This window comes from Streptosporangium sp. NPDC001681 (assembly GCF_040298085.1).
GTDB lineage: Bacteria > Actinomycetota > Actinomycetes > Streptosporangiales > Streptosporangiaceae > Streptosporangium.
Genome location: NZ_JBEOZN010000004.1, coordinates 57,672 through 114,614 on the forward strand (window position 1 = coordinate 57,672; position 56,943 = coordinate 114,614).

The 56,943-nt window shown below is 70.7% G+C and carries 52 protein-coding genes and 1 pseudogene (2 of these 53 running past the window's edge); 31 read left to right on the plus strand and 22 right to left on the minus strand.

All coding sequences use genetic code 11. From position 1 onward, the window contains the following. The 4 genes in view from ABT130_RS02675 to ABT130_RS02690 are tightly spaced (at most 35 nt apart) and all read right to left on the minus strand, a layout consistent with a single transcriptional unit that may run on beyond the window. A protein-coding gene (locus ABT130_RS02675; RefSeq protein WP_350952235.1) for a class I adenylate-forming enzyme family protein crosses the window boundary here: on the minus strand, window positions 1-864 show its 5' portion. The gene continues 726 nt to the left of window position 1, outside the view; the window shows 864 of its 1,590 coding nt (coding positions 1-864); it begins with the start codon at window positions 862-864; its stop codon lies off the left edge, out of view. A 35-nt stretch (window positions 865-899) separates the two neighbouring features. Next, entirely contained in the window at window positions 900-1,241 is a 342-nt protein-coding gene (locus tag ABT130_RS02680) for a VOC family protein (protein WP_350952237.1), read from the minus strand. Then, window positions 1,238-1,612 (minus strand): Zn-ribbon domain-containing OB-fold protein, encoded by a 375-nt coding sequence (locus ABT130_RS02685; RefSeq protein ID WP_350912825.1) that lies wholly within the window; start codon window positions 1,610-1,612, stop codon window positions 1,238-1,240. Before ABT130_RS02685 ends, ABT130_RS02680 begins: the two co-directional genes overlap by 4 nt. A gap of 31 nt (window positions 1,613-1,643) precedes the next feature. Continuing rightward, entirely contained in the window at window positions 1,644-3,770 is a 2,127-nt protein-coding gene (locus ABT130_RS02690) for a protein kinase domain-containing protein (RefSeq protein ID WP_350952239.1), read from the minus strand. Between the two features lie 175 nt (window positions 3,771-3,945). Here ABT130_RS02690 and ABT130_RS02695 point away from each other — a divergent pair, with 175 nt between their 5' ends. Continuing rightward, entirely contained in the window at window positions 3,946-4,566 is a 621-nt protein-coding gene (locus ABT130_RS02695; protein ID WP_350952241.1) for an isochorismatase family protein, read from the plus strand. Then, complete coding sequence (locus ABT130_RS02700; RefSeq protein ID WP_350952368.1) at window positions 4,566-5,357, plus strand: SDR family NAD(P)-dependent oxidoreductase; 792 nt, start codon at window positions 4,566-4,568, stop codon at window positions 5,355-5,357. The genes ABT130_RS02695 and ABT130_RS02700 overlap by 1 nt, the downstream gene beginning before the upstream one ends. Window positions 5,358-5,512: 155 nt before the next feature. Here ABT130_RS02700 and ABT130_RS02705 read toward each other — a convergent pair whose 3' ends face one another. After that, window positions 5,513-6,871, minus strand: a complete 1,359-nt coding sequence (locus ABT130_RS02705; protein ID WP_350952243.1) for a serine hydrolase domain-containing protein — start codon at window positions 6,869-6,871, stop codon at window positions 5,513-5,515. 36 nt (window positions 6,872-6,907) lie between these two features. On the opposite strand from ABT130_RS02705, the gene ABT130_RS02710 reads away from it, so the two are divergent. The 3 genes from ABT130_RS02710 (at window position 6,908) to ABT130_RS02720 (ending at window position 10,284) form a co-directional block, all read left to right on the plus strand. Then, on the plus strand, window positions 6,908-7,831 hold the full coding sequence (locus ABT130_RS02710; RefSeq protein WP_350952245.1) for a cyclase family protein: 924 nt from the start codon (window positions 6,908-6,910) through the stop codon (window positions 7,829-7,831). Window positions 7,832-8,210: 379 nt separating this feature from the next. Next, on the plus strand, window positions 8,211-9,440 hold the full coding sequence (locus tag ABT130_RS02715; RefSeq protein WP_350952247.1) for an ROK family transcriptional regulator: 1,230 nt from the start codon (window positions 8,211-8,213) through the stop codon (window positions 9,438-9,440). Between the two features lie 211 nt (window positions 9,441-9,651). Then, a complete protein-coding gene (locus ABT130_RS02720; RefSeq protein WP_350952249.1) occupies window positions 9,652-10,284 on the plus strand; it encodes a ThuA domain-containing protein in 633 nt (210 codons plus the stop codon). Window positions 10,285-10,343: 59 nt separating this feature from the next. Here the strand turns inward: ABT130_RS02720 and ABT130_RS02725 are convergent, their stop codons facing one another. The 3 genes from ABT130_RS02725 to ABT130_RS02735 form a co-directional block, all read right to left on the minus strand. Further along, a complete protein-coding gene (locus ABT130_RS02725; RefSeq protein WP_350912838.1) occupies window positions 10,344-11,729 on the minus strand; it encodes a GH1 family beta-glucosidase in 1,386 nt (461 codons plus the stop codon). A gap of 307 nt (window positions 11,730-12,036) precedes the next feature. Next, window positions 12,037-13,536: an AMP-binding protein gene (locus ABT130_RS02730; protein ID WP_350952251.1), complete on the minus strand. Its 1,500-nt coding sequence runs from the start codon at window positions 13,534-13,536 to the stop codon at window positions 12,037-12,039. Between the two features lie 73 nt (window positions 13,537-13,609). After that, the gene (locus ABT130_RS02735) at window positions 13,610-14,668 is read right to left on the minus strand and encodes an LLM class flavin-dependent oxidoreductase (protein WP_350952253.1); all 1,059 of its coding nucleotides are present in this window, start codon (window positions 14,666-14,668) and stop codon (window positions 13,610-13,612) included. A gap of 167 nt (window positions 14,669-14,835) precedes the next feature. Between ABT130_RS02735 and ABT130_RS02740 the strand changes: the two genes are divergently transcribed. After that, entirely contained in the window at window positions 14,836-16,095 is a 1,260-nt protein-coding gene (locus ABT130_RS02740) for an alpha/beta fold hydrolase (RefSeq protein ID WP_350952255.1), read from the plus strand. Between the two features lie 59 nt (window positions 16,096-16,154). Here ABT130_RS02740 and ABT130_RS02745 read toward each other — a convergent pair whose 3' ends face one another. From ABT130_RS02745 to glnII, 4 genes are all read right to left on the minus strand, one after another. Continuing rightward, window positions 16,155-17,576 carry an ATP-binding protein gene (locus tag ABT130_RS02745; protein WP_350952257.1) on the minus strand — a complete coding sequence of 474 codons (1,422 nt, stop codon included), beginning with the start codon at window positions 17,574-17,576 and terminating at the stop codon, window positions 16,155-16,157. Between the two features lie 34 nt (window positions 17,577-17,610). Continuing rightward, entirely contained in the window at window positions 17,611-19,275 is a 1,665-nt protein-coding gene (locus tag ABT130_RS02750; protein WP_350952259.1) for an NAD(P)/FAD-dependent oxidoreductase, read from the minus strand. 70 nt (window positions 19,276-19,345) lie between these two features. Further along, the gene (locus tag ABT130_RS02755) at window positions 19,346-20,257 is read right to left on the minus strand and encodes a TrmB family transcriptional regulator (protein ID WP_350952261.1); all 912 of its coding nucleotides are present in this window, start codon (window positions 20,255-20,257) and stop codon (window positions 19,346-19,348) included. Window positions 20,258-20,659: 402 nt separating this feature from the next. After that, window positions 20,660-21,673, minus strand: coding sequence for a glutamine synthetase (gene glnII / locus ABT130_RS02760; RefSeq protein ID WP_350952263.1), 1,014 nt, complete (start codon window positions 21,671-21,673; stop codon window positions 20,660-20,662). Window positions 21,674-22,118: 445 nt separating this feature from the next. Here glnII and ABT130_RS02765 point away from each other — a divergent pair, with 445 nt between their 5' ends. After that, on the plus strand, window positions 22,119-23,201 hold the full coding sequence (locus ABT130_RS02765; RefSeq protein WP_350952265.1) for a thiolase C-terminal domain-containing protein: 1,083 nt from the start codon (window positions 22,119-22,121) through the stop codon (window positions 23,199-23,201). A gap of 92 nt (window positions 23,202-23,293) precedes the next feature. Here the strand turns inward: ABT130_RS02765 and ABT130_RS02770 are convergent, their stop codons facing one another. After that, window positions 23,294-23,662 carry a hypothetical protein gene (locus ABT130_RS02770; protein WP_350912856.1) on the minus strand — a complete coding sequence of 123 codons (369 nt, stop codon included), beginning with the start codon at window positions 23,660-23,662 and terminating at the stop codon, window positions 23,294-23,296. A gap of 189 nt (window positions 23,663-23,851) precedes the next feature. Here ABT130_RS02770 and ABT130_RS02775 point away from each other — a divergent pair, with 189 nt between their 5' ends. The 6 genes from ABT130_RS02775 to ABT130_RS02800 all read left to right on the plus strand — a co-directional run bounded on the left by ABT130_RS02775 (window position 23,852) and on the right by ABT130_RS02800 (window position 29,948). Then, window positions 23,852-24,736, plus strand: coding sequence for a MurR/RpiR family transcriptional regulator (locus ABT130_RS02775; RefSeq protein ID WP_343980466.1), 885 nt, complete (start codon window positions 23,852-23,854; stop codon window positions 24,734-24,736). Between the two features lie 2 nt (window positions 24,737-24,738). Further along, on the plus strand, window positions 24,739-25,503 hold the full coding sequence (locus ABT130_RS02780; protein WP_350912860.1) for a sugar isomerase domain-containing protein: 765 nt from the start codon (window positions 24,739-24,741) through the stop codon (window positions 25,501-25,503). 39 nt (window positions 25,504-25,542) lie between these two features. Then, entirely contained in the window at window positions 25,543-26,952 is a 1,410-nt protein-coding gene (ngcE, locus tag ABT130_RS02785; RefSeq protein ID WP_350912862.1) for an N-acetylglucosamine/diacetylchitobiose ABC transporter substrate-binding protein, read from the plus strand. Between the two features lie 126 nt (window positions 26,953-27,078). Beyond that, window positions 27,079-27,981, plus strand: a complete 903-nt coding sequence (locus ABT130_RS02790) for a carbohydrate ABC transporter permease (RefSeq protein WP_350952267.1) — start codon at window positions 27,079-27,081, stop codon at window positions 27,979-27,981. Beyond that, window positions 27,981-28,892 (plus strand): carbohydrate ABC transporter permease, encoded by a 912-nt coding sequence (locus ABT130_RS02795; RefSeq protein ID WP_051751340.1) that lies wholly within the window; start codon window positions 27,981-27,983, stop codon window positions 28,890-28,892. Before ABT130_RS02790 ends, ABT130_RS02795 begins: the two co-directional genes overlap by 1 nt. Window positions 28,893-29,075: 183 nt before the next feature. Continuing rightward, a complete protein-coding gene (locus tag ABT130_RS02800; RefSeq protein ID WP_350952269.1) occupies window positions 29,076-29,948 on the plus strand; it encodes a chitosanase in 873 nt (290 codons plus the stop codon). Window positions 29,949-30,081: 133 nt separating this feature from the next. Here the strand turns inward: ABT130_RS02800 and ABT130_RS02805 are convergent, their stop codons facing one another. Together ABT130_RS02805 and ABT130_RS02810 are read right to left on the minus strand one after the other, a co-directional pair. Continuing rightward, window positions 30,082-30,774: a DNA alkylation repair protein gene (locus ABT130_RS02805; RefSeq protein ID WP_350952271.1), complete on the minus strand. Its 693-nt coding sequence runs from the start codon at window positions 30,772-30,774 to the stop codon at window positions 30,082-30,084. 87 nt (window positions 30,775-30,861) lie between these two features. Next, entirely contained in the window at window positions 30,862-31,551 is a 690-nt protein-coding gene (locus ABT130_RS02810; RefSeq protein ID WP_350912872.1) for a TetR/AcrR family transcriptional regulator, read from the minus strand. Window positions 31,552-31,675: 124 nt separating this feature from the next. On the opposite strand from ABT130_RS02810, the gene ABT130_RS02815 reads away from it, so the two are divergent. The 5 genes from ABT130_RS02815 (at window position 31,676) to ABT130_RS02835 (ending at window position 39,586) form a co-directional block, all read left to right on the plus strand. Further along, the gene (locus tag ABT130_RS02815; RefSeq protein ID WP_350912874.1) at window positions 31,676-32,827 is read left to right on the plus strand and encodes an acetyl-CoA C-acetyltransferase; all 1,152 of its coding nucleotides are present in this window, start codon (window positions 31,676-31,678) and stop codon (window positions 32,825-32,827) included. A 342-nt stretch (window positions 32,828-33,169) separates the two neighbouring features. After that, window positions 33,170-34,405: a glycosyltransferase gene (locus ABT130_RS02820; RefSeq protein WP_350952273.1), complete on the plus strand. Its 1,236-nt coding sequence runs from the start codon at window positions 33,170-33,172 to the stop codon at window positions 34,403-34,405. 188 nt (window positions 34,406-34,593) lie between these two features. After that, a complete protein-coding gene (gene helR / locus ABT130_RS02825) occupies window positions 34,594-36,741 on the plus strand; it encodes an RNA polymerase recycling motor ATPase HelR (protein ID WP_350952275.1) in 2,148 nt (715 codons plus the stop codon). A 526-nt stretch (window positions 36,742-37,267) separates the two neighbouring features. Continuing rightward, on the plus strand, window positions 37,268-38,788 hold the full coding sequence (locus ABT130_RS02830) for a glycoside hydrolase family 3 protein (protein ID WP_350952277.1): 1,521 nt from the start codon (window positions 37,268-37,270) through the stop codon (window positions 38,786-38,788). 96 nt (window positions 38,789-38,884) lie between these two features. Beyond that, on the plus strand, window positions 38,885-39,586 hold the full coding sequence (locus tag ABT130_RS02835; protein ID WP_350952279.1) for a pentapeptide repeat-containing protein: 702 nt from the start codon (window positions 38,885-38,887) through the stop codon (window positions 39,584-39,586). 250 nt (window positions 39,587-39,836) lie between these two features. Here ABT130_RS02835 and ABT130_RS02840 read toward each other — a convergent pair whose 3' ends face one another. The 4 genes from ABT130_RS02840 to ABT130_RS02855 form a co-directional block, all read right to left on the minus strand. Then, complete coding sequence (locus ABT130_RS02840) at window positions 39,837-40,955, minus strand: NAD(P)H-dependent flavin oxidoreductase (RefSeq protein WP_350952281.1); 1,119 nt, start codon at window positions 40,953-40,955, stop codon at window positions 39,837-39,839. 168 nt (window positions 40,956-41,123) lie between these two features. Next, a complete protein-coding gene (locus tag ABT130_RS02845; protein ID WP_350952283.1) occupies window positions 41,124-41,888 on the minus strand; it encodes a CoA-transferase subunit beta in 765 nt (254 codons plus the stop codon). Further along, window positions 41,885-42,730, minus strand: coding sequence for a CoA transferase subunit A (locus tag ABT130_RS02850; protein ID WP_350952370.1), 846 nt, complete (start codon window positions 42,728-42,730; stop codon window positions 41,885-41,887). The genes ABT130_RS02845 and ABT130_RS02850 overlap by 4 nt, the downstream gene beginning before the upstream one ends. 152 nt (window positions 42,731-42,882) lie before the next feature. Further along, window positions 42,883-43,683, minus strand: coding sequence for an enoyl-CoA hydratase family protein (locus ABT130_RS02855; protein WP_350952284.1), 801 nt, complete (start codon window positions 43,681-43,683; stop codon window positions 42,883-42,885). A 137-nt stretch (window positions 43,684-43,820) separates the two neighbouring features. On the opposite strand from ABT130_RS02855, the gene ABT130_RS02860 reads away from it, so the two are divergent. From ABT130_RS02860 to ABT130_RS02885, 6 genes are all read left to right on the plus strand, one after another. After that, window positions 43,821-44,750, plus strand: a complete 930-nt coding sequence (locus tag ABT130_RS02860) for an SDR family oxidoreductase (protein WP_502992054.1) — start codon at window positions 43,821-43,823, stop codon at window positions 44,748-44,750. A gap of 44 nt (window positions 44,751-44,794) precedes the next feature. After that, window positions 44,795-45,700, plus strand: a complete 906-nt coding sequence (locus ABT130_RS02865; RefSeq protein ID WP_350952286.1) for an SDR family oxidoreductase — start codon at window positions 44,795-44,797, stop codon at window positions 45,698-45,700. Window positions 45,701-46,129: 429 nt separating this feature from the next. Next, window positions 46,130-47,044, plus strand: coding sequence for an ATP-binding cassette domain-containing protein (locus tag ABT130_RS02870; protein WP_350952288.1), 915 nt, complete (start codon window positions 46,130-46,132; stop codon window positions 47,042-47,044). Between the two features lie 2 nt (window positions 47,045-47,046). Then, entirely contained in the window at window positions 47,047-47,844 is a 798-nt protein-coding gene (locus ABT130_RS02875) for an ABC transporter permease (RefSeq protein WP_350952290.1), read from the plus strand. Window positions 47,845-47,854: 10 nt separating this feature from the next. Next, a complete protein-coding gene (locus ABT130_RS02880) occupies window positions 47,855-49,003 on the plus strand; it encodes a sensor histidine kinase (RefSeq protein WP_350952292.1) in 1,149 nt (382 codons plus the stop codon). After that, entirely contained in the window at window positions 48,994-49,638 is a 645-nt protein-coding gene (locus tag ABT130_RS02885; RefSeq protein ID WP_350952294.1) for a response regulator, read from the plus strand. The genes ABT130_RS02880 and ABT130_RS02885 overlap by 10 nt, the downstream gene beginning before the upstream one ends. Before the next feature lie 693 nt (window positions 49,639-50,331). On the opposite strand, the gene ABT130_RS02890 is transcribed toward ABT130_RS02885, so the two are convergent. Next, a complete protein-coding gene (locus tag ABT130_RS02890) occupies window positions 50,332-51,645 on the minus strand; it encodes a leucine-rich repeat domain-containing protein (RefSeq protein WP_350952296.1) in 1,314 nt (437 codons plus the stop codon). A gap of 332 nt (window positions 51,646-51,977) precedes the next feature. Here ABT130_RS02890 and ABT130_RS02895 point away from each other — a divergent pair, with 332 nt between their 5' ends. The 5 genes from ABT130_RS02895 to ABT130_RS47710 all read left to right on the plus strand — a co-directional run bounded on the left by ABT130_RS02895 (window position 51,978) and on the right by ABT130_RS47710 (window position 54,307). Next, on the plus strand, window positions 51,978-52,718 hold the full coding sequence (locus tag ABT130_RS02895) for a serpin family protein (protein WP_350952298.1): 741 nt from the start codon (window positions 51,978-51,980) through the stop codon (window positions 52,716-52,718). A 224-nt stretch (window positions 52,719-52,942) separates the two neighbouring features. Then, entirely contained in the window at window positions 52,943-53,302 is a 360-nt protein-coding gene (locus ABT130_RS02900) for a YciI family protein (RefSeq protein ID WP_350913425.1), read from the plus strand. A gap of 7 nt (window positions 53,303-53,309) precedes the next feature. Further along, window positions 53,310-53,648 (plus strand): YciI family protein, encoded by a 339-nt coding sequence (locus tag ABT130_RS02905; RefSeq protein ID WP_350952300.1) that lies wholly within the window; start codon window positions 53,310-53,312, stop codon window positions 53,646-53,648. Continuing rightward, on the plus strand, window positions 53,645-53,911 hold the full coding sequence (locus ABT130_RS47705; protein ID WP_451935470.1) for a sigma factor: 267 nt from the start codon (window positions 53,645-53,647) through the stop codon (window positions 53,909-53,911). The genes ABT130_RS02905 and ABT130_RS47705 overlap by 4 nt, the downstream gene beginning before the upstream one ends. A 78-nt stretch (window positions 53,912-53,989) precedes the next feature. Then, window positions 53,990-54,307, plus strand: a complete 318-nt coding sequence (locus tag ABT130_RS47710) for a sigma factor-like helix-turn-helix DNA-binding protein (protein WP_502992059.1) — start codon at window positions 53,990-53,992, stop codon at window positions 54,305-54,307. Between the two features lie 14 nt (window positions 54,308-54,321). On the opposite strand, the pseudogene tnpA reads toward ABT130_RS47710, so the two are convergent. Next, window positions 54,322-54,757, minus strand: a pseudogene (gene tnpA, locus ABT130_RS02915) (IS200/IS605 family transposase). Between the two features lie 9 nt (window positions 54,758-54,766). Here tnpA and ABT130_RS02920 point away from each other — a divergent pair. Then, the gene (locus tag ABT130_RS02920) at window positions 54,767-56,044 is read left to right on the plus strand and encodes an RNA-guided endonuclease InsQ/TnpB family protein (RefSeq protein WP_350952302.1); all 1,278 of its coding nucleotides are present in this window, start codon (window positions 54,767-54,769) and stop codon (window positions 56,042-56,044) included. After that, entirely contained in the window at window positions 55,972-56,742 is a 771-nt protein-coding gene (locus tag ABT130_RS02925) for an RNA polymerase sigma factor (protein ID WP_350952374.1), read from the plus strand. The genes ABT130_RS02920 and ABT130_RS02925 overlap by 73 nt, the downstream gene beginning before the upstream one ends. A gap of 120 nt (window positions 56,743-56,862) precedes the next feature. On the opposite strand, the gene ABT130_RS02930 is transcribed toward ABT130_RS02925, so the two are convergent. Then, window positions 56,863-56,943: the 3' portion of an ABC transporter permease gene (locus ABT130_RS02930; RefSeq protein WP_350952304.1), read on the minus strand. It continues 2,262 nt past the right edge of the window; the window shows 81 of its 2,343 coding nt (coding positions 2,263-2,343); its start codon lies beyond the right edge, outside the window — the gene reads right to left on this strand; its stop codon occupies window positions 56,863-56,865.

A 56,943-nucleotide genomic window follows, 5' to 3' on the forward strand; every position in this document is an offset into this window, starting at 1 on the left:
GATGACCCGCAGGGACGACAGATCGGCGCCCGCGTGGTCGTCGGAGCCCAGCAGCGCCGCGTAGAAGGAGGGGATCTGCGAGACGTGGGTGACCTTCTCCCGGGGGACCACCCTCAGGAAGTTCGCCGGTCCCCAGTCCTGTTCGAGCACCAGCCGCATGCCCGCGTAGAGCGCCGGCCCGACGAGGGCGGGGAAGCCGATGCCCCAGATGATCGCCCCGGTGCCGAGCACCGAGTCCTCGGTGCGCGGCACGTCGAGCCAGATCTGCGCGATGGCCAGCGACGAGGCGTGCGTGTGGACCACCGCCTTGGGCAGGCCCGTCGTCCCGGAGGTGTAGTAGAGCGCCAGCGGATCGTCCCAGAAGCCGCCGAGGGCCATCTCGTCCTCGGCGGCGCCCGCGGTGAGCGCGTCCAGGTCCACGGCGTCCTCGCCGGGGCCGCCGACCCTGATCCAGCGGGTGATCTCCGGCAGCCGGGGGCGGATCTCCGCGACGGCGGCCTCCACCGTGGAGTCGTACACGAACGCGGTGGCGCCGGAGTGCGCGACGACCGCGGCCAGGGTGTCGACGGGCCAGTACGGGTTGAGCGCCGCGGTGACGGCGCCGAGCTTCGCCGCGGCCAGGTAGACCTCGGCCACGTGCAGGGTCTCGTTGAGCAGCGCGGCCATCCGCTGCCCGGGGGCGAGGCCGGCCTCCGCCAGCGCGTGGGCGCGCCGGTTGACGAGCCGGTCGAGTTCCGCGTAGGTGAAGCTCTGCTCACCGCAGTAGGTCAGCGCGACCCTGTCGGGGGTGCGCATGGCGTTGGCGGTGAGGATGGCGTGGGCGTAGTTGCCGTACGGGGTGCCTGCCGGGGTCGGGCGCGCCATCTCTGGCCTCCGTTCGGAGCGAGGGGTGGAGGGTGTCAGTGCGAGGAGTAGAGGACGAAGACGTTTCCTGACGGGTCGCGCAGTATGGCTCTGATCTCGTGCGGCCCGGTCTCCGGCTCCCGTACGAGCTCGGCCCCGGCCCCCGCCAGCTCCCTGGCGGCCCGCGCGACGTCGTCCACCTTGTACGAGGGCGCGGTGACCTCGCCCGCCACCCGCTCCTCGGCCGCGACCAGCGCGACCGTGGCGCCCCCGCCGTCCAGGGCGGCGAACCGGTCGCCGTCGCGGAACCTGACCGCCAGCCCGAGCGTCCCCGAGTAGAAGGCGATCGCCGTCTCCAGGTCGTCCACGGGGATCAGGACGTTGCCGAGCTTGCTCACGCGGGCCTCCACTGGGGCAGGTCGTCGACGAAGGTCACGCGCACCGGCATGCCGATCCGCACCAGGTCCGGCGGGCACTCCACGACCTGCCCGAACGCCCGTACCCCTTCGGGAAGGTCGATCCAGGCCAGCACGTACGGCTCCCGCCCCCGGAACTCGGGCACGAACGAGCGGTGCACGACCGTGAAGGTGTGCACCGTGCCGTCGCCGGAGACGGGTTCGTAGGGGAGGTCGGTGCCGCCGCAGCCGGGGCACTCGGGGGCGGGCAGATGCACCCGCCGGGCGCAGGCGGTGCAGCGTTGGACGACCAGCTCGCCGCGACGGCAGGCGTCCCAGTAGGCGAGCGTGTCGCCGGTCATCGATCCGGTCATCGATCGCCAAGCTAGCGCACGCTTGGTTACCTCACAAGATGCCGTCCACGCCGGTTCGCTCGGGGCCGGGCTCGTCCACGGCGGGCCGTTCGGAGTCCTGCGGTCTCTCCGAGGCCGGGTCCGGGGTCGGGCCGGAGGTGGGAGCGCAGGAGGGCAGATCGATCCGGACGGTCCGGGAGGGCATGTCGCCCGCGGGGACCGTACTGATCGTCACCAGCCGGGTGACACGCTCCCCGCACCGGGGCAGCTCGGCGAACTCCCCCTTCACCTCCCGCGCGTACTCGGTGGCGCCGGACAGCTCCAGCTCCCGGGTGCCGCTGGTCACCGCGCCGTCGAGCCGCTGGGCGAACCCGAGCCGCACGGTCACCGGCGCGGTGCCCGAGGTCCTGACCAGGAAGCCGACGGTGGTGCCGTCGAAGGCGGTGATGGAGACCGAGGGCGGCGAGCACGGCTCGCCGTGGACCTCCTGGGTGCGGACGGCGGTCCCGCCCGAGGAGCGGGGCGAGGTGGAGACCGTGACCCGGCGGTAGAGGGTCTGCCCGCAGGCCGGAACCGTGAAGGCGTGCGGGACGGTGTGCGAGTAGGCCGCGGACCCGTCGAGGACGGAGGTGCGCGGGGGTGCCTGGACGAGCCGGTCGCGCTCCGGTCCCTCGGCGAACGTGACGGTCACCGCGACGTCCGCCGCGGTGGAGGCGCGGAAGGCGACCGTGGCGCCGTTCGCGTCGATTCCCACGATCCGCAGACCGCTGACCGTGTGCGCGGGCTCCGGCGGCATCACCGTCACGGTCGGCGCGGGTGTCGGGGTGCGCGTGGCGGTGGGCGTCGGCGGACGCGGCGTGGGTGTCGGTGTGGCCTTCGGCGTGGGTGTGGGCGTGGGTGTGGGTGTGGGTGTCGGTGTGGGCTTCGGCCGGGAGGTGGAGGGGGTGGGGTCCACGGTCCGGCTCGGCGCCGGCGAGGGGAACGTGACGGGGACGGGGGCCGTGCTCTCCGCGGGGGGCACGGGCCGCCCGACGGCGGCGCTTCGTGAGGGGCTCGGCCCGACGGACGGCTCCGGCGGCTCCGGCACCCGGCTCCGTCCCGCCGGTGTCTCCTGGATGATCGCTGAGCCGGGCGGCGGGGTGAAGATCGTGTCGGCGGAGAGCCGGTCATGCGGCCGGTTGGCCGCGATCACACCGGCGGTCATCGCGACGGTGACCACCCCAAGCCCGGCCAGCGTCCTGGGGCCCAGCCGGGGACGGCGTACCCGCCCCATCCGGCCGAGCACGGTCTGGGCCACCGAGGAACTCGCCCTCGGTGCGGGCTTGGCCAGCGGGAACGCCAGTGCCAGCAGCGTGGCGAGCTCGGCCAGGTGCCGCCGTCCGCGCTGCTCCCACTCCGGCCCGTACGCCGACAGCGCCGCGGCCTCCAGCTCCTCCAGGAACGCCCGCGCGTCCTGCGGCCGGTCATTCGGGTCCTTGGCCATGCCCCGCATGACCAGGGCGCGGACCGAACCGGGCACCTCCGCCACCGGGATCGGCGTGGTCAGGTGCCCGTGCATCAGCGCCGCGCGGTGATCCGCCAGGTACGGCCTGCGCCCGGTGAGGCACTCGAAGAAGACGCAGGTGGCCGCGTAGACGTCGGTCGCGGCACTCGCCGCCGCTCCCTCCCACTGCTCGGGAGCCATGTAGGCGGGGGTGCCGGCGGTGATGCCGGTCTCCCCGACGTGGGCGGCGATGCCGAAGTCCGCCAGCTTGCTGCCGCCGTCGGCCTGGATCAGCACGTTCTCCGGCTTGTAGTCGCGGTGCACGACCCCGGCCGCGTGCGCGAAGGCCAGGCCGAGCAGCGAGCCCTTGAGCACGGTCAGCGCCGCCTCCGGGCTGGTGCTGCCGTGCTCGCTCAGGATCCGCCTGAGCGCGACCCCGTCGACCAGCTCCATCACGATCGCGGCTTCGAGCACGTCCTCGTAGTACTCGTACAGCTGGACCACGTTCGGGTCCTGCAGCTCCACCATGACGCGCGCCTCCGCACGGAAGCGCGCCAGGAAGCGGTAGTCGTCCTTGAGCGTCGCGTTGAGGTATTTGATAGCCACGTAGGCACCGGTGGCGGCGTACGTGGCCAGCACCACGCGCCCGCCCCCGCCGACGCCGAGTTCCCGAATCTCGCGGTATCCCGGAACCATCCAGCCCCCTTCCGAGTGCCGTCGACTTGTTCGACGGTCTCACCCATGGGGTTGGTTGTCACGGTTAGTCAACTTTTGCGAAGGGTAACAATCGAAACCGTGCTCGATGGTCGATCCGGTCGCGTGTTAGGCTCCGATCGTTAACCAAGCAAGCGCTCGGGTTAGTGGAGGTCGCATGGCCGTCGATCTGGGCGCGCTCGCCGCGCCGGACCGCAGCGCGGTGCTGGTGATGGAGATGCAGCGCGGCGTCGCCGGAGACCTCGCGAAGTTCCCGGACCTGGTGGAGGTGTGCGCCCGGCGCGACGTGGTGACCAACGCCGCCGCGGTCCTGGCCGCGGCCCGTGCGGCCGGGGTGCCGGTGATCCACTGCACCGCGGCCTTCCGCGCCGACCGCGCCGGGTCGCACACCGCGAACAGCCCCTTCATCACGGCCCTGCTCAAGGACCCCGCGCACATGCTGGAGGGCAGCGGCGCGGTCGAGGTGCTGCCCGGCCTGCGCGACCCCGGCGACCTGGAGTCGCGCCGCCACCACGGGTTCTCGCCCTTCACCGGGACGTCGCTGGACATGACCCTGCGCTCGCTCGGCGTCTCGACGGTCGTCGCCATGGGGTTCTCCCTCAACCTCGGCATCCCCGGGCTCGCCCTGGAGGCGGTCAACCTCGGCTACCGGGTGGCGGTGGTGACCGACGCCGTGGCGGGAGTCCCCGACGACTACGCACAGGCGGTGCTGAGGCACACCGTGAGCCTGCTCGCCGCGCGGGTGCGGGCCGCCGACATCGTGGAGGCCTGGAAGTGATCGACGGCCTGAGGCTGGATGGGCGCACGGCGGTGGTGACCGGGGGAGCCGGGGCGATCGGCGCCGCGGTCTGCCGCGACCTCGCCGCGCTCGGGGCCGGGGTCGTCGTGGCCGACGTGGACGAGTCCGGTGCCGCGGCGATCGCCGACGAGCTGAACAGCGAGTCGATCGGCCTGGGTCCCGGGGCCGGGGCGCCGAGGGGGCCGAGGGCCCCGGCCACGGCCCTGCGGGTCGACCTGGCGGACCCGGCGTCCATCGAGGACTTCTGCGGGCGGGCCGGGCCGGTGGACATCCTGGTCAACAACGCCGGGGTGTCGATCGTCGAGCCGTTCGTCACCGGCGACCCCGCAGGCTGGGAGCTGATGTGGCGGGTCAACCTGCGCGCCCCGATGCTGCTCACCCGCCTCCTGCTGCCCGGGATGATCGAGCGCGGCTGGGGCCGCCTGGTCTTCGTCTCCTCGGACGGGGCGCGGGCCGGCTCCGGCGGCGAGGGCGCGTACGCCGCGACCAAGGCGGGACTGTTCGGCCTGGCCAAGACGCTGGCGAGGGAGGCGGCCCGGGGGAACGTCACCTCCAACGTGGTCTGCCCGGGGCCCACCGACACCCCGATGCTCCGCCGCGTGGACGCGGAGAAGCCGGGGCTGGTCGACAGGATCGCCAGGGGCATCCCGCTGCGCCGCCTCGGCGCCCCCGAGGACGTCGCCGGGATGGTCGCCTACCTCTGCACCGACAGGGCCGCCTACGTCACGGGCCAGACCCTGTCGGTCAGCGGCGGCGTCACGATGCATTGACACCTCGGGCGAGTGGCCGACGGCGGCACCCGGGAACCGGTGCCGCCGGCCGGCGGGGGCGTCACGACGTGTCGACCCGCTTCTTCCCGGTGTCCTTCCCGGGGGCGCCACCGGAGTTCTCCCGGCGGTTCTCCCCGGCGGCGTCCCTGCGGGGTTCAGCGCGTGGGGCGCCCCGGGGGGAGCGACTCGTAGACGGCCTCGGCCAGGCGGTAGGCGCGGAGGTTGCCGGAGACGGCGCCCGCCATCCTGTTCATCGTGTACGCCATGCCCAGGCCGTGCTCGGCGTCGCCGAGGCCCAGCGACCCGCCGAGACCGGTGTGGCCGAAAGCGGTCTCCGCGCCGCCGGCGGGGGTGAGGAAGGTCATCGCCGGACGCATGTAGCCCAGCCCGAAGGAACTGTCGATGAACATCACCCTGTCCGGGCCGTGCACCCTCCTGCGCGTCGCGTCGCGCAGGGTCTCCGGGCCCACGATCCGCCCGGCCACCAGGTCGCGGTAGAACCCGGCCAGTCCCCGGGCGCTGGTGACGGCGCCCATCGCGGGCCAGCCGGCCCGCAGGACGACCGGATTGTTGGCGCCGCCGGACAGCCGGTGGATCGGCGGGTTGCCCAGCGCCCGGTTCATCAGGCTGTTCCTGTCGAGCGAGGCCCTGGCCATCTCGTAGACCGGGTCCCCGGGTCCGTGTCCCGGCAACTCCGCCACCGTGGAGACCGTCGCGGGGCCGCCTGCCGCGCCGTTACCGGCCCGCTCGTCTTCCGCGGCCCGCGCGGTGCCGGTGACCTGTCCGGCCTGGTCCGCCGCGCCCGCCGGCGCGGATTCGGCGGGCGCCGGGGCGGAGGGCTTCGCGCGCTCCCGGGCGGACAGCCGGGCCGCCCGCTCGATCACGTCGTCGCCGGCGCCGACCTGGAGATCCAGATCGAGCGGCCCGGAGATCTCCGCGGCCACCAGCTCGCCCACGGAGCCGCCCGACACCCTGCGGACCACCTCGCCGACCAGGAACCCGTACGTCAGCGCGTGGTAGCCGTGCGCGGTGCCCGGCTCCCAGATCGGCGCCTGGCCGGCCAGCCGGTCCGCGATGGCGGCCTGGTCGCCGAACTCCTCCACCGGGACCTGCTCCTCGATCACGGGCAGCCCCGCCTGGTGGGTGAGCAGGTGCTCGACGGTGACGCGCTCCTTGCCGTGCCGCGCGAACTCCGGCCAGACGTCCGCGACCGGGGCGGCGATGTCGAGTAGGCCCCGCTCGGCCAGCAGCAGCGCGACCGTCGCGGTCACCGCCTTGGTGCACGAGTACGCCAGCACGGGGGTGTCACGCTCCCAGGGCCGCCCGCTGTGGCGGTCGGCGACCCCGCCCCACAGGTCCACGACGGGTTCGCCGTCCAGGAAGACCGCGAACGCCGCGCCCAGTTCTTCGCCGCCGGTGAAGTGCGCTTCGAACACCTCCCGCACCCGGGAGAAGCGGGGGTCGCAGTGCCCATACGTGTCCGCCCGACCCTCGATCACACCGTCCGCAGTCATCGTCCGTCCCCGCATCCTTAGAAAGTGAGCACTTGCTTGGTAGCCGAGCCTAACAACTGGGGCCGCTTCGGCCCAGGAGACCAGCGTGGCACCCTCAACCTGCTGACCCCCGGCACGGTCCTGGCCGCCCTCGCCTCCGCCGTCACCGGCCAGGTGATCAGCCTGGCCATGCCCATCAGGGGCGCCACCTCCTCGCCCGCCCCCACGACGGTTCCGCACCTGCGGGGCCGCCCGCTGCCGCAGCACTTCATGTCCGTGGACGGCGGCGACTACGCGGCCGGCACCCGCCCGATCGGGGCCGGGCTGCGGATGGCCGACGACGCCCTGATGGTCACCCACCACGGCACCACGACTCATATGGACGCGCTCTGCCACATGTGGGCGGGGGAGGAGCTCTACAACGGGCACCCCGCCGCCAGGGTCAGGTCCTACGGGGCCACCCGCTGCGGTATCGAGACCGCGGGCGGCGTCGTCGCCCGGGGGGTGCTCTTCGACGTCCCCCGCCATCTCGGCCTCGACCACCTGCCGGTGGACTTCCGCGTCTCCGGCGACCTGCTGGCGGAGATCCACGACGATGTGCGCCCCGGCGACGTGGCGGTGGTCCGCACCGGCTGGCCCCTGGTCTGGGAGGGCTCGCCGCAGGACTACTGGGCGGGCCAGCCTGGCCTGTCCGCGGACGGCGGCAGGTGGCTCGCCGCCCGCGACGTCGCCGTGGTCGCCTCGGACAACGCCGCCATCGGGGGCCTCAACGCCCGCCAGCTCGCCGACGAGGACCTGGCGGACGATCTGCACCTGATCCTGCTCTGGCGGCACGGCATCCACCTGGCCGAGATGCTCTCGCTGGAGGAACTGGGCGCGGCCTGCGCCGGCCGCGGCGGCGGGGACTTCGTCTTCGTCGCGGCCCCGTTGAGGATCGAGGGGGGCACGGGAAGCCCGATCAACCCGCTGGCGATCCTCTGAGAGCGGCGCCCGGTGGCCGTTTCCCGGGCACCGGGACAGGGGAGACGCCGAACGCCCGTGGAGGAGCGGTAAGACCTGGCACACGTGTCGGGCGCGGTGCGGCCCGTCGACCACGCCGCCGACCACGATCTCGCCTGCTGGCCGTCACCGTCCTGACCCGATCCGCCCGGGGGCGCGCCGGGCGGATCGGCGCCTTCGAGACGGTTCCGAGGGTCCGTGCCGGACGTGGCGATTCCCCGCGCGACCTGGGAAACTCTCCTCGCGCCCGATGCGGGTGCGGCGCGCCTCGCCGGGCAGGAGTGTGCTCGATGAGCATTGGCCGCGAGTGGCTAGAGTAGTAGTTGTACTAACATTTGAAATTACTTCCCCGGGGAGAAGCATGAGCCGTCCACAGCGGGGGACCCTCCGTGATGTGCGGAAGGGCAACCGGTCCGTGGTCCTGTGGACGTTGTATTTCGCCAACGAGCTGAGCAGGCACGACCTGGCCCAGACGACCGGTCTCAGCGCCGCGACGGTCAGCAACGTGATCGGCGACCTCATCGCGGACGGCATCGTGGTCGAGACCGGTTCCGTCGACTCCGACGGCGGGCGCCCGCGGATCATGCTCAGGGTCGACCCCTCGTACGGATACGTGGTCGGGGTGGGGGTCGGGGAGACCCGCGTCCGCGTCGAGCTGTACGACCTGGCGATGAAGGAGCGGGCGAGGAAGGAGTTCGCCCTCGACCCGAGCCACCACGAGCCCGCCGTGGTGGCCCGGCACATCCTCGACGGGCTGGAGGCGGTCCTGTCGGAGGCGGGGGCGGACGAGTCCGAGGTGCTCGGCATGGGGCTGGGCGTCCCGGGTGTCGCCGAGCAGGGGCCCGACCTGCTCATCCACGCCCGCGCGTTCGGCTGGGACGGCGTACCGCTGGGCGCGCTGCTGCGCGAGGGCACCTCGATCCCGGTCTTCGCCGACAACGGGGTCAAGACCACCGGCCAGGCCGAACTCTGGTTCGGGGCGGGCAAGGGCGCCCAGCACCTGGTCATGACCTTCATCGGCACCGGTGCCGGGGCGAGCATCATCAACGGCGGCGTCACCTACCGGGGAACGGCGAACGGCGCGGGGGAGTGGGGCCATACGAAGATCGTCCTCGACGGGCGCCCCTGCCGCTGCGGCGGCCAGGGCTGCCTGGAGGCGTACGTCGGCGCTGAGGCGATCCTCGCCGGCGCGGGCAGGGACCTGGGGGACGACGACGAGGAGAGCGTCTTCGCCGCGCTTCTCGCCGATCCGCTGGCCAGGCCCGCGTTCGAGGAGGCCGTCCGCTGCCTCGGGGCGGGGCTGGCCAACCTCATCAACCTGTTCAACCCCGAGCGTGTCATCCTCGGCGGCTGGGCCGGGTCCCTGCTCGGGCGGGAGTTCCTTGCCGAGATCCGTGCCGCCGCCGCCAGGTACGCCCTGCCGCTGCCCTTCTCGCAGGCGTCGATCGAGCTGGGCCGGCTCGGTCCCGAGGCGGTCGCCCTGGGCGCGGCCACACTGGTCGTCGAGGACTTCCTGCTGCGCAGCCACGCGGTGCGCCCCGCGGGGCGGGACGAGAGCCCGGCGCGGGCGGCCGGGCCCGCGCACGGCTGACCGGTCTCCGGCGCCGGGCGCCGCGGCTGTTGACGCCGTCCCGCCCAGCACTTATTTTGCATTCTGTACTAAGAGTGGCGACGGGGGGAACGACTGTGGACGGGTCGCACATCGACGGGACGTTTCGGGGCGCCGCCTCCGGACGCGCCGCACCCCGTGGGGGAAGGCCGTCGTCAGGTGAGCGCCGGGCGAGCGGCTGGGCGGGCCGCCGATGAGGAGGGCGCTGGTCGTCCGTGGCGGCTGGGAGGGGCACGTCCCCGTCGAGGCGACCGAGCTGTTCATCCCCGAACTGGCCGCCGCCGGCTTCTCGGTGACCGTCGCCGACGACCTGGAGGTCTACGCCGACCGGCCGCTGCTGGCCGGGACCGACCTGGTCGTGCAGTGCTGGACGGGCGGCACACTGACCCGGGAGCAGGAGGCGGGGCTGGTGGCCGCGGTCCGCGCGGGTACCGGCTTCGCCGGCTGGCACGGCGGCCTGGTGGCCACCTTCGACGGCAGCCATGACTACCTGCGGATGGTCGGCGGGCTCTTCCTGCACCACCCCGAGGACTTCCTCAGCTACGACGTCGTCATCGACCCCGCGCGCGCCGACCACCCGATCGTCGCCGGGCTGGACGACTTCACCGTCGAGACCGAGCAGTACTGGATGCTCACCGACGCCCACAACGAGGTTCTCGCCACCACGCGGTTCGCCTCACCGGAAGCCGTCATGCCGGTCGTCTGGACCCGCAGGTGGGGGAGGGGAAAGGTCTTCTTCTCCGCCGTCGGCCACCGGCTCGCGGACCTGCGGCATCCCACCGTGTACGAACTCACCCGGCGCGGCCTGATCTGGGCCGGCCGGTGACCGCCTGACGTGACGTTCCCCGCGCCTCCCTCGGGGATGGGGGCGCGGGGAACGTCGCCTCAGATCCCGTTCCTGCCGATGACACCGCTGTACCACAGGGCGCTGTCCTTGGGGATGCGCCGTTGGGTGTCGTAGTCGACGTGGACCAGCCCGAACCGCTTCTCGTAGCCGTACGCCCACTCGAAGTTGTCCATCAGCGACCAGGCCAGGTAACCGCGCAGGTCGGCTCCCTCACCGATCGCCTGGTGGGCGGCGAGCAGATGGGTGCGCAGGTAGTCGACGCGCTCGGCGTCGGCCACCCGGCCGTCCTCGGCGGAGTCGTGGTAGGCCGCCCCGTTCTCGGTGATCATCAGCGGGGTGGTGGGATAGTCCCGCGCCAGCCGCACGAGGAGCCTGCGCAGGCCGTCGGCCTCGACGGGCCAGCCCATGGCGGTCACCGGCAGGCCGGGGTCGAGGTGTTCGACGCCCTCGGTGCCGGGGAAGCGGTTCGAGGAGGGCGTGCCCACCTTCGCCGCGACGAGGGTCGGCGCGTAGTAGTTGACTCCCAGCAGGTCGATCGGGGCGCCGATCAGCTCCTCGTCGCCGTCGGCGATGTGCTCCAGAGTGGTGAAGCGGGCCATGTGCTCCAGCATGTCGGCGGGGTAGCGGCCGTTGAGGATCGGGTCGAGGAAGATCCGGTTGTGCAGGCCGTCGACGAGCCCGGCCGCCGCGACGTCGTGCCGGTCCTGCGGGTCGCGGGGGGACACCGGGGTGAGGTTGACCGTGATCGAGACCTCTCGGGCTCCCGCCGCGCGCAGGGCGCGGGCCGCCAGACCGTGGCCGAGCAGCAGGTGGTGCGCCGCGCGGAAGGCCGCGTCCGGCTCGGTCCTGCCGGGCGCCTGATCGCCGGTGGCGTACCCGAGGAAGGCCGAGCACCACGGCTCGTTGAGCGTGGTCCAGGTCCTGATCCGGTCTCCGAGCCGGTCGTACACCACTCCGGCGTACTCGGCGAAGTGGTGGGCGGTCTCCCGCACGGTCCAGCCGCCCCGGTCCTCCAGGCACTGCGGCAGGTCCCAGTGGTACAGGGTGGTCATGGGCTCGATGCCGGCGGCCAGCAGGGTGTCCGTCAGCCGGTCGTAGAAGTCGAGACCGAGGGGGTTCACCGGTCCCGTGCCGTCGGGCCTGACCCGGGGCCAGGAGACGGAGAAGCGGTAGGTGTCGATGCCGAGGTCCCGCATGAGGGCCACGTCGTCGGCGTAGCGGTGGTAGTGGTCGCAGGCGATGTCGCCGGTCTGCCCGAGGTGCACCCGGCCGGGGGTCCTGGCGAAGGTGTCCCAGATGGAGGGGGCGCGTCCGTCCTCCGCGGCGGCGCCCTCGATCTGGTAGGCCGCGGTGGCGACCCCCCAGCGGAAACCGGGGGGGAACAGGGCCAGGCCGGTGCCGGTCCGGTCGTCGGTCTGGGTCATCCCTTGATCGCTCCTTGCGTGGTTACGCGGATGGGTCGCCTGCCGGGCGGCGTCAGGTCGACGATCGGTGGCAGGGGCGCCGTTCCACCCTCCCGCGCTCTGTGGGCGCCCGAGGGGAGTGGTGGCTGCTCAACTTTGAGGCTTAATTCATAATGAAATTTAAGGGGAAAAACTCCGTCTGCGTCAAGGTGGAGTTACCGAGTCGTGCCCAGGCCGTGGACGATTCCGATCGTGCCGGAACGGCCGACGAGAGCCGGCTCCCGGGAGCAGGCTCTCGTCGCGGACCGTGCGGGACCGGGGTGAACCGTCAGGTGCCGGGGTAGCCGCCCCCGCCGTGGGCGGCGTCGAGGGCGTCGTAGTCGGGGGTGAAGCCCTTCTTGGGGATGGCCGCCACGAACTCCACGTGCCGTGGCCTCTTGTATGAGGCGAGGCCGCCCCGCACATGCTCGACGATCTCCTCGGCGGAGGCCGTGGCCCCGTCCCCGAGGACCACGACGGCCTTCACCGCCTGCCGCCACCGCTCGTCGGGGACGCCGATGACCGCGGCGTCGGCGACGGCGGGATGGGTCTTCAGCACCCGCTCGACCTCGGCCGGGTAGATGTTCTCGTTGCCGGACTTGATCATGCGGAGCCGGGGGCCGATGAAGGTGATCGTGCCGTCGGCCTCGCGGCGGCCGAGGTCGCCGGTGTGGTGCCAGCCCCCGCGCGTCTTCGCCTCGTTGAGCTCAGGCCTGTTGAAATATCCGGAAAAAAGGGACTTGCCGCGGGCGCAGATCTCGCCCACCTCTCCCGCGGGCACCTCGTCGCCGTCAGGGGTGAGGATGCGCACCTGGACCAGTGGTGACGGCCGTCCGGCGAACCCCGCGGCCCCCGGGGCGAGCCCCAGGAAGGTCAGCATCCCGGCCACCTCCGTCTGCCCGTAGCCGCCCATCCTCGACCGGCACCAGGGGGAGTCGTCCACGCTCGTCATGGCGTCCCACTCGGCCGAGTGGGAGACGAAGCGGAGCGACGTCAGGTCGTACTTGCCGCCCTCGTTGGCCTTCACCACCGCGTCGATCATCTGCCCGAACAGGAACGCCTGGGTGACCTTCTCCGCGTCGACGAGGCGGCAGACCTCCTCGGGGTCGAAAGCCGGCGTGAACACGTTCGTCCCGCCGATCTGTAGCGTGGCCAGGCAGAACATCATCGTGCCCACGTGGAACAGCGGGCCGCTGTTCAGGAAGGTGAAGCCCGGCTCCATCTGCCGCACCACCAGCAGCGAGGCGCTGTGCGCGACCAGGGCGGCGCTGCTGAGCAGCGCCGCGTTGGGACGGCCGTCGAAGGCGGCGGTGTAGAGCGCGAGCACCGGCGCTGTGTCGTCGGCGGCGTCGGCGAACCCGTCCGGCACGGCGCCCGGGGACCCGCCGGCCAGGAACGCCTCGTAGCCCGCCCCCGCGAGGATCCAGTCCTCGCCGCTCAGCGGGGCGGCGACCTCGGACTCCTCCCAGACGACGACCTTCGGAGCGAGGTCCGAAAGGACGAAGGAGAGCTCTTCGGCCGACTGCCGCCAGTTCGCCGGGCAGAGGATCGCGCCGAGCCTGGACGAGGCGAGCAGCAGTTCGAGCACCGCGTGGTCGTTTCTGCCCAGCCAGAGCACCCGCTCCCCGGCCGTCACGCCCCGCGCGGCCAGCGCGCCCGCCAGGCGGGTGACCCGCGCGTCCAGTTCGGGGTAGGTGAGCCGCAACTCGCCGTCCACCACCGCGGTCACCCCGGGGCGGCTGCGGGCGTGCTCGGCGAGGACGTCGGACAGGGTCAACTGGTGGATCATCGCGCCTCCTGGTGGGGGTGGCGTACGGCCCGCGACCTCCCGCCTCGGCCGGTGCGAGCCGTACGGGGACGGATCATTCGAAAGCCGGCATGACCTCGGCGGCGAAGAACCGCATGACCTTCCTCATCTCCGCCAGCGGCATCGGCCGGGTGCTGCCGAAGTCGCAGAGCAGGTTGGCGAATCCGGCGTCCCGCAGCAGCCGGATCTGGCCGATCACCCGCTCGGGGTCGCCGATGACCTCCAACTGCTCCCAGCGGAAGTCGTTGGAGACCGAGCCGCCCTTGAGGTAGCGGTCCTGGTAGTACTCGAAGCCCTGTGCGGCCTTGCCGGTCCTGGGGTCGATCGGGGCGCTCTTCTCGTTGAAGATCCGGCTCCGGTCGAACCCCGCCTCGAACCTGGCCTGGTCCTCGCGGGCCGCCTCCGCCGTGGCGGCGACGTAGACGCTGCGCGCGACCACCAGCTCGTGCCCGGTCACGTCGTGCCCGGCCAGTTCCGCGGTCGTCCGCCAGGTCTCCGCCGCCTTGACCACCTTGCGGAACGGCGCCGCCGGGTCGGCCAGGATGGGCAGGCCGCGCTCGGCGTACATGGTCACGGTCTCCGGGGACACGGCGGCCACATGGATCGGCGGGAACGGGGTCTGGAGCGGCCGGGGGACGAGTTCGACCTCGGTGCCGGTCCGGTAGAACTTGCCCTCGTACCGGAAGGTGGGGCTGCCCCAGAGGCCGAGGATGACCTCCAGCGCCTCGTTGAACCGGTCACGGGCCTCGGCCAGGTCGATGCCGAAGCCCTCGAACTCGAAGCTCTGGTAGCCGCGCCCGATGCCCAGCTCCAGCCGCCCGCCGGAGAGCACGTCCACCATGGCCGCCTCCTCGGCGACGTGGATCGGGTTGTGCAGCGGCAGCACCACGATGCCGGTGCCCAGCCGGAGCCGCTCGGTGCGCGCGGCCATGGCGGCCAGCATGGTGAACAGGTTCGGGACCACTCCGTAGTCGCGGAAGTGGTGCTCGGCCAGCCGCACGCCGTGGAAACCCAGCTCCTCGGCCAGCTCGACCAGTTCGAGATGGTAGTCGTAGACATCCTTGAAGCTCTGGCCGTCGAACCGGTGGAAGAGGTGGAAGGTCGAGAACTTCATCGGCTTGTCCCCTGGCGGTCGTCTCCGTCTGTCCCGTTCCGCGGTCTCGGTTGCGGCGGGCCGCACGAAACCAAGCGCTCGCTTGGGAAGCGTATCAGTTCTCCGCGTCCGGGGAAGTGCCGCGCCCGTCAGGAAATGGCGGTCGTGGGGTCGGGTAGTTTTCCGGGGTGACTGTCCTTCTGCCCGGTGTGGCGCTCACCGACCATGTGTTCACCGTTCCCCTCGACCACGCCGACCCCGGCGGCGAGACGATCGAGGTCTTCGCCCGGGAGGCGGTCGACCCGGCCAGGCAGCGGGAGGACCTGCCGTGGCTGCTCTTCCTGCAGGGAGGTCCCGGCGGCAAGTCGCCGCGCCCGACCGCCGCGGAGGGATGGCTGGGGCAGGCGCTGAAAACCCATCGCGTCCTCCTGCTCGACCAGCGGGGGACCGGTCGCAGCACTCCCGTCACCGCGAAGACGGTGCGCGGCACGGACGCCGAGCTCGCCGCCCGCCTCGGGCACTTCCGGGCCGACTCGATCGTGGCCGACGCCGAGCTGATCCGGCGCGAGCTCGCCGGTGACCGGCCGTGGGACACCCTCGGCCAGAGCTACGGCGGCTTCATCACGCTGACCTACCTCTCGCTGGCCCCCGAGGGCCTGGCGACCTGCTACGTGACCGGCGGCCTGGCCGGGCTCGACGCCACCGCCGACGACGTCTACTCCCGCACCTACCCGCGGGTCCTGGACAAGGTGCGCCGTTACTTCGCCCGTTACCCGCAGGACTCGGACCGCCTGGACGCGATAGCCGCCCACCTGCGCCTGCACGAGGTCTTGCTCCCCGACGGTGACGTGCTGACCGTACGCCGCCTGCAGACCCTCGGCATGTGCCTGGGGATGAGCGACGGCGCCGAATACCTGCACTGGTTGCTGGAGGAGGCCTGGACCGGCAGCAGGCTCTCCGACCTCTTCCGATACGAGGTCATGATGGCCACCGGTTTCGTCGGCAACCCGCTCTACGCGGTCCTGCACGAGTCGATCTACGCCCAGGGCGCCGCCACGGACTGGGCCGCGCACCGGCTGCTGCCCAAGGAGTTCCACGAGGACGCGGGACCGACGCTCCCCACCGGGGAGATGATCTACCCCTGGATGTTCGACGAGATCGCCGCGCTCCGCCCCTTCAGGGGCGCCGCCGAGATCCTCGCCACCGTCTCCGGCTGGCCCGCCCTCTACGACCCGGCCCGGCTGGCCGCCAACCGGGTCCCGGTGGTCGCCGCCGTCTACTACGACGACATGTACGTCGACGAGGGCCTGTCCATGCGCACCGCGCGCACGGTGGGCAACGTGCGGACCTGGGTGACCAACGAGTGGGAGCACGACGGCGTCCGGGTCTCCGGCGGCAAGGTCCTCGCCCGCCTGATGGACATCGCGGGCGGCGTCCACGGCTCCTGAACGTCTCGGGGCCTCCTGAGCCCGTGCCGTCCAAAGCGCCCGCTCCGGACGGCACGGGCTCAGGCCGGGCTGGACGCCTCGGTGACGGGGAGGCGTACCTGGAAGCGGGTGTCGCCGGGCCTCGACTCCACGCGCAGGTCGCCGCCGTGGCGGCCGGCGACGATGCGGAAGGAGATGTCCAGGCCGAGCCCGGTGCCCTCGCCCACCGACTTCGTGGTGAAGAACGGCTCGAAGATCCGCTCGCGCAGGGCCTCGGGGACGCCGGGGCCGGTGTCGCAGACCTCGATCAGCGCGATCGTGTCGTGTTCGAGGCGGGTGCGGACGGTCAGGACGCCGCTGCCGGCCATCGCGTCCAGCGCGTTGTGGATCAGGTTGGTCCACACCTGGTTGAGTTCTCCCGCGTAGGCGGGGATGGGCGGCAGCCCGGGGTCGTAGTCGGTGGCGATGGTGATCCCCGGCGGGATCTTGCCGCGGAACATGGTAAGGGTGCTGTCGAGCAGTTCCCGCACGTCCACCGTCTGGTACGGCGCCCGGTCCATCTGGGAGTACTGCTTGGCGGAGGCGATCAGCGAGGAGATCCGCTCGGTCGCGTCCGTCACCTCGTTCAGCATCTGGGAGATCTCGGTGGCCTCCGACAGCCAGTGCATCGCCGCGTCCAGGTGCCGGTCGCCGATCGCCTCGCGGACGGCGTCGAGCTTGCCGACCTCGAACCCGGCCGCCACCAGCGCCGGGGCGATCTCCCAGGCGTCTGAGACCCCGGCCTCCTCCAGGGCATCGGACAGCTCGTCCTCGGCGTCGGAGGTCTCCAGCGGCGAGCGGGGCGGCGCCTTCGAGGCGCTGTCGGCGCACGCCTCCTGCAGGTCGACCAGCTCGCGCAGCCGCTCGGGCTCGATGCCCTCCTCCGCCAGCGCGGCCAGCCGCCTGCGCGAGCTCCGTACCTTCACCCGCAGGTCGTCCACGGCCCGTACCGCCGCCGCGGCCGGGTTGTTGAGCTCGTGGGTGAGCCCGGCGGTGATCGTGCCGAGCGCGGTCAGCCGCTGCCGCCGGTCGATGAGCTCCCGCTGTGCCATCCCGCCCACGCGGGCCCCGTCGAGCAGATGCACCGCCATCGGGAACCACTCGGCCATGATCATGCCGTACTTCCTGGCCGGGAGCATGAACATGCGGCTCGGCTTGGTGGCGCGCAGCGAGTGGGCGTAGGTGGCCGGGGCGCGGTCGCCCAGGTAGGCCAGGACCGCACCGCCGTAGACGCCGGGCTGCGAGGTCGGGGTCATCGTGACCGGTCCGGCGGGGGTCTCGGTGATCATCACCACCTCGCCGTCGATGAGCACGGCGAAGCAGTCGGCCGGATCACCCTGCTTGATGATCGGCTCGCCCGCCTCGTACTCCTCCTCGGTCCCGTGTTCGGCGAGCCAGCGGAGCTTGTCCTCGTCGAGCCGCTCGAAGAGGAACAGCCCGCGGAGCACGTCTGTGTCGATCATGTGACCTCCTTGCCGAGCACGGAGAGGGACCTGGTCACGTCTTCTCCAGGTAGCGGTGGACGAGGGCCACGGCCATCGCGCCCTCGCCGACCGCGGAGGCGACCCGCTTGATCGAGTCGGCCCGGACGTCGCCGGCGGCGAACACCCCGGGAACGTTCGTCTCCAGGTGGTACGGATCCCGCCGGAGCGGCCAGTTGCGCGGCCTGTTCTCGTCGGCGGTCAGGTCGGGACCGGTCAGGACGAAGCCCCTGGCGTCGCGTTCGACGGTCTCGCCGAGCCAGTCGGTGAACGGCTCGGCGCCGATGAAGACGAACAGCCACTCGGCCCCGACCGTGCGCTCGCCGTCCGGGCCCTTCAGCGTGATCCGCTCCAGGTGCCCCTCGCCCTCGGCGCCGACCACCTCGGTCTCGGTGAGCACCTCGATGTTCGGGATCTGCGAGATCTGCTCGATCAGGTAGTGCGACATGGTCCGCTCCAGCCCGTCACCCCTGACGACCAGGTAGACCCTGCTGGCGTACCCGGACAGGTAGACCGCGCCCTGACCCGCCGAGTTGGCGGCGCCGACGATGTAGACCTCGCGGTTGCTGCACTCGGGCGCCTCGGTCATGGCCGCGCCGTAGTAGCAGCCGGAGCCGATGAACTCGTCGAGGCCGGGGGCGTTCAGCCGCCGGTAGGAGACGCCGGTGGCCAGGATGACGGTGTGCGCCGCGATCGTGCCGCCGTCGGCGAAGCCGACCACCCGGGCCTGGCCCTTGACCTCAAGGCTGGTGACCGTGCGGGCGGTGAGCAGCTCGGCGCCGAATTTCAAGGCCTGGCGCCTGGCCCGGTCGGCGAGTTGCGCGCCGGAGACGCCGTCGGGAAAGCCCAGGTAGTTCTCGATCCTGGAGCTCTGGCCCGCCTGCCCGCCCGAGGCGTGCTGCTCGACCATCACCGTGCGCAGTCCCTCGGAGGCGCCGTAGACCGCGGCGCCCAGCCCGCCGGGGCCGCCCCCGATCACGATCAGGTCGTAGAAGTCGGTGGCCGGGGCGGTGGACAACCCGACGGCCTGGGCCAGCTCGGACAGGTTCGGCGCGGTGAGTTTCGCACCGTCGCCGGTGACGACCAGCGGCACCCTGGCCGGACCGGTACCGCCCTTCTCCCCGGCCGCCGCGAGCAGCTCGGCGCCCTCGGGGGAGTCGTCCAGCATCCAGCGGTAGGGCACCTGGTTGCGCGACAGGAAGTCCCTGACCTCGTACGAGGGAGCCGACCAGCGCGCGCCCACCACCCGCAGCTCGTCGGACTCGCGCCGGTCGGTGCGCTGCCAGGCGTCGAGCTGGGCGTCCAGCACCGGGTAGAACTTCTCCTCCGGCGGGTCCCACGGTTTGAGCAGGTAGTGGTCGAGGTCGACCACGTTGATCGCCTGGATCGCGGCATCGGTGTCGGCGTAGGCGGTCAGCAGTACGCGGCGGGCGTACGGATACAGGTCCATGGCCTGTTCCAGGAACTCCACGCCGTTCATCTGGGGCATTCGGTAGTCGGCGAGAATCGCCGCGACGTCGTCGCCGCGGAGCCGAAGTTCGCGGACGCTCTCGATGCCCTGGACAGCGGTGTCGGCCCGGACGATCCGGTAGGAATGGCCATAGCGGCGCCGCAGGTCGCGCGCGACGGAGCGTGATACACCTGGATCGTCGTCGACCGTCATGATGACCGGTTTATCCATGCGCTGTCTTCCCCCACAGATAGAGACCCTCGAGATGGGGACAACCTCTCCGAAGGATGCCACATTCGCGTTAAAGCAATCGTCCATCGGGTGCGGTCGTGGGGGCCGGATCGGGACCGTGGCCGGGTATCCCGGCGGCGCGCAGCAGGGCGGTCGCGCAACCGTGGTCGGTGAGGAAGCGCCTGAGCTCGGGGTCACGGGCACAGAGCTCGCCCATGCTCTCGTGGCCGATCCGGTCGGCGATGATCTGCAGGGCGATGTCCTGCCTGACGTACTGGACGGCCATCGCGACGACGGCCGGGTCCTCGGTGTAGACGCCCCACGCGGTGCCGCCGGCGAAGCCGCCGACCAGGGCCTCCCGCCGGTCGCCCACGACGACCAGCAGCCGATGGTCCAGGCCCTGCCCCCCTTGGGCCTCCGTGGTCGCGCACGGGGCGGGGAAGCGGTGCTCGTAGAGGTTCCCGACCGGCTTTTGCGCCGGTCCGAAGTGCAGCACCGAGGTCTCGACCCCGCGCTCGACGGCCCGCCCGACCAGTGGGGAGAGCCGCTCCATCTCCGCGGGCCAGATCGACAGGAACAGGTCGGTGTGCGCCTCGGCCACCACGTCCTCGGCCCGCGCGAGCAGTGCCTCCGCGTCCTTGAGGCTGTGGATCAGGTGTGCCCTGGGGGACGCCACGATCACGGGCAGCGAGACCTCCAGCGACTCGATCGAGTCGTCGAACTCCCGGCGCATGCGTTCCAGCAGGGAGCGCGGTGGCAGCGGCAGGTAGTCGACGGCGTCGTCGGCGCCACGCAACTCGTAGGCCGCGCTCTTGGCCACCAGCTTGCCCAGGGTCGCGTAGACCATGCTGCGTGGCACGCCTGAGCGCTTGGCGACCTCGTAGCCGTTGAGGGGCTGGCCGGCACCGACCAGGGTGACGTATGCCTTGGCCTCGTAGCCCGACATCCCCAAACGCTGTAATTGCTCCACTACGTCCTGCATCGCAGTTATGGTACGGCGCGAGCTACCCCTTTAGCGCTGTCCTAAAGCAGCTGTTTCGTGGGATTTTCGTCACGCACCCGGGTTGGAGGCCATCGTTTGGCGAGAGGGGGCCTGCCGGGTTTACCCGGCAGATGAATCGCCTGCCCGTTTGTGGTTCCTGTGTTCGAAACGGTCACGGGCTTGGCGCCCGCCCATCCCGGCCGGGCGGGGCGAGAAGCCGCTCCCGCCGGGAGTGGGGGCGCGGAACGGCCCAACGGGCGGTATACCGACATTTTACTTTTATTTGGGCTGCGCTATTTCGGTCCGGCCGGCACCGGCCGCTGTGCGGTCGCCACCGGGAAAGCGGAAGGCCGCGGACGCCCCCGGCAGGACGTTCGCGGCCTTCGCGTTCTTCGGTCGGGATCAGACCTGTTCGGCCTTCTCCAGAGCGGAGCAGCAGGTGTTCACGATGAGGCGGGTCACCTGGTAGGGGTCGACGTTGGCGTTCGGACGCCGGTCCTCGATGTAGCCCTTCTTCTCCACCTCGACCTGCCACGGGATGCGGACCGAGGCGCCGCGGTCGGAGACGCCGTAGCTGAACTCGTTCCAGGGGGCGGTCTCGTGGAGGCCGGTGAGACGGTCCTCGATGCCGGCGCCGTAGTACTTGACGTGCTCCAGGGCGTTCGCCGCGAGGGCCTCGCAGGCGGTGATGATCGGGTCGTAGCCCTCGCGCATCGCCTTGGTGGAGAAGTTGGTGTGCGCGCCCGCGCCGTTCCAGTCACCCTTCACCGGCTTGGCGTCCAGGGTGGCGGCGATGTTGAAGTCCTCGGCGGTGCGGTAGAGCAGCCAGCGGGCGATCCACATGTGGTCGGAGACCTCCAGGGGGCCGGCCGGGCCGATCTGGAACTCCCACTGCCCGGGCATGACCTCGGCGTTGATGCCGGAGATGGCCAGGCCCGCCTCGATGCAGTAGTCGAGGTGCTTTTCGACGATCTCGCGGCCGAAGACCTCGTCGGCGCCGACGCCGCAGTAGTAACCCCCCTGCGGGGCGGGGAAGCCGCCGAGCGGGAAGCCGAGCGGACGGCCCTCCTTGAAGAAGGTGTACTCCTGCTCGATGCCGAACCACGACTCCTGGTCGGCGTACTTCTCCGCGACCTCGACGAGGGCCGCACGGGCGTTGCTGGCGTGCGGGGTCATGTCGGGGTTGAGCACCTCGCACAGCACCAGCACGTTGCTGCCGCCGCGGATCGGGTCCGGGCAGGTGAACACCGGCTTGAGCACGCGGTCGGAGGAGGAACCGTCGGCCTGGTTGGTGCTGGACCCGTCGAAGCCCCAGATCGGGAGTTCGGCACCGTCCGCCATGACCTTGGTCTTTGAGCGGAGCTTGGCGGTCGGCTCGGTACCGTCGATCCAGATGTATTCGGCCTTGAAGGTCATCGGCGGAGTCCTTGAGGGTGGAGGTGTCTGCTGCCACCAAAGATTTGCAAGTCGCGATTTCGCAACTGTTGCCCGTATGTGAACAGAGTGTTACCCAGCCTCATCCGGGCAGGCAGCGGCCGCCCCGAAAACCGCACATGCCATTCTCTGCCCCTGTGAGCTGCCCTTTTACCGGACGATTGGCCCGATGTAGACGTCCATCGCGGAGGAAACGGCGTGCCGCGGAGCGGTGGGCGGAGGTCGAGGGCGGCCGGCCCGGAGCCCACGGCCAATCCGCCGCCCACTTAACCGAGCAAGCGCTTGCCTAAGAAAGGTGACCGCGTTACCGTGACGGGCGATGGCCGAGATCCGCCCGCGTCCACGACGTCCCGGCGGTCCACGGACGTCGTCCGCCGGGACGGATCGCGCCCCGTCTCGGCGGGCGACCCGATCTGTCAGGAGCCGGATGCGAGGTAGGGCGGCCGTCGCGGGCCTCGGGATGACGGCCCTGACGCGGGCCTCGGGCAGGACCGAGCTGGAACTCGCCGTCGAGGCGTCCCGCGCCGCGCTGGCCGACGCCGGCCTGGAGGCCGGGCAGGTCGACGCGGTCCTCAGCTACCACATGAACGACTCGGCCCCCGTGGTCGGTGTCGCGAGGGCACTGGGAATCGAAAGGCTGGGCTGGCACAACGACATCTCCGGCGGCGGTACCCAGACGGCGTCCATCCTCGGCGACGCGGCGATGCTCATCGCCTGCGGCGTCGCGGGCAGCGTGCTGGTCTACCGGGCGCTGAACGGCCGCTCGGGCAGGCGCATGAACACCGTCTCCACCGGTCCGCAGGAGCGCTTCACGGTCCCGTACGGGATGGCGGGACCGATCCCGATGTTCGCCCTGGCGGCACAGCGCTACCTGCACGAGACCGGTCTGGGAGAGGAGCATCTGCACGCGGTCGTCGCCCAGTCACGCGACAACGCCGCGGCCAACCCGCGCGCCCTGCGGCGCGATCCGCTCTCGCTGGAGGAGTACCTGGCCAGGCCGTACGTCTGCGCACCGCTGCGGACCGTCGACTGCTGCCAGGAGACGGACGGCGCCTGCGCGCTGGTGATCCGCGACGCGCGGCTCGCCCCGGAGGCTCCCCGGATCCACGCCGTGGTCAGGGGAGGGGGGCCGGGCTGCTCGTCCATGGACCGTTCGCCCGACGTCACCGCGGTCTTCTCCGCCCATGTCGCGGCTCCCCTGTGGGAGACGTCGGGCATGCGGCCCCGGGACGTGGACGTCGCCCTGCTCTACGACGCCTACTCCTGGCTGGTGCCCCGGCAGCTGGAGGACTTCGGCCTGGCCGGCCGGGCCGAGCTGGGCGAGTTCCTCCTCGCCCGCCGCCACGCCGGGGTCAATCCGCACGGCGGTCTGCTGTCGGAGGGGTACGTGCACGGGCTGAACAACGTGGCCCAGGCCGTAAGGGAACTCAGAGCGGGTCGCGAGACCGCGCTGGTGACCGGATTCGGCGGCAGCTACGGTAGCGCGGCCCTGCTGGTCCGCCCCGGCTGAGGCCGCGACGCGCGCGCGCGGGGGGTGGGCGAGTGCCGACCACGCCGGGTCGGCCACTCGGCGGGGCGCGGCGGGCGCGGGGCCGGACGGGCTCAGCTGGACTCGTCCCAGTCGTCCTCCCGAGAGCCGGCGAGCTCGGCCTCCATCTCCTCCAGATCCCGCATGAACCCCTGGAACCCCCTCGGGCCCAGGCGGCGCCAGACGAGCAGCTGCAGGGAGCGAGTCTCCTCGTCCAGCGTCGGCTCCTCGTGGCGTGGCGCCCGCGTCTCCTGGGCCTGCCGGTCCACGGCCTGGAGCTCCTCGACCGTGAAGCGGACTCCGTGCTCGCGTTCGAGCAGCCGGAGGTGCGGGTCGTTGCGCAGTCTCTGGTCCCGGGCGCGCCGGGCGCGCCGGGCGGCCAGCTCGTCGTGGACGTGCGCACTGGAAACCTGGGGCGGCGTGTCGGCCGGACGTCGAGTCATCGTGGGTTCGCCTCCGTCGGGCGGCTCCTTTTCTGGAACCTCTGCCATGAACGACGCTTGACGGGCGGCGTAGGTTGTCGGAACTTTTCCCGCGGACTCCGGAGCCACCGGCGTCACACCCTCCACCATGCCCCCGATGGTCTTGACTCGGCCCCGAGTTGAGAATAATTTTCACCCAGATGATTTTTGATGAAAGGAATGCTTGTGGCCGCAGGTGCGCTCGGACGCATCCAGACCGAGACGCCCGCGCTGCCGGAGGCGCTGCGCCGGGTGGGTGAGGCGATCCTGGCCGATCCCGCGGAGGCGGCGCGATCCACGATCATCACGCTGGCCGAGCGGAGCGGCAGCTCGCCCGCCACGGTCACCCGTTTCTGCAGGGTGTTCGGTTTCGCGGGATACGCCGGGCTACGGGTCGCGCTGGCCACCGAGACCGGCCGCGCGGCGCAGGCCAACTGGGACATGGGGGTGGGCCACGAGATCGGCCCCACCGACCCGCTCGACGCGGCGATCGGCGTGATGGCCGCCGCCGACTCGCGGCTCATCCAGGAGACTGCGGCCCAGCTCGACGCGGGCACCGTCGCCAAGGTCGCCGAGGCCATCGTGGCGGCCCGCCGCGTCCTCATCTTCGGGGTCTCCACCAGCGGGGCGGTGGCCGGGATGATGGGCGGGCGGTTGCGCCGCATCCGGGTCCCCTGCTGGAGCCACGCCGACGCGCACGAGGCGCTCGCCGACGCGGCGCTGCTCGGCGAGGGCGACGTCGCCATCGGCATCTCCCATCAGGGCCGTACCCGCGAGGTGCTGGAGTCCCTCGGCGAGGCCGGAGACCGGGGCGCGCTGACCGTCGCGGTCACCTCCTTCGCCCGTTCCCCGCTGGCGGAGTTGTCGGAGCTGGTACTGACCACCGCCAGCCGCGAGACCACCTTCCGGCTGGGTGGCCTGGCCGCGGTCCACTCCCAGCTCTTCGTCCTCGACACCGTCTACGTCGCGGTCGCGCAGCGCACCTACGAGCAGACCAACGAGGCGTTCGAGCTGACGATCCGGGCCCTCGAGAGCCACCGCGTGGAGAGGAACTGAGCGTGGACATCAATATCGGGGCCGTCGAGTACGTCCATGAGGTGAAGGCCCTGGTGGACGAGGTCTCCCGGACCCAGGAGGCCGCGGTACGGGACGCGGCCGCGTTGACGGTGACCTCCCTGCTCGACGGCGGCGTGATCCAGGCCTTCGGCTCCGGGCACTCCGAGGCGATCGCCATGGAGATCGCCGGGCGCGCGGGCGGCCTGGTGCCCAGCAACCGTCTGGCCCTGCGTGACGTCGTCCTGTACGGGGACGCCCCGGTCGGCACCCTCCTCGGAGCCCCCGGCGAGCTGGAGCGCGATCCGTCGGTCGCCCGGCGGATCTACGACCTGGCGCCCGTCCGGCCGCAGGACGTGTTCGTGCTGATCTCCAGCTCCGGGGTGAACGGCTCGGTGGTCGAGCTGGCCTCGATCGTCAAGGAGCAGGGGCACGGCCTGATCGCCCTGACCTCCGTACGGCACAGCACCGCGATGACCTCGCGCCACCCCTCGGGCCGCAAGCTGCTCGACCTCGCCGACGTGGTGCTCGACAACCGAGCTCCATACGGTGACGCGGTACTCCCGCTCCCGGACGGCGGCACGTTCGGGGCGGTCTCCACGATCACCTCGGCGCTGCTGGCCCAGATGGTCGTGGCCGAGGTGGTGCGCACGCTGATCGAGGCGGGCCACACTCCGCCGATCTACCGCTCCGCCAACGTGACCGGCGGAGACGAGCACAACCGTGCTCTCGAGAACCGCTACGCCGGAAGGATCCGGCGAGGTGCCTGACCACTGCCTGTCACTTCCAGGCCACCCCCAGGAGGAAGCATGACCCAGCTATCCAGGCGCGAGCTCCTGCGCAGCGCGGCCCTGGCCGGCCTCGCCCTGCCCGCCCTGTCCGCGTGCGCCACCCCCGCGGGCAACGGCGGCGCCGCGTCCTCGGCACCCGCCGCCGGGGCCACCAGCGCGGCCAACCCGCTCGGCTTCGCCGAGGACAGGCCCCTGGAGATCTGGATCTTCGACGGCGGTTTCGGCGACGCCTACGCCAAGGACGTCCACGAGAAGCTGCTCCAGGCCAGGCACCCCAAGCTGGAGATCAAACACAACGCGACCAAGGAGATCGCCAAGACCCTCCAGCCGCGCTTCGCCGGTGGGAACCCGCCGGAGTTCATCAACAACTCCGGCGCCAACGCGATGGACTTCGGCGCCCTGGTCCAGGACGGTCAGCTCGCCGACCTCACGCCGCTGTACGACGCGCCCAGCTGGGACGACCCCGCGGTCAAGGTGCGCGACACGATCGACCCGAACGCGATCGAGCTGGGCAGCTACGACGGCAAGCCCTACGTCCTCAACTACGCCACCACCGTCTGGGGCATCTGGTACTCGCAGAAGCTCTTCGAGGCCGAGGGCTGGCAGATCCCCAAGACCTGGGCCGACTTCCTGGCCCTGTGCGAGACCATCAAGAAGGCGGGCAAGATCGCGCCCTTCACCTACGCCGGCAAGCACCCCTTCTACATCTACGAGACCATCCTCACGCTCGCCGCGAAGATCGGCGGCAAGGACGTGCTGAAGAACATCGACAACCTCGAGGACGGCGCCTGGAAGGCCGAGCCGGTCAAGCAGGCCGCGGCGGCCTTCGCCGAGGTCGGGGCGAAGTATCTGCTCCAGGGCACCGCGGGGCTCGACCATGTGCAGACCCAGACGGCGCACAACAAGGGCCAGGTCGCCATGTTGCCCTGCGGCTCCTGGCTGGAGAACGAGCAGAAGGACTCCACCCCGGCCGACTTCGGCTACGCGATGTTCACGCTGCCCGACTTCGGCTCCTCGGACGCCCTGCCGTACGGCACCCTGCACGCCCGGCCCGGCGAGGAGTACGTCGTCTCGGCGAAGTCGGCCAACCCCAACGCGGGTCTGGAGTACATGCGCGCCATGCTCTCCAAGGAGGGCGCGGGCAAGTTCATGGAGCTGGTCTCCACGCTCACCGTCGTCAAGGGCGCGGGGGAGGGCAAGACGCTCAAGCCCGGTCTCAAGAGCGCCTCGGCCGCGCTGAACGCGGCCGGCGACAACGCCGTCTGGTTCCTGTTCCGTAAGTGGTACGTCGAGCTGCACGACGAGGTGGCCGCCGCGACCGGGCAGCTCATGGCCGGCAAGCTGACCGTCGACGCGTGGGCGGACCGCGCGCAGCGGAAGGCCGACGCGATCAAGAAGGACACCTCGGTGAAGAAGTTCAACCGTTGACGTCCGCCCCCGTTCGGTAACGGGGGACGCCAGTGCCGACACCACCCCTAGGCAGGAGATCGCGTTGAGGTCCACGGTTCACCGGCCCGCCCGGCGACGGGCCGATCACCGAACGGCGAGTCGCTCATGAACCACGGCAGGACACGGTTCGTCGCGGGATTCCTGGTGATCCCGGTGGCCCTCTACGTGATCTACGTGATCGCGCCCTACGCGCAGGCCTTCTACATCGCGTTCACCGACTGGCGCGGGGTGAACGCGAGCCCGCGGCTGGTGGGCCTGGAGAACTTCCAGCGACTCCTGTCCGACAACGTGTTCTGGAAGGCCGTCAGTCACAACCTCATCCTGCTGGTCCTGATGCCGGTCCTGACCCTGGGGATCGCGCTCCTCTTCGCCTTCCTGCTCAACGCGGGCGGGCGGGGCGGCACCGGGGGCATCTGGGGGTCGAAGTTCTACCGGGTGGTGTTCTTCTTCCCCCAGGTGCTGGCCGTCGCCGTGGTCGCCGTACTGTTCCAGCAGGTCTTCAGGCCCGACCGCAGCGGGATGCTCAACGCGCCGCTCATCGCCCTGGGGTTCGAGCCGATCGGCTTCCTGTCGGACACCAGGGTCGCGTTCTGGTCGATTCTCGCCGTGCTGGTCTGGCAGGCCGTCGGTTTCTACGTCGTGCTCTTCTCCGCCGGCATCTCCTCCATCCCCCGCGACCTGTTCGAGGCGGCGGCGATCGACGGCGCGGGAAGGGTGCAGCTGTTCCTGCGGGTCACGCTGCCGCTGCTCTGGGACACGATCCAGGTCGGCTGGGTCTACCTCGGCATCGCCGCGCTGGACGTCTTCGCCATCGTGTGGGTGATGACGGCGGAACACGGCGGGCCCGACCACTCCACGACCGTGATGGCGGCGGAGATCTACCGCACCGCCTTCCAGTACTTCAAGTTCGGCTACGCCTCCGCGATGGGCGTGGTGCTGTTCTTCTTCACCATCGGGTTCGCGACACTGGCCCTGCGCCTGTCGCGACGTGAACGGATCGAGTTCTAGTGGCGGACGCCGTGATTCCCCGGAGCCGGGCCTGGGCCCGCGAGGAGCGCAGGAGGCGGCTCGGCCCCCTGTCGGCCCTGACGCACGTCGCACTGCTGGTCTGGACGGTCCTGGTCGTCGTGCCGATCGTGTGGACCTTCCTCGCCTCGGTGAAGAGCGAGGACGAGATCTTCGGTGACGCCTGGTCGCTGCCGGCCTCCCTCCGCTTCGACAACTGGGCTCGCGCCTGGGAGCAGGCGCACATCGGCCAGTACATGATCAACAGCATCGTGGTGGTGGCCTTCGGCACCTTCGGCACGATGCTGTTCGGCTCGATGGCCGCGTACGTGCTGGCCCGCTACCGCTTTCGCGGCAACCGGGCGATCTATCTGCTGTTCGTCTCCGGCCTGGCCTTCCCGGTCTACCTGGCGCTGACCCCGCTGTTCTTCGTCGTGCAGAACATGGGGACGGTTCCGGTGATCGGCCGGTTCATCGGCCTGAACACGCACGGCGGGCTGGTGCTGGTCTACATCGCCTACTCGCTGCCCTTCACGGTCTTCTTCCTCGCCGCGTTCTTCAGGACGCTGCCGGGCGCGGTGGCCGAGGCGGCCTTCGTGGACGGGGCCTCGCATGCCCGGGTCTTCTTCCGGATCATGCTCCCGATGGCCAAGCCGGGCATCATCAGCGTGACCATCTTCAACGTGCTCGGTCAGTGGAACCAGTACCAGCTGCCTCTGGTGCTGCTCACCTCGGACAGGGACAAATGGGTGCTCACCCAGGGCATCGCCGACATCTCCACGGCGGCCGGCTACGACGCCGACTGGTCGGCCCTGTTCGCCGCGCTGAGCATGGCCATCCTGCCGATGATGATCGTCTACACGCTCTTCCAGAGCCAGATCCAGAAGGGCCTCACCGCGGGCGCGCTCAAGTAGGCCGCTTGAGCCTTTTGAAGCTTTCATAAGGCAGCCTTGAGGTTCGATTCGTGCGAACGGGTTGACTGGCGGGGCTTGTTGGCGGTTAGGTTCGTTAGGAAAGTTTCCTAACGAGCGAGATACTCCCCGCCCGCGTCCCGTCATCGGAGAGATCGTTCCTCCACCATCCCCTTGGAGAGACACGTGTCCATCTCATCGAACTCCCGCCTCGGCCGCCGCACCCCGCGCCTCCTGCTGGCCTCGGCCGCGATCGCGGTCCCGGCCCTGATCGCCCCCGCCGGCGTCGGGCACGCGGCCACGCTCTCGCCCGCCGCCGCGCCCGCCGGGCTGGTCGCCGACTCCGCGGCGGCCGACCTCAACGACCCGCGCAAGAAGGACATCGCCATGCAGCTGGTGTCCAGCGCCGAGAACTCCTCGCTGGACTGGAAGGCGCAGTACAAGTACATCGAGGACATCGGCGACGGCCGCGGCTACACCGCCGGGATCATCGGCTTCTGCTCCGGAACCGGCGACATGCTCGACCTTGTCGAGCTCTACGCCCGGCGCAAACCGGGGAACGTGCTCGCCAGGTATCTCCCCGCCCTGCGCAAGGTCGACGGCACCGCCTCCCACAAGGGTCTCGACCCGAACTACACCAAGGACTGGAAGACCGCCGCCAAGGACACGGCCTTCCAGCAGGCCCAGCACGACGAGCGTGACCGGGTCTACTTCAACCCCGCGGTCAGCCAGGCAAAGAAGGACGGCCTGCGCGCCCTCGGCCAGTTCGTCTACTACGACGCCATCGTCATGCACGGCGACGGCACCAATCCGCAGAGCTTCAGCGCGATCCGCAAGAACGCCCTGAAGAAGGCGAAGCCCCCCGCGCAGGGCGGCGACGAGACGAAGTACCTGCACGCCTTCCTCGACGCCCGCAAGGTCGCCATGAAGGCCGAGGAGGCTCACGAGGACACCAGCCGCGTCGACACCGCCCAGCGGGTCTTCCTCAACAAGGGCAACCTCGACCTCGACACCCCGCTGTCCTGGAAGGTCTACGGCGACTCCTTCAAGATCAGCTGACCCCGCCAAGCCCCGGCGGCCCCCACCCCGCCGGGGCACTCCGCCTCGACATTCCTGGCCGGCGTCGTTGACGCTCTCGAATACCGGGAGACATCGTCGGCTATCCGCGACAGTGGAGGTCCTGGAGGGGCGATCACCCGGAACGCCGCGCCGGGAGGTTCTTCAGGGCCTCGCGGCGGCTCAGGCCGCTGATGCCGGTGTGGTCGACGTAGCGGACGACCTCGTCGGGGTTGGTCTTGGCGTACTCGCGCAGGGCCCAGCCGATCGCCTTGCGGGCGAAGAAGTCGTTGTCCGACAGGCTCGGCTCGATGCAGGCGTACAGCAGGCCGGTGTCGGTGGCGGCCTTGAAACGGTTCTGGGAGAGGATGGCCGTCCGGCGCTTCCACAGGTCGGTGCCGCGGGCCCAGCGCAGCATGAGGGGGCGCATGGTGTCGGGGAAGGCCGCGAGCAGGCCGCCGACGCGGTGGACGGCGAGGTCGTCGACGTAGTCCCACCAGGCTCCGGTGACGATCATCTCCTCGTACATCGGCAGCGCGTCGAGCGTCTGGAAGCCCCGGTAGAGGCGGAAACCGGTCAGCTCGATCGCCGCGTAGCGCTCCTCGCGGTACTCGGCCCCGTGCCACAGGGCCAGCGTCGCCTCCCGCCACGCGGGCGCCGTCTCCACGTAGTACTCGGTGAACACCCGCTTCAACGCCGCGCGGCGAGGTGCGGCCTGCACCCCGAGGAAGGGCATCTCCGACTTCATGTAGGCCCGCATGACCGGGGCCTTGGCGGGGTCGGCCACCTCGGTGAGTGCCATGCGCACGGCCTTCTGCAGTATCTCCACGCTCGCCCACCACTTCCCGTTCGCTTCGCGGACGGCTTGATTCTCACAGGCCGCGTCGCTCTCCGCGCGGGGTTCCGCTCACGGGTGTCAAGCCTTCTGGCTGCTCCGCTCGCCGGTCGCCAGGCCGTCGAACAGGACGGTGATGTAGTGCTCGGCGAGACCCGCGGTGTTGAGGCGTCCTCCCGGGCGGAACCAGCGCACCGCCACCCAGATGGTGTCGCGGATCATGCGGTAGGTGAGCTTGGGATCGACGTCGGCGCGGAACAGGCCAGCGGCCTGGCCGAGCTTGATCTGCCCGACCCACATCCGCTCGACCTCGTCCTCGGCCTTGACCAGGTAGTCGAAGCGGTCGCCGGGGAGTGAGCGCAGGTAGTTCCAGTCGTTCTGCATGACGGTGATCGCCGCGCGGTGGGGCTCCAGAGTGCTGAACCCGATGCGCACCATCTCTGAGAGGATCGTGCGGGAGTCACCGTCCTGTTCCAGGGCGGCGCGGTAGCGGCCGACGAGGTCGTCGAGGAAGGTGGTCAGCACCTCGTCGACGATCGTCTCCTTGGAGTCGAAGTGGTGGTAGAGGCTTCCGGAGAGGATGCCGGCCTCTTCGGCGATCTCCCGGACGGTGGTCGCCTGGAAGCCCTTGCGGGCGAAGAGCTCGGCGGCGAGTTTGACGAGATGATCGCGGCGCTCTGACGCCGGGCCGGATGCGGCCGCGCGCTTGGTCCCACCCTGGCGCTTGACCGGGGTCGTGGTCGCGCCGCCGGAGTTCTTTCGCGTGTTCACTCCCCCATTATGAACCCTTGCGCAATCGCTTGTTCACCGAAACGCGCCAGCTCATCGCGGCTTCTGTTTTTAACCAAGCGCTTGCTACGCTTGTCGCCAGGTGAAGACCGAAGGGATTCAGACAATGACCGAGGCATACATCGTCGGCGCGGTCCGTACCCCGGTGGGCCGCAGGAACGGCGGTCTCGCCGACGCGCACCCCGCCGACCTGGGCGCCCACGCCATCCGCGAGCTTGTCGGGCGCACCGGAGTGGATCCCGAGGCCGTGGACGACGTCGTGTTCGGGTGCGTCGACACCGTCGGCCCGCAGGCCGGCGACATCGCCCGTACCTGCTGGTTGGCCGCCGGGCTGCCCGAGGGGGTGCCCGGCGTCACCGTCGACCGCCAGTGCGGCTCCTCCCAGCAGGCACTCCACTTCGCCGCCCAGGCGGTACTGTCGGGCACCGCCGACCTGATCGTCGCCGGTGGCGTGCAGAACATGAGCCGGGTCCCGATCGGCTATGCCATGACCGCCGGGCAGGCGCTCGGCTTCGACAGCCCGTTCGCGGGCTCCAAGGGCTGGCAGGCCCGGTACGGCGGACAGGAGGTGTCCCAGTTCCGGGGCGCCGAAATGATCGCCGAAAAATGGGATATATCGCGACTTGAGATGGAGGAGTTCGCGTACCGGTCCCACCGGCGGGCACTCAGCGCGATCGACGAGGGTCGCTTCGCCGCCGAGATCGTCCCCTACGAGGGCGTCTCCACCGACGAGGGCCCGCGCCGTGACACCAGCCTGGAGCGGATGGCCGGGCTCAGGACCCTGGTCGAGGGGGGAAGGCTCACCGCCGCGCTCTCCTCGCAGATCTCCGACGGCGCGGCCGCGCTTCTCGTCGCCTCCGAGCGGGCGGTCAAGGCCCACGGACTGACCCCGCGCGCCCGGATCCACCACATCTCCGCCCGCGGCGACGACCCCGTCATGATGCTCTCCGCGCCGATCCCCGCCACCGCGTACGCCTTGCGCAGGGCGGGTATGACGATCGGCGACATCGACGCCGTCGAGATCAACGAGGCGTTCGCCCCCGTCGTGCTGGCCTGGCTGAAGGAGACCGGTGCCGACCCCGGCCGGGTCAACCCCAACGGCGGTGCCATCGCCCTCGGCCACCCGCTCGGCGCGACCGGCGCCCGGCTGATGACCTCGCTCCTGCACGAGCTTGAGCGGACCGGCGGCCGGTACGGGCTGCAGACGATGTGCGAGGGCGGTGGCCAGGCCAACGTGACGATCATCGAACGGCTCTGACCGCCTCCGGCGAGGCCGCCCCACCGGGATCTGCTCCCGAACGTGTCCACAGCCGCCAGGTAGCTCCGTATACCGGTCGGTAGTGGGCGTGTGGCGTTCGAGCGTGTTCCTGATCTCGGGGGCGGTTCGGTGGAGTGGGATGCCGGGTGCGGTCGGGTTCGCCTTCGCTCACCTGCCGCAGTCGGCGCCGGTGTTCTCCTGGCCCAGTCGATGAGGGGAAAGGGGAGTACCCACTCCTTTCCACTCTCAACGTATAGCGCACCGGGGGGCTTGCCACAAGACCCGGGTCGTGCCGCAGAATCGTCGGCCGAGGCCAGAACCTGCGGAAACGGGGGATACGAAATGCGAGTGTTGTTGTCGACGTATGGGTCACGTGGGGACGTCGAACCGCTGGTGGGACTCGCGGTGCGGTTGCGGGAACTCGGCGCGGAGGTGCGGGTGTGCGCGCCGCCGGACGAGGACTTCGCGCAGCGGTTGGCCGGTGTCGACGTGCCGCTGGTGCCGGTCGGCCGGTCGGCGCGCGCGCTGACGACTATGGCACCGTCGGCGGCGGACCTGCCCCGGCGCGCGGCCGAGTTGATCGCCGGCCAGTTCGACGCGGTCACCGCGGCGGCCGAGGGGTGTGACGCGTTGGTGGCGACCGGCATGATGCCGGCCGCGGCCGGCGCGCGGTCGGTGGCCGAGAAACTGGGCATCCGCTCCGTGTTCGTGGCCTTCCAGCAGATCACCCTGCCGTCGCCGTACCACCCGCCGCTGGCGTATCCGGGCCGGCCGTTCCCGCCGGACGTGACCGACAACCGGGTGCTGTGGGAGCTGGACGCCCAGAGCGTCAACGCGCTGTTCGGTGCGGCGCTCAACACGAACCGGGCGTCGATCGGCCTGCCACCGGTGGACAACGTTCGCGACTACGTCATCGGCGACCAGCCGTGGCTGGCGACGGACCCGACGCTGGACCCGTGGCAGGAGACGCCGGACCTCGACGTCGTGCAGACCGGCGCGTGGATCCTGCCGGACGAACGCCCGCTTCAGGCCGAGTTGGTGACGTTCCTGGACGCCGGCACACCACCGGTGTACGTGGGCTTCGGCAGCATGCCCATGCGCGCGTCGAAGGACGCCGCCCGGGTGGCCATCGAGGCGATCCGCGCGCAGGGCCACCGTGTAGTGGTCTCCCACGGCTGGGCGGACCTGGCCCTGATCGACGACCGGGACGACTGCTTCGTCGTCGGCGAGGTCAACCAGCAGGCACTGTTCGGCCGGGTGGCCGCCGTCGTGCATCACGGCGGCGCGGGCACGACGACGACGGCCACCCGGGCCGGCGCGCCTCAGGTGGTGGTACCCCAGGCGACGGATCAGCCGTACTGGGCCGGCCGGGTGGCCGGCCTGGGCATCGGTGCGGCACACGACGGTCCGGCTCCGACCGTCAAGTCCCTGTCGGCCGCGCTCAGAACGGTCCTGGCCCCCGAGACCCGGGCACGGGCGAGGGCCGTGGCCGGCACGATCCGCACCGACGGGACGACGGTGGCCGCGACGCTGCTGCTCGACGCGATCAGCCGGGAAAGGCCGCCGGTGTCCGCGTGAACCACACGGGATCGGCGATCCAGGACCCGGAACACGAGAACCTGCGAACCCTGGCGACCTGAACCGGCAACGGCCGGGGGCCACGTCAGGCGGAGCGTTGCTCGTCATGGCCACCAGGTTCGTCACGCTCGTCCAGACGCCTTGCCGCGCGCAATGGCCGCAAGCGACCCCAGATCGGAGCCAACGACGTGAACCCGCTGACCACCAGCGCGTTTGACCTTCCCGACCACCTCGCCCCCAAGGCCGACCCGAGGCTGATCGACGGCGACGAGCAGCACTTCGCGGCCATCGCGGAGAGCCTCGAGCAGTCGATCGCCGACCTGTCCGACCGCCTCGATGCCGAGCGCAAGGCGCCCGGCGGCAAAGGCCGGCAGGCGGTGGACCGGGACCTGGAGATCCACCGGCTGACCGCTCGCCTGCGCGCGCTGCGTCGCTTCGGCTTGGACCTGTGCCTCGGACACATGGTCGGCGCGGACGACTCCGAGCCCGTGTACGTCGGACGACTCGGCCTCACGGACAGCGCGGGTCGTCGGCTGCTGCTCGACTGGCGCTCCCCCGCGGCCGAGCCGTTCTTCGGAGCCACCCACGCCAACCCGATGGGCCTGGCAAGCCGCCGCAGGTATCGCTGGACCCGCGGCCGGGTCAGTGACTACTGGGACGAGGTGTTCACCTCCGACGGGTTTGAAGGGCACGCCGCGCTCGACGACCAGTCCGCCTTCATCGCCAGCCTGGGCGGCAACCGGTCGGCCCGGATGCGAGACGTGCTCGGCACCATCCAGGCCGACCAGGACGCCATCATCCGCGCGGGATCGCGCGGCGCTCTCGTCGTCGACGGCGGTCCGGGTACGGGGAAGACCGTCGTCGCTCTGCACCGCTCCGCCTACCTCCTCTACTCCGACCCTCGCCTCGGTCACCACCGGGGCGGCGTGCTGTTCGTCGGTCCGCACCAGCCCTACCTGGCCTACGTCGCCGACGTCCTCCCCAGCCTCGGAGAGGAGGGTGTGCAGACCTGCACCCTGCGGGATCTCGTCGCCGAGGGAGCCGCAGCGGCGATCGAGGCCGACCCGGACGTGGCCCGCCTGAAGTCGTCCGCGGACCTGGTGAAGGCGATCGAGCCTGCCGTCAGGTTCTACGAGAACCCGCCCACCAAGGGGATGACGGTCACCACCCTCTGGTCCGACGTCTGGCTGAGCGCCGACGATTGGGCCGAGGCGTTCGAAGCACCGGACCCCGGCACTCCGCACAACGAGGCCCGCGACCAGATCTGGGAGGAACTGCTCACGATCCTGATGGACAAGCACGACGACGACGCCCCGGCTCATCTGCTCCGCAAGTCGCTGCTGCAGGACAGGGAGTTGCTCACGACCTTCAACCGCGCGTGGCCGCTGATCGAAGCGGCCGACCTCGTCGGAGACCTGTGGTCGGTACCCGCCTACCTGCGGAAGTGCGCTCCCTGGCTCAGCCGCGACGACGTTCAGGCGCTACAGCGCGCGGACGCCCAGGCCTGGACGGTGTCCGACCTGCCGCTCCTGGACGCGGCGCGGCAGCGGCTCGGCGACCCGGAGGCGTCACGTCACAAGCGTCGGCAGGAAGCCGCTCTCGCCGCCCAGCGCGAGCGCATGGCCCAGGTCGTCGACGCCCTGATCGAGGCCGATGACGACGGCGAAGGCCTCGTGACACAGCTGCGCCGAGAGGACCTCCAGCGAAATCTGGTTGACGAGTCCGAGCTGCCCACCCTCGACCCGGACCTGCTCGCCGGCCCGTTCGCGCACATCGTCGTGGACGAGGCTCAGGAACTGACCGACGCGGAGTGGCAGATGTTGCTGCTCCGCTGCCCGTCCCGGAGCTTCACCATCGTCGGGGACCGTGCCCAGGCCAGGCACGGATTCACGGAGTCGTGGCAGGAACGGCTCGAGCGAATCGGGCTCGACCGGATCAACCTGGCCTCCCTGACCGTCAACTACCGGACGCCGGAAGAGATCATGGCGGAGGCCGAACCGGTCATCCGGGCCGTGCTCCCGGACGCCAACGTGCCGACCTCCATCCGTAGCGGCGACGTCCCCGTCGTCCACGGATCCGCTTCGGATCTGGGCTCGATCCTCGACACCTGGCTCGCCGCGCATGCCGAGGGGACCGCCTGCGTCATCGGTGATCCCACGTTCCGGGCGACGCCTCGCGTCCGGTCGCTGACCCCGGAGCTGTCGAAGGGGCTCGAGTTCGACCTGGTCGTCCTCATCGACCCGGAGGCGTTCGGCGACGGCATCGAAGGAGCGGTCGACCGCTATGTCGCGATGACCCGAGCGACCCGGCAACTCGTCATCCTCACGAGCTCCTGACATCGGCCGGACGAAAGCCCGCTCCCGGCCGAGTCGGTGGCCCTCCTGGACGCCGGCGCACCATCGAGTCCCTGTCGGCCGCGCTCAGGACGGTCCCGGCCCCCGAGACCCGCGTACGGGCGAGGGCCGTGATCCATGCTGACGGGGCGGCGGTGGCCACCACGCTGCTGCTCGACGCGATCAGCCGGGAAAGGCCGCCGGTGTCCGCGTGAACCACGCGGGATCGTCGAGCCGGGGAAAGCGCCTCGTCCACGGGTGCCCGGCGACACCGGAGGTATCGCGCGGCATCGGGTACCCGTCACGTCGCGCCCAGGCTTCGTGTCGGCCGATCTTTGACTCGTCCTCGTCGAGGCCCGGTAAAGCTTTACTCGAAGGCCAATGGTCAGCCCACTAGCAATTAGGAAACTTTCCTATTAGATTTGCGCCAAGCCGCCGTGGGAGCGCTTTCCCCGGAGGTTCTGGACAACGTGGGGTCTGCGCGCCTTCGGCATGGGACGCCGACCGGTCGTCAGGCGAGGAGTGGTGAATGAAGCGCGGCCCAGAGCTGCTCCGTCTGGCGGAGACCGTCGTCCTTCCCGGTTTCGAGGGCAAGGCCCCGCCCGACTGGGTGCGGCGCAGACTCGGTGAAGGACTGGCCGGGGTGGTGCTCTTCTCCAGGAACATCGCCACCCCCTCCCAGGTCGCCGACCTCACCGCCGCGCTCCGCGAGGAGAATCCCCAGGTCCTCGTCGGCATCGACGAGGAGTCGGGCGAGGTCACCCGCCTGGAGGCGGCCGGCGGGAGCACCCGGCCGGGCAACTTCGCCCTCGGCGTGGTCGACGACACCGGCCTCACCGAGGAGATCGCCGCCGACCTCGGCCGTGACCTGGCCCTGGCGGGCGTCAACCTCAACTTCGCCCCCTCGGCGGATGTGAACTCCAACCCCGACAACCCGGTCATCGGCCTGCGCTCCTTCGGCGCGGACCCCGATCTCGTCGCCAGGCACACCGTGGCCTGGATCCGGGGCATGCAGTCGGCGGGCGTGGCGGCCTGCGCCAAGCACTTCCCCGGCCACGGCGACACCTCGGTCGACTCCCACCACGGCGTGCCGCTCGTCGCCGCCACCGCGGGGGAGTTGCGCGACGTGGCGCTGCGGCCCTTCCGCGCGGCCGTCGAGCAGGGGGTGCGCACGGTCATGACCGGCCACCTGCTCGTCTCCGCCCTGGACCCGGTGATGGCCGCCACGCTCAGCCGCCGGGTCCTGCACGACCTGCTCAGGGTCGAGCTGGGCTTCGAAGGCGTCATCGTCACCGACGGCATCGAGATGACCGCGGTCTCCGGCCCGTACGGCATCGGCGGCGCCTCGGCCCTCGCCGTCGCCGCGGGCGCCGACGCGATCTGCGTGGGCGGCGAGCACGCCGGAGAGGAGACCGCGATCGCGGTCCGTGACGCGATCGCGGACGCCGTGATCGAGGGCAGGCTCTCCGAGGAACGGCTGGCCGACGCCGCCCGCCGCGTCCGCGAGCTCGCCCTCTGGACCGCGACCACCCACCGGGACACGCCCGCGCGCGCCGCCTCCGGCGGTTCCGGCGACGCGTCGATCGGCCTGGCCGCGGCCCGGCGCGCGCTGCGGGTCACCCGCCGATCCGCGACCGTGGCCTTCCCGCTGTCCGCACCACCGCACGTCGCCGAACTCGCCCCCGAGATGAACCTCGCCATCGAGAAGGACACCCCCTGGGGCGTCGGCGAGCCGCTCGGCAAGCTCCTCCCCGGCACCACGGTCACCCGGCTGGACGCCTCCACCGCCACCGGGAGCGCCATCGAGACCGTACTCGCCACCGCGGCCGGGCGCCCCCTGGTCATCGTCGTCCGCGACGCGCACCGCCACCCCTGGCAGACCGACGCGCTCCGGCACCTGCTGGCCGCCCGCTCCGACGCCGTCGTGGTCGAGATGGGCCTGCCCGGCCGATCCGACCTCGGCGCCGTGCACATCGCCACCCACGGATCCGCCCGCGTCTGCGGCCAGGCGGCCGCCGAACTCCTCGCCGGAGACGAGAACGGGACCTGACCGGCGTACGGCGCGAGCGTCGCCCGACGCCCGGCTCCTTCCTGCGGGGGCGTACGGCGCGGTGATTCTGTCGGGGCGGGCTGCTTGAATCGCCGGATGGATGTGGCACGGTTGCTGGCGGACCAGCGGGAGATCAACGGGGCCGATCTGGCGAGGCTCTCGCTCGGCGATCATCTGACCGGCGAGGGACCCTACGTTTTCAAGGAGTGTGACCTCACCGGCGCCGACTTCAGCGGGGCGTCGCTGGTGGGGGCCTCGTTCGAGGGATGCGTGCTGGAGCGGGCCGACTTCCGCCGTACGGATCTGGACGGGGCGCGTTTCTCCGGCGGCGGGGGAGCGGGGCTCAGGTTCGCGAACGCCGAACTCGTCGACGCGGCCTTCACCGACGTCGACCTGTCTGGCGCGAACTTCGGGCGGGCACTGCTCACCGACGTCGTCTTCACCGGCTGCCGCATGATCGGCGCGGTGCTGACAGGCTGCCGGGGCATCGGCTACCGGTTCGACGGTTCCAACCTGATGCTGGCCGACCTGATCGGCTGCTCGTTCCGAGGCGCCCACCTGCGGGGCACCCGTCTCGACGAGGCCAACCTGTCGAGCTGCGACTTCACCAATGCCGTGTTCGAGGACTGCCGCATGATCGGCGCCCGCACCGTCGACACCGTCTTCACCATGGCCGACCTGCGCGGCCTGGACCTCGGCGAGGTCGACGACATCCGGCTCCGATCGCTGCGCGGAGCGATCATCAGCCCGTCCCAGGCCGCCCTGATCCTCGCCTCCCGGGGTCTCACCGTGAACTGACCCGACGACCGGGGCCCCGCGGAGGCACGCAGAACCCGGCCCGCCGATCCTGCTCGGCCTGCCACGCCCACTCCGCCACGTCGGCTTCAGGGTGTTCGGCGGGGCCTGCCCGGCAGGTGAATCGCTGCCCTGTCACGGTTCCGGTGTTCGAAGCGGTCAGAGCCTGCCCGCCGCCTGCCCGGTGGAGGGAGCAGCGGAGTCGCCTCGACCGGTTCGTTGCGGCCGGCCCACCGGGCCGAGACCGTCAGGATCAAGGCGTCCGGCCCAGGCGGTCCAGCACGGCGTGCGCCTCCCACATGATCCGGTCGATCAGCTCCGCGCAGGACGGCAGGTCGTCGATCAGCCCGACGACCTGCCCGGAGGCCATGACGCCGAGGTCCGCGCGCCCGTCCACCATGGCGGCCTTGAGCAGCATCGGGGTGTTGGCCGCCTGGAGCACCTGGGCCCAGGTCAGGTCCCGGCCATGCCGCATCCGGCGGCCTTCGCGGATCATCGCCGCCCACGACATGCCGGACAGCCGCTTGAACCTGGCCCCGTTGGCGACCGCGCGGAGCAGTCGCAGGCGCGAGCGTTCGAGCGAGTCGACGAACGGGGTGCGCAGCACGCGGTGCGGAACGCCGTCCACCCGCGTGGTGACCACCGTCTCGGCGGTGCCGAGGTAGACCTTCTTCACCTCGTCGCCGACCGTGGAGTCCGAGGTCAGCAGGAAGCGGGTGCCCATCGCGACCCCGCAGGCGCCGTACGACAGGGCGGCGACCAGCCCGCGCCCGTCGCAGAACCCGCCCGCCGCGATCACCGGGATGTCCACCGCGTCCACGACCTGGGGGAGCAGCACGGTGGTGGGGACGGCCCCGGTGTGCCCGCCGCCCTCACCGCCCTGCACGATCACCGCGTCCACGCCCCAGGCGGCGACCTTCTCGGCGTGCCGGCGCGCGCCGACCGAGGGGATCGTCAGCACCCCGGCGTCCTTGAGCCGGGCGATCAGCTCGCGCTTGGGGGCCAGCGCGAACGACGCGACCCGTACGCCTTCGCGGATCATGACGTCGATCCGCTCGCCGGCGTCGTCGGCGTCGGAGCGGATGTTCACCCCGAAGGGCGCGTCGGTGCGCTCCTTGACCGACCGGATCGCGGCGGTCATCTGCTCGACGGGCATGGTGGCCGCCGCGATGACGCCCAGACCTCCGGCGGCGGAGGTGGCGGCGGCCAGCCGAGCCCCGGCCACGTAGCCCATGCCGGTCTGCACGACGGGGTGGCGGCAGCCGACCATCTCGGTGAGCCGGGTCACCAGCCCCGGCGGCTCCTTGCGCGGTGCGGACGTGCCGGTCACGGGTCCCGGCGGGTCCGGGACGGGTCCGGAGTACGAGGTCATGGGAGTTCTCCTGACGGGCGGCCGGCGGTGAGGCGGGAAGTCCGGCCGGCGAGGACTCTGCCGGTCTCGTCATCCGATGCGGGACACCCAGGTCGCGAAGATCGAGGACGAATCGACCGGCAGGGTCCGTGCGGGATGGAAGCCCCGGTTCCGGCGGTGGGGAGGAGGTCAGGCGGGGATCTCGCGGTCGCGGAGTGAGCCGGGGTCGAGGACCTCGCGCAGGACGCGGAGTTCCTCGCCGGTCGGCTGCCGGGTCTCGGGGACGTCGCCGGTGACGGCCAGCGGGAAGCCGGTCGCCGCCACGACCTCGTCCACGGTGACGCCGGGGTGGACCGAGGCCAGGCGCATCGAGTGGTCGGGGCTCTGGAAGTCCAGCACCGCCAGGTCGGTGACCACCCGGCGCAGGTCGTGGTGGCGTTGGGTGCTCGGCCCCGCCTCGGCCGCGCGGTCGTGGCCGACGCCGCTGACCATGTCCACCCGCGGTACGAACACCCGGGTCGAGTGCCGGGGGACCCAGTAGCTGGTCGGGCAGCACACGGTGTTGCCCGGCACCCCGCGCACGCCCAGGAGCTGGGACTTCGGCCGGGACCAGTCACCGATGCAGGAGATGTTGCTGTTGCCGTACCGGTCGATCTGGCTGGCTCCCAGCATGACGTGCCGCCTGCCGTTGAGCACCAGCCACAGGTGGTCCCGGAACGGCAGCCAGCCCTCGACGACCTGTGGACTCTGTCCCAGCGGCGGCACGTCGCCGGTCAGCAGGCACAGCCCGTCGTGCGTGATGAGGTCGGGCTCGAAGGTGAGCCGGGCCAGCCGGGCGGCCAGCACGGTGATCGCGCCGCCGATGCCCGCGGCCAGGATCTCCCCGTCCCCCCTGAACGCCTCGGCACAGGCGACGACGCACACCTCGGCCCGCGTGGCGACGGTCACGCTCATGATTCCTCCCGAAACTGGCGTACGGCCTCCTGGTAGGCGGCCTCGTCCCCGGACAGGTAACGGCCGGTGAAGGCCCGCCACGTCTCGGGGCCGGTGGCGGCGCTCGCGTACGCCTTCTGGAACGCCTCGTCGCGGCCGTAGTCGGGCTCGCAGGTGGTGAAATGGGCACCGCCGGGGGTCTCCACCACGCCGGTCACCATGGACCGGCTGATCAGCAGAGACTGGACCGGCCCCTCCTTGAGCAGGTCGGCGGTGTCCACCACGCGCTCGCAGGAGACGTAGCAGCGCTCGGCCGCCTTGGCGTAGAGGTCGTCGAAGTAGGGGTCGGGGCCGAGATACTGGGCGTTGCCGCGCTGGTCGGCCCGGTTGAGGTGGACGAGCGCGACGTCCAGGGTCAGCGCGGGGACGGCGACGAGTTCCTCGCCTCCGGCGTAGGGCGACCGTACGGTCCGCAGCTCGGGGTTGACCCGCATCACATCCGAGCCGAGCCCGGCGCGGGTCGGCAGGAACGGCAGCCGGTGCGCCGCCGCGAGCAGGCCGAACATGAACATGCTCTCGTCGTACTCGGTGAACTTCACGGTCCCGGCCTGCCTGGCGGTCCGGAAGTGCGGTTCGAGGGGGATCGAGTCGAGCGACACGAACGGGGCGACCACCCGGGCGACCTTGCCGTACGCGCACAGCAGGCCGACGTCGGGGCCGCCGTACGAGACGACCGTCAGGTCTTCCAGAGAGGACCGGCAGATCGCCCGGACCAGCGCCATCGGTTTGCGACGCGATCCCCAGCCGCCGATCCCGACGGTCATCCCACTGCGCAGTTCCCCGACGACGCCGTCAATGGACATGATCTTGCTCACTGGTCGCTCACCGCTCCTCACTCGCTGCGCGGGCGGCTTCGTTCCTCAGCCGACCGCTCCGCTCGCTGCGTCGGGTTCGCTTCGGGCTCACTGGTCGCTCACCGCTTCTCCCTCACTGCGCGGGCGGCTTCGTTCCTCGCTCACCGGCGGTCCGCCTCTCCAGCCGGCGATGTGCCGGACGGCTCCCGACTCGCAGAGCCATTGCTTCTCGCGATGAACGCGTCGCGATGTCTGTCACCGGAGCCCATCAGGTTGAGTTCGAAGGTGAAGCCCTGCTCGAACCGGTAGCTGCGCCTGACATCGACCGGGTCGATGCCGTTCAGCGACTCCTTGGCCCGCCGGATGACGTAGGGGTCCTTTCCGGCGATCTGGGCGGCGACCTCGAAGGCGGTCTCGCGTAGCCGGTCGCGGGGCACGACCTCCAGCACCGAGCCGAAGGCGTGCAGTTCGGCGGCGGTGACGGTGCGGCACGTGTAGACCATGGCCCGCATCAGATGCTGGGGGACCAGCCTGGCCAGGTGGGTGGCCGCGCCGAGCGCGCCCCGGTCCACCTCGGGCAGGCCGAAGTAGGCGTCGTCGGAGGCCACCACGATGTCGGCGTTGCCCGCCAGCCCGACCCCGCCACCGAGGCAGAAACCGTGCACGGCGGCGATCACCGGGACCTCGCACTCGTAGACCGCCGCGAACGCCGCGAAGCATCCGCGGTTGGCGCCGACCAGCGCGGCGTGCCCGGTGGTGGCCTGCATCTCCTTGACGTCCACCCCGGCGTTGAACCCTCGCCCCTCCGCGCGCAGCACCACGACGCGGGTCTCGGGCGCGTGCCCGGCCTCCTGGACGGCCTCGGCCAGCTCGAACCAGCCGGAGACGGGTAACGCGTTGACCGGTGGCACGTCCACTACGACCTCGGCGACCGCTCCGCCGCCGTGAAGGGTGATTCTCATCGCGCCTCACTGTTCGCACCTAACGCTTGCTTGGTACGGTAGCACGCGACAGCCGGACACAGGGGGTCGCCCGGCGACCTTCCGGGAGGCATCCCGGTGGCCGGTTCGAGGCTCGGCCGGCCCACCTGGGAGGGCATGTGACGGCGGTCGGTCTTCCGGAGACTCCCCCGGGCGACCGCTTCGAGGACGAGGGCGAGGAGGCGAGCGCCGTGAACGCTGAGGGCGATGCGGATCGCGCGGCCGGGGTGGACGGCGCGACGGGCTCTCGTGGCGAGGTGGACGCCGAGGCTCGTGGAAGCGGCGGAGTACCCGGCCGGGTTCGCTACGACCACACCGGATCGGTCGTGCTGGTGACCGGTGGCACCAGGGGGCTCGGCGCGGGTATCGCCGACGCGTTCCTGGCCGCCGGAGCCGAGGTGGTCGTGTGCGCCCGCAGGAAGCCGGAGGCCCTGCCCGAGGGCCTCGCGTTCGTCCCGGCCGACGTGCGCGACACGGCGGACGTGGACCGGCTGGTCACCGAGGTCGAGGAACGGTACGGGAGGCTCGACACGGTGGTCAACAACGCCGGAGGCTCGCCGTACGCGCTCCTGGCCGGAACCTCCCCGCGGCTGCACGCCCGGATCGTGGAGCTCAACCTGATCGCCCCGCTGCTGGTCGCGCAGCGCGCGCACCCCCTGCTCGCCGCCTCCGGCGGCTCGGTCATCATGATCGGCAGCTCCAGCGGTACCCGCCCCTCCCCGGGCACCTCCGCGTACGGCGCGGCGAAGGCGGGCCTGCACCACCTGGCCGCCTGCCTCGCCGCCGAGTGGGCGCCGCGGGTGCGGGTCAACACGGTGGTCGTCGGCCTCGCCGAGACGGAGGACTCGGCAGACCACTACGGCGGCCCCGACGGGGTCGCGCGGATGGGCGCCGCCGTTCCCGCAGGCCGGATGGCCCTCCCCGCCGACGTGGCCGGGGTGTGCCTGTGGCTGGCGGTCCCCGGCTACGTGACCGGCGCGGAGATCGCGGTGCACGGCGGTGGCGAGATCCCCGCCTGGCGGGAGATCGCATCTGGACACGACGGGTGAACAGCCGGGAAACTCTGCATGATCACGATGAAAGGAGCCCTGGCATGGGTGGGATCTGTGACGGGCGCGTGGTGATCGTGACCGGTGCCGGGCGCGGCATCGGCAGGGAGCACGCCCTGGAGTTCGCCCGGCAGGGGGCCAGGGTCGTGGTCAACGACCTCGGCACCGGCCGCGAGGGGGACGGGCGGTCGGGCGACCCGGCGCTGCGGGTGGTCGAGGAGATCCACGCCCTGGGCGGCCGGGCCGTCGCCAACAACGACGACGTCACCGACTGGGGCGGCGCCGACCGGCTGGTCAAGACGGCGCTGAGCGCCTTCGGGCGGCTGGACGTACTGGTGAACAACGCCGGATTCGTCCGTGACCGGATGTTGGTCTCGATGACCGAGCAGGAGTGGGACGACGTGATCCGGGTCCACCTCAAGGGCCACTTCCTGCCGCTCCGGCACGCGGGCGCGCACTGGCGGGAACGCTCGAAGGCGGGCGACCCGGTGGACGCCCGAGTGATCAACACCTCCTCGGGGGCCGGACTGCTCGGCAGCGTCGCCCAGGGCAACTACTCCGCGGCCAAGGCCGGCATCGTCGCGCTCACCCAGGTCGCCGCCGCCGAACTCGGCCGCTACGGCGTCACGGTGAACGCGATCGCCCCGGCCGCCCGCACCCGGATGACCGAGGAGGTCTTCGCCACCATGATGGCCAGACCCGAGGACGGCTTCGACGCCATGCACCCGGCCAACATCGCCCCCCTGGTGACCTGGCTCGGCTCGGCCGCCTCCGGGCACGTCACCGGCCGGGTCTTCGAGGTGGAGGGCGGCGTCATCTCCCTCGCCGACGGCTGGCGCCACGGCCCCCGCGTCGACCGGGGCGCCCGCTGGAACCCGGCCGACATCGGCGACGCCGTCGCCGAACTCCTCACCGAGGCCCCCGGCCCCGAGCCGGTCTACGGGGCATAGTCACCGGGCCGGGCCGCGGCCTTTGACGAGAGACGAGCGCTCGGCTCATGTCCTCCGGGTAAGTAGACCTGCTCGCGCCCCGGCGCCTGGACGGCGGCGGCCGAAGCACATCGTGGACGGGGCACGCACTGCCGATGGATCGGCCGGATCTCGTGATGGAGCGGATCCTGGGCTTCGTCTCCGAGGAGGACGACTGACCCTGGCGCGCGGCAGTACGACGCCCCGTGGTCTCCGGTCCAGCGGTGCAGCCCGGCCTCCGCCTGATGAGGCGACCCGCCTGGCGCTCTCAGCCGCTCGGCTTGTCAGATCATCCGCACACCCTCTGAAGGGGTGCGTATCGAGACACAGGTCTTTACGGTTTCCCGCCATTGAAGTCGGAGGTTCGCCTCCATGGTGGCCGTGACCGTCGGTTGCCTAGCGTTGGCCGACGTGATCAGTCTCCAGGGTTTGTGCAAACGCTACGGTGACCGGATGGTCGTCGACGACCTGTCGTTGGACGTGAGGCCCGGCACGGTCACGGGCTTCCTCGGGCCGAACGGGGCAGGAAAATCGACGACGATGCGCCTGATCCTCGGGCTCGACCGCCCCACTGCGGGCACGGCGCTGATCGGCGGTGTGCCGTACCACGAGATCAGGAACCCGCTGCGGACGGTGGGCGCGATGCTGGACGCACGGGCGCTGCATCCCGGGCGTAGCGGGCATGCGCATCTGCGGGCGCTGGCGCGCAGCAACGGCATCACGCGGAGCCGGGTGACGGAGGTCCTGGAGCAGGTCGGGATGGCGGATGCGGCGGGTAAGCGGGCCGGTGGGCTGTCGCTGGGAATGAGCCAGCGGCTCGGTATCGCGGGCGCGTTACTGGGCGACCCGGAGGTGCTGATGTTCGACGAACCGGTCAACGGTCTGGACCTCGACGGCGTGCGCTGGGTGCGCCACCTGATGCGCTCGCTGGCCGAGGAGGGCCGCACGGTGTTCGTCTCCAGCCACCTGATGAGCGAGATGCAGCTCACCGCCGACCATCTGGTGGTGATCGGCAGGGGACGGCTCATCATGGACGCGCCGCTGGCGGAGGTCATCGGGCGCAACTCCCCGACCGCCGTGGTCGTCCGCACCCCGCACGCGGCCGACCTGTCCGTACGGCTGAACGGCGCCGGGATCACGGTGGAACGGCTCGGCGAGAACGAGCTCGTCGCCACCGGCGCCACGATCGAGCGGGTCGGCGACCTGGCGTACGAGGCGGGCATCCGGCTGCACGAGCTGCGTACCCGCGAGGCCTCGCTGGAGCAGGCATATCAGGAGCTGACCGCGAGCAGCGTGGAGTACGGCACACGGGAAGCGGGAGTATGAACATGCGGACCAGAGAGTTGGGCCAGGCGGTCGGCGCGGAGTGGGCGAAGCTGTGGTCGGTCCGCTCCACCTGGTGGTGCCTGGCCGGCGCGATGGTGCTCATGGTGATGAGCGCGCTGACGCTGGGCGGGGCGACGGCCACGGACATGCTCCGTGCCGAGGGTGGCGGAACCCGCTTTCCGGCGAGCGAGCCGGTGATCTCGGCGACGTCGTTCGCCCAGTTCGCACTGGTCGCGCTGGCGATGCTGGTGATCACCTCGGAATACGCGTCGGGCAGCATCCGGAGCACGCTGCAGGCCACGCCGATCCGCGGCCGGGTGATCGCCGCGAAGGCGCTGGTGGTGGGGCCGGTGATGTTCGCCGTCGGAGTGCTGTCCGGGGCCGTGGCCACCGCGGTCGTCTACACGGTGCTGTCCGCCGACCTGTTCGGCGGCTATGTGGCGCTGCCGCCCGCCGAGGTCGCGCTCGACCTGCTGAGAGTCGGTGTCTTCTTTGCCCTGGTATCGGTGATGACGCTCGGCCTGGGCACCGCGGTGCGCAGTGCGGCGGGCACCCTGACCGTGGTGTTCATGCTGCTGATGGGCCTGCCGCTGATGCTGCTGATGACGGGTGTTCCGGCGGCGTTGGAGGTGTCCCTGCGCATGCCGCTGTTCGCCGGTCTGGCCTTCATGGGCAGTACCGACAACCTGACCGGCGGCCCGATGCCCTACGGGGCGGGAGAAGGTCTGCTCTGGCTGCTGGCATGGACGGTGGCGGCGGTGGCGGCCGGCCATGTCGTGCTGCGCCGGCGTGATGCCTAGACTTCGGGCCGTGTCAGCTAACTGTGCCGCGCGCACCCTGGTGGGGGTACTCGCGGGCATGGTCCTCGGGGTCGTCGAGCTGGCCTTCCTCTGCCTGGCCTGGCCTGCTTCCCTGATCGCGGCCACGCGGCCCGTCGCCGACCGGGGCCTGGCCCGGCTGATGGCACTCGAACGGGCCCGGCTGGCCAGGTGGCTGGGCCACGACACGACGCGGACGGCCGGCGGCTACGGCTTTCTCACCGCCCGCGCCGCCCTGGGCGTGGTGGGCGGGTACGGCTGCGCGGCGGGTCTGTTCCTTGGTGGCCTGCTCCTGTTCGGAGGGCTGTGGGACCTGCTCTGGGGTGAGTCCGAGGCGGTGCCGGTGAACCTGCCCGGCGTGAAGCTGGTCACCACCAGCGGGATCCTCGGGCTGACCAGCGCGGGGGCGCTACTGGCCCTGGTGACGCTCGGGGTCCTCGCCGTGGGAGCGGCCGAACGGCGGCTGGCCGACCACTTCCTCGGACCGGGCAGGCAGGAGCTGATGCGCAGGCGCATCGCCGAACTGACCGCGACCCGCGCGGGCATCATCCGGGCCGTCGACGACGAACGGCGCAGGATCGAGCGCGACCTGCACGACGGCGTGCAGCAACGGGGGGTGGCGCTGGCCATGCTGCTCGGCCGCGCCCAGCACAGCCCCGACCAGGCCAGGACCGCCGAGCTGGTGGGCCAGGCATACACCGAGTCGCGCCAGCTCCTCGACGAGTTACGCAGCGTGGCCTGGCGGATCTATCCGACCGCACTCGACGAGCTGGGCCTGCGCGCCGCGCTCGCGGGCATCGCCGAGCGGTCGAGCATGCCGGTGACCGTGCACTACGGGCTGGCCGACCGGCCCGTCTCCGAGGTCGAGACCGCCCTGTACTTCACCGCCCGTGAGGCGATCACCAACGCGATCAAGCACGCGGGAGCCCGTGACATCCTGGTCATGCTGACAGAGGACGAGCGGACGGTGAGCGTGGCGATCTCGGACGACGGCAGGGGCGGCGCGGACCCCTCGGGGGGAGGGCTCTCCGGGCTGGCCAGGCGAGTCCTGGCGCTCGACGGAGTGTTCACCGTCGACAGTCCGGCAGGCGGCCCCACCAAGATCGCCACGACGCTGCCGAAGGACACGCCGTGCGACTGATCCTGGCCGACGATTCCGTGCTGCTCCGCGAGGGCCTGATCCGGCTGCTGAACGACGCCGGGCACGAGGTCCTCGCCGCCGTCGGCGACGCGCGGGCGCTGCTCGACGCCATCCGGCGGCACCCGCCGGACGTGGCCGTGATCGACGTACGCATGCCCCCCACGCACACCGACGAGGGGCTGCGGGCAGCACTGGAGATCCGCGAACATCGGCCGGACGTCGGGGTCCTCGTGCTGTCCCAGTACGTGGAGAAGACGTACGCGGCCACGCTCCTCGCGGGAAACACCGAAGGGCTGGGCTACCTGCTCAAGGACCGGGTCTCGGAGGTCGCCGACTTCCTGGACTCGCTGGAGCGGGTACGCGCCGGCGGCACGGTCTTCGACCCGGAGGTGGTCCGCCAGCTGCTCGCCCGCACCACCCACGCCGACCCGTTGAGCAGGCTGAGCAGGCGCGAGACGGAGGTGCTGCGACACCTCGCGCAGGGCTACGTCAACGCGGCGATCGCCGAACGCCTGCACGTGTCGCTCAGCACCGTCGAAAAGCACATCAACGCCATCATGGACAAGCTCGACCTACCCCGCGACCCCGGCTACAGCCGCAGGGTGCTGGCCATCCTGCGCTACCTCGACGGCTGAAGGCCCGGCCGGTCGCCGGTCGAGCGTTTCTCATGTCTCGCCGGTCCTCACGGCATCGACCCTGCGCTGTGTCGGAGAGACACGCGTCTCCTAGGGGGCGGTTGCGTCCAATTCCTCCTGGACCCTCAACCTAGCGACGCAGGAGGCGCCGCAGAAGGCGCCACAGGGCGTAGAAGACCCATGCCACGAACATTTCGGGCCCCCTGGACCAGGATTGCGAAACACATCTTCTGGTGCACGCACACGTCCGGGAGAGAGGTGTCCAGGGGAACTTCAGGCTTCATGCCGGGTTCCGGTGGTGGTATGGGCCCCTCACGTCTACTCAGGGGATGAATGTCATCGCTCACGCCACCGTTGTATTGAGATCATCTTGGAACTTACTGGCGTTCCACTTGGCCACCACGCCGATAGACCGGTCATCGAGGCTGTGCCCGCGGTGCCTCGGTCACCGCGGGCGCCGGCGAATCGTCGTCGGGGACGCTTTTGTGAGCCGGTACATCAGCAGCGGGGATCCGCATGATCCGGATCTGTCACGCGTCCCGGTCGACGTCGAGGGGCTGGCCGACCTGGTGCACAACCGATACACCAGTAATCGCAGACTCCCCTTTGTGACGATTGCTGGACAATATGGTCAGGCTTTGTCTGCTTCGGGTCCGCCACAAAGTAACAGAGCGCTGCGTCTCAAGTCCGCTGTCATTTGCGGGTCAGCCGGTAGCCGTTCCGGTGAAACTCGTGGAAGGCGGCGAGGTTCTCCAACGATTCGGGCGGGACGCTCAGCTCGTTGCCGTTCAGGTCGAGGAAGGTGAGGGCGTTGAGGTCACTCAGCCACTCCGGCAGGGTGGTCAGCCGGTTGTTGCTCAGCTCGAGCACGGTGAGGGCGGTGAGGTCGCCGAACGTGTCGGGTAGCGCGGTCAGCCGGTTGCTTCCCAGTCTGAGCTTTTTGAGGGCGGTGAGGTTGCCCAGTGACTCAGGCAGAGCGGTCAGCTTGTTGTAGCCCAGGCCGAGGAAGGTGAGGGCGGTGAGGTTGCCCAGCCACTCGGGCAGGACAGTCAGCCGGTTGCCGGTCAGCTCGAGCCTGGTGAGGGCGGTGAGGTCGCCCAGTGACTCCGGAAGAGGGGTCAGCTTGTTATAGCTCAGGTCGAGCTTGGTGAGGGCGGTGAGGTTGCCGAACGCGTCGGGTAGGACAGTCAGCCGGTTGTCGCACAGGTTGAGGTCGGTCAGGTGAGTGAGGTTGCCCAGTGACTCAGGCAGAGCGGTCAGCTTGTTGAAGCTCAGGTCGAGCGTGGTGAGGGCGGTGAGGTTGCCCAGCCACTCGGGCAGGACCGTCAGCCGGTTGCCGGTCAGCTCGCTACGGCTCAGCTCGCTACCGCTCAGGTCGAGCGTGGTGAGGGCGGTGAGGTGACCCAGACACTCGGGCAGGACCGTCAGCTTGTTGTCGTACAGGCCGAGGTCGGTCAGGTGAGTGAGGTTGCTCAGTGACTCGGGCAGGGTGGTCAGTTCGTTACTGCCCAGGTCGAGGTAGGTGAGGGCGGTGAGGTTGCCCAGCCACTCGGGCAGGGTGGTCAGTTCGTTGCCGTACAGGTCGAGCCTGGTCAAGTGAGTGAGGTTGCCCAGCCACTCGGGCAGAGCGGTCAGCTCGTTGCTGTACAGGTTGAGGTCGCTCAGGTGGGTGAGGTTGCCCAGCCACTCGGGCAGAACCATCAGCTCGTTACCGCTCAGGTCGAGCGTGGTGAGGGCGGTGAGGTCGCCCAGCCACTCGGGCGGAGCGGTCAGCTTGTTGTAGCCCAGGTCGAAGAAGGTGAGGCCGGTGAGGTCGCCCAGCCACTCGGGCAGGACCGTCAGCTTGTTGACGCGCAGGTTGAGTGCGGTCAGGTGAGTGAGGGCGGTGAGCGATTCGGGAATCGTCTCCAGGCGGAGATGGGACAGGTCGAGTATGGCCGATCCGTCTCGCAGGCAGTCGCTGATCCGTTCGGCGGCGACCGACCAGCCGTCTTCGGGCCTGACCATGTCTTCTCCTCGTCGTTGCCGGCGTTTCCGGACTTGGCTCTGTCGCGCCAGATGCGCAAGCCGGTGACGAGGCTAGGGGCCGGTACTGGGAAACGGCTTGTAGATCACTCCAGCACATCGAGGAGAAGGCCGGACCGGATTGGGGCCGGGCCTTGAGCGACATCGGAACGGTGGATGGCGGCAACTCCGCCCGTGTCGGCTCGCTAACGCCACTGGCCGTTCCGTTGTCGATCAAGCCCCGCTACCGGGAGCCCGCTCCCATTCGCGACTCAACAACCCGATGATGACCACACCCCTGCGGTCTGCTGACCCAAACCTCACACCAAATCCCTTTGTCAGCAGGCTCTAAAGAGGAAGAAGCCTCACCAATTCCGAGATTCCATCAATCGCTGGGCCGATACGCTCTACGTGGAAAACGTGCTGGTCCTGAGGGCAAACGGACTAAGCCGGAGCCGCCGGTCGTCGCCATCGCGGGCGGGCTGTTCACCCAGGAGGGGCTGAGCGTCCAGCGGGGGTTCCTGCGCACGCTCGCCGCCCAGTACGGGACGGGCGTGCGCCAGGTGGACTTCACCCGGGACGCCGCCCAGGTCATCGACGCGTGGGCCGAACGGGAGACGGCCGGGCGGATCAGGAAGGTGTTCGACGACCTGGCGCCGCAGACCCTGCTTGTCATCGCCAACACCGTGTACCTCAAGGCCGAGTGGGAGACGCCGTTCACCGGCCCGTCGGAACGGAACGCCGCCTTCACCCGGGCGGACGGCACTGCCGTACGGACCGACCTGATCCGCCGTACGGGCAGCCTCCCGTACGCCTCTGGAGAGGGCTGGCAGGCGGTGGAGCTCCGCGACCTGACCCAGGCGGTCCACCACGCCACCGTGACCGTGGACGAGTGGGGCACCGAGGCCGCCGCCGTCACCGCGCTGGCCCTCGGGTATACGGGCCCACCCGAGCCCGTGCCCGAGGTGGAGGTGGAGGTGCGCGCCGACCGGCCGTTCGCCTTCGCGATCATCCACCGGCCGACGTTGACCCCGCTGTTCATCGGCCAGGTCACCGACCCGACCGCGAAGGGCTGAGCCCTGCACGGCCCCGGCGGGCGGGGCTCAGGGGTCGGCGGGGCAGGGCGGGGCGAGGTGTTCAATGACGGCGGCGATTACTTCGCTGCCGGGCCGGGTGTTCGGAGCGGGCGGGAAATTCTCGCGGTCCGGTACCGCAAGAACGCGGCACCTGCTCCGACTCCATGGTGAACGGTGCCTTTGGGGGCGCCGCCCGACCATTGAGGGAGACGACGTTGAAGTTCATGTTGATCATGCACAACAACCCGCAGATCTGGGACGCGCTGACCGAGGAGGAGCGCAACGAGGTGATGAGCGGCCACGGCCCGTTCATGGAGACCATCAAGAAGTCCGGGGAGATGATCGGCACCACCGCGCTGGCCGACCCGTCGCAGAGCGCCGTGGTCAGGGTCCGGGGCGGCGTCCCGGCGGTGACGGACGGGCCCTACCTTGAGGCCAAGGAGTACCTCGGAGGCTACTACCTGGTGGAGTGTGACAGCCGGGAGCGCGCCCTGGAGCTGGCCGCGCTCATCCCGGACGCCGGCGTCGAGGGCCTCGGCATCGAGGTGCGGCCGGTGGTCTACGCGGGCACGGCCGACGACTGAGCACGCGGTGAAGTTCCTGCTGAGCCTCTACCTGAGCGCCGCGGCCCTACCTTGGGGAGGGCTCGACCATGAGGAGTTCCTGGCCACGGCCGGGCAGGCAGGGGAACTGATCAGTGCTCACGTGTTCGCCGATCCGTCCATCAGCGCCGTCGTACGGGCTCGGGACGGCGTGCTGACCGTGACCGAGGGCCCGTACCTGCAGCCCCTGGATCATGTCGTCGGCCAGTACGTGGTCGACTGCGAAAGCCGGGAACGCGCCGTGGAACTGGCCGCCCTGATACCGAGTGGTCAGGTCGGCGGCGTGGAGGTGCGGCCGCTGATGGACTCGGCCGGGATGGAGATGTGAGCACGACCGAACGCCTCGGGGACCTGCTGCGCGAACTCGCGCCGCAGGTCCTCGGCGTGCTCCTGCGCCGCTACGGCGGATTCGAGGAGTGCGAGGACGCGGTCCAGGAGGCGCTGCTCGCCGCGGCGACGCAGTGGCCCGCCGACGGGGTTCCGGACAGCCCGCGTGCCTGGCTGGTCACCGTCGCCTCCCGCCGCCTGGTCGACCAGGTACGCAGCGAGCAGGCGCGCCGCCGCCGGGAGGTCACCGCGGCGGTGCGGTAGGCGCCGGACGCCGCCGTCGCGCCGGCGCCCGGCGAGGAAAGCCCGGGAGACCAGGACGACACGCTCGCGCTGCTGTTTCTGTGCTGTCATCCGGCGCTGACGCCCGCCTCTCAGGTGGCGCTCACGCTGCGCGCCGTCGGCGGGCTCACCACCGCCGAGGTGGCGCGGGCGTTCCTTGTGCCGGAGGCCACCATGGCGCCGCGGATCAGCCGTGCCAAGCAGCGGATCAAAGCCGTCGGTGCGTCGTTTGAGATGCCGAGCGTCCAGGAGCGGGCCAAACGGCTGGACGCCCTTCTGCATGTGCTCTACCTGATCTTCAACGAGGGCTACCGGAATGCGGGCTGGTGCTCCGGGCTTCAGCCCGGGGGTGAAGGCCCGCGCGTGAGTGCCCGCTAGGGCGCGAGCGTGCTCTAGACCGGGCGGTTTTGCTGCTCGATGTACTGGCGCACGATCGACAACGGTGCGCCGCCGACGCTCCCGGCGAAGTAGGAGCCCGACCACAGCTTGTTGGCCCGGTAGTAGTGGGCGGCCAACTCGGGGAACTCTTGTCGCATCCGCCGGGACGCCACACCCTTCAGCGAGTTGACGAGCTTGGACAGAGCCACCTTGGGTGGAAAGTGGACCAGCAGGTGGACGTGGTCGTTCTCGCCATTGAACTCGGCCGGCCTCGAAGTCGGCGCACACATCCCTCATGATTTCTTCCACGCGGGACAGGTGAGGGCCGGTGAACACCCGATGCCGGAACTTGGTCACGAAAACCAAGTGGGCGTGGTGGAGCAGGAAAACATCGTGCCCGCAGTCCTCACATCGCCGGATCCAGCCATGACCCAACAGTGGATCAGGCATGATGACGGCATGGCTGGACAGGAGTTGATCACGCTGCGGCGCGGACATAAAGCCCGCCTGGAGCTGACCCGCGCTCAATCGGCGCTCCTGGACGAGCAGGCATCCGCCGCGATCACCGTATGGAACTGCCTGCATGCCTATTGGACGCATTTCTCCGGCAAAAGGCCGACCCTGGCCCAGGCCGACCAGGCGATCCGCCAAGCCCGCGCAGACTTCCCGTTCCTGGCGGTGCTGCCCGCCCAGGCCGCCCAAGCCGTCCTGAAAACGTATCGGCAGGCGTGGGAGAACTTCTTCAACCCCGATCACCCCGCCAAGCGGCCCACCTTCAAGTCCAAGAAGAACCGGCCCCGCTTGGCGGTCGATGTGCCGCAGGCCCGCACCATGCGGATCGTCCGCCTGTCGGCCAGGTGGGGCGCGCTCACCGTGCCGATGGTGGGCCGGGTCCGGTTCCGCTGGACCAAAGACCTGCCCGGCGTCGGGAAGAACTCTCCCGCGGGGAAGGTGACCGGCGGACGCCTGATCAAGGAAGCCGACGGCTGGCACCTGGTGTTTCGCACCGAAACCCTCCTCGCGCCCGCCTGCGCGCATCAGGGCCCGCAGGTCGGGATCGACCGGGGCGTCAACGTCGCCCTGGCCCTGTCGGACGGAACGATGCGCGAGCACGGCTCCTGGCTGACCGACGGCGAGCGCGAGCACCTGCGCCGATTGGAGAAGACGTCGGCTCGCCGGCGCGCGTCCCGGCCGAAGAAGACCCGCCCCTCGGGGCGGGAGCGGCGTACCTACGACCAGATCGCCCGGCTGCGCGCGAAAGCCAAGCGCAGGGCCATCGACTGGCAGCACCAAACCACCACCGAACTCGCCGACACGTTCGCTGTGATCAAGGTGGAGAAACTCGCCATCCTCAACATGGTCACATCCGCCAAGGGCACGATCGAAGCCCCGGGCAGGAACGTCGCTCAAAAGGCGGGCCTGAACCGGTCAATCAGTGGCGAGGCGTGGGGCCGGACCGTCACCCTGCTCGAATACAAGAGCACCGACCGGGGCGGACAGGTCATCAAGGTCCCCGCCCCGGGCACCTCACAGACCTGCCACCGATGCGACCATCGCGACCCGGCCAGCCGCAACGGAACCGTGTTCGCCTGCACCAACCCTGAGTGCGGATGGGTCGGCCACGCCGACACCAACGCCGCGATCAACATCAACAACGCCGACGGATCAGCGGTGTCAGGACGTGGAGACCTCGGGGTTACCCGGTCTGTGAAGCGTCAACCCCCGCGCGCTGCTTAACCGCGACGCGACGGGAGAATCCCCGGCCTTCAGGCCGGGGAGGAGGTCAAACCGCCAGTTCCGGACCCGACCTGCACTGCGGCGAGCTCACCGCAGAGGCGATCCGGCTCACCCGTATGGTGCATCGGTCCTTGCCGGATGACGGTGAGGTCGCCGGGCTGCTGGCACTGATGCTGCTGACCGACGCCCGCCGTGCGGCTCGCACCGGCCCGGACGGCGTCCTCGTACCGCTGGCCGAGCAGGACCGGAAGCGGTGGGACGCCGCCCTGATCGAAGAGGGCACCGCGCTGGTCACCGGCGCCATGTCCGCCTCACCCCTCGGCCCCTACCATCTCCAGGCGGCAATCGCCGCGCTGCACGTCCAGGCACCGCGGGCTGAGGACACCGACTGGGAACAGATCCGCATCCTGTATGCGATCCTCGGCCGGATCGCGCCGAACCCGATGGTCACGCTCAATCACGCCGTCGCGGTCGCGATGACCCGCGGACCCCAGGCCGGACTCGAACTGCTGGAAAGCCTGGACGGTGACCCCCGGATCGCCCGCCACCACCGCCTCTATGCCGTCCGTGCCCACCTTCAGGAACTGGCGGGCGAGTACGCCGCCGCACGAGAGAACTACCGGCTGGCGGCCCGGCGTACCACGAGCCTTCCCGAACAGCGCTACCTGCGGGACAGGGCAGGCAGGTTGGAGCGATAGCAGCCGGCGAGAACGCGCCTGCTCGACGGGGACCGGTGGACGCAGCCCAATGCCGCCGCTTACGCGCCGAACGATATCGCCCGTCGTCGGCGCGGCCGGTCGAGGTGGAGCTTTGTCAGGCTACTGTCGGGCGCCGATGGCTTCGGCGGGGTGCTGTCTGAGCGCCAGTCTGGCGGGTACCTCGGTGGCGATCAGGGCGAG

Excerpts from the sequence above, each read along its gene's own strand:
- ABT130_RS02685 (WP_350912825.1), bottom strand. The coding sequence starts at position 1,612 with ATGACCGGATCGATGACCGGCGACACGCTCGCCTACTGGGACGCCTGC.
- ABT130_RS02690 (WP_350952239.1), bottom strand. The coding sequence starts at position 3,770 with ATGGTTCCGGGATACCGCGAGATTCGGGAACTCGGCGTCGGCGGGGGC.
- ABT130_RS02695 (WP_350952241.1), top strand. The coding sequence starts at position 3,946 with ATGGCCGTCGATCTGGGCGCGCTCGCCGCGCCGGACCGCAGCGCGGTG.
- ABT130_RS02705 (WP_350952243.1), bottom strand. The coding sequence starts at position 6,871 with ATGACTGCGGACGGTGTGATCGAGGGTCGGGCGGACACGTATGGGCAC.
- ABT130_RS02715 (WP_350952247.1), top strand. The coding sequence starts at position 8,211 with ATGAGCCGTCCACAGCGGGGGACCCTCCGTGATGTGCGGAAGGGCAAC.
- ABT130_RS02720 (WP_350952249.1), top strand. The coding sequence starts at position 9,652 with ATGAGGAGGGCGCTGGTCGTCCGTGGCGGCTGGGAGGGGCACGTCCCC.
- ABT130_RS02725 (WP_350912838.1), bottom strand. The coding sequence starts at position 11,729 with ATGACCCAGACCGACGACCGGACCGGCACCGGCCTGGCCCTGTTCCCC.
- ABT130_RS02730 (WP_350952251.1), bottom strand. The coding sequence starts at position 13,536 with ATGATCCACCAGTTGACCCTGTCCGACGTCCTCGCCGAGCACGCCCGC.
- ABT130_RS02735 (WP_350952253.1), bottom strand. The coding sequence starts at position 14,668 with ATGAAGTTCTCGACCTTCCACCTCTTCCACCGGTTCGACGGCCAGAGC.
- ABT130_RS02745 (WP_350952257.1), bottom strand. The coding sequence starts at position 17,576 with ATGATCGACACAGACGTGCTCCGCGGGCTGTTCCTCTTCGAGCGGCTC.
- ABT130_RS02750 (WP_350952259.1), bottom strand. The coding sequence starts at position 19,275 with ATGGATAAACCGGTCATCATGACGGTCGACGACGATCCAGGTGTATCA.
- ABT130_RS02755 (WP_350952261.1), bottom strand. The coding sequence starts at position 20,257 with ATGCAGGACGTAGTGGAGCAATTACAGCGTTTGGGGATGTCGGGCTAC.
- glnII (WP_350952263.1), bottom strand. The coding sequence starts at position 21,673 with ATGACCTTCAAGGCCGAATACATCTGGATCGACGGTACCGAGCCGACC.
- ABT130_RS02765 (WP_350952265.1), top strand. The coding sequence starts at position 22,119 with ATGCGAGGTAGGGCGGCCGTCGCGGGCCTCGGGATGACGGCCCTGACG.
- ABT130_RS02770 (WP_350912856.1), bottom strand. The coding sequence starts at position 23,662 with ATGACTCGACGTCCGGCCGACACGCCGCCCCAGGTTTCCAGTGCGCAC.
- ABT130_RS02775 (WP_343980466.1), top strand. The coding sequence starts at position 23,852 with ATGAAAGGAATGCTTGTGGCCGCAGGTGCGCTCGGACGCATCCAGACC.
- ngcE (WP_350912862.1), top strand. The coding sequence starts at position 25,543 with ATGACCCAGCTATCCAGGCGCGAGCTCCTGCGCAGCGCGGCCCTGGCC.
- ABT130_RS02790 (WP_350952267.1), top strand. The coding sequence starts at position 27,079 with ATGAACCACGGCAGGACACGGTTCGTCGCGGGATTCCTGGTGATCCCG.
- ABT130_RS02815 (WP_350912874.1), top strand. The coding sequence starts at position 31,676 with ATGACCGAGGCATACATCGTCGGCGCGGTCCGTACCCCGGTGGGCCGC.
- ABT130_RS02820 (WP_350952273.1), top strand. The coding sequence starts at position 33,170 with ATGCGAGTGTTGTTGTCGACGTATGGGTCACGTGGGGACGTCGAACCG.
- ABT130_RS02830 (WP_350952277.1), top strand. The coding sequence starts at position 37,268 with ATGAAGCGCGGCCCAGAGCTGCTCCGTCTGGCGGAGACCGTCGTCCTT.
- ABT130_RS02835 (WP_350952279.1), top strand. The coding sequence starts at position 38,885 with ATGGATGTGGCACGGTTGCTGGCGGACCAGCGGGAGATCAACGGGGCC.
- ABT130_RS02840 (WP_350952281.1), bottom strand. The coding sequence starts at position 40,955 with ATGACCTCGTACTCCGGACCCGTCCCGGACCCGCCGGGACCCGTGACC.
- ABT130_RS02845 (WP_350952283.1), bottom strand. The coding sequence starts at position 41,888 with ATGAGCGTGACCGTCGCCACGCGGGCCGAGGTGTGCGTCGTCGCCTGT.
- ABT130_RS02850 (WP_350952370.1), bottom strand. The coding sequence starts at position 42,730 with ATGTCCATTGACGGCGTCGTCGGGGAACTGCGCAGTGGGATGACCGTC.
- ABT130_RS02855 (WP_350952284.1), bottom strand. The coding sequence starts at position 43,683 with ATGAGAATCACCCTTCACGGCGGCGGAGCGGTCGCCGAGGTCGTAGTG.
- ABT130_RS02865 (WP_350952286.1), top strand. The coding sequence starts at position 44,795 with ATGGGTGGGATCTGTGACGGGCGCGTGGTGATCGTGACCGGTGCCGGG.
- ABT130_RS02875 (WP_350952290.1), top strand. The coding sequence starts at position 47,047 with ATGCGGACCAGAGAGTTGGGCCAGGCGGTCGGCGCGGAGTGGGCGAAG.
- ABT130_RS02890 (WP_350952296.1), bottom strand. The coding sequence starts at position 51,645 with ATGGTCAGGCCCGAAGACGGCTGGTCGGTCGCCGCCGAACGGATCAGC.
- ABT130_RS02900 (WP_350913425.1), top strand. The coding sequence starts at position 52,943 with ATGTTGATCATGCACAACAACCCGCAGATCTGGGACGCGCTGACCGAG.
- ABT130_RS02920 (WP_350952302.1), top strand. The coding sequence starts at position 54,767 with ATGGCTGGACAGGAGTTGATCACGCTGCGGCGCGGACATAAAGCCCGC.